The sequence below is a fragment of the Bacteroides sp. OM05-12 genome (assembly GCF_003438995.1).
In the GTDB taxonomy this organism is placed as follows: domain Bacteria; phylum Bacteroidota; class Bacteroidia; order Bacteroidales; family Bacteroidaceae; genus Bacteroides.
Genome location: NZ_QSUN01000009.1, coordinates 1 through 57,671 on the forward strand (window position 1 = coordinate 1; position 57,671 = coordinate 57,671).

The following is a 57,671-nucleotide window of genomic DNA, read 5'->3' on the forward strand; positions in this document are numbered from 1 at the left end:
CAGATTAACTAAGTTATATGCATAATAGGAAAAGCCCTCAGGTTTTTACGTTGGTCCGTTTTTACGTTGGTCCGAATGAATAACATACTGGCTGCATAACAAAAAAAAGAAAGCATCCTTTTGGGGATACCTTCTTCTTACTTGAGCCTCTTGTCGGATTCGAACCAACGACCCCGAGATTACAAATCACGTGCTCTGGCCAACTGAGCTAAAGAGGCGGGGTGGGTAAGCTTACTACATCGCGCCGCTACAACCAACTACCTTTGCTGCGATCAAGCCCTGGAGGATTCGAAGGGAGCTGGCCGTATAGGACTTACCCATTTGCGGATGCAAAGGTAGACATTTTTTAGAATCCTGCAATAGTCAAAAGGAACTTTTTTTATACATATCTATCAGAACACTGAAATACAACGACTTATAACAGACCTTTTACAAGAAAAAGATGAAAAAGAGTAACTATTCAATCGATTTTAGTTTTTTTCAATTGAAATGATAGCCTCATTAAGGTAAAAATACTACTTTTGTACACTTATTCATAATCGAAATGACAGAAAGCAGAAACAGTTTACATAAATATGCCATGCAGTTCGGTACTTATATGGGACTTTTTTGGATATTCAAATTCATCTTATTCCCTGCCGGTCTCAGAATACCTTTCCTTCAACTTTTATTTCTCGTACTAACTATAGCCGTTCCATTCCTTGGATACTACTATGCACGTATGTTTCGAAATAAAGTATGCGGAGGAAGCATTAGTTTCTTTCAAGCATGGGTTTTCACAGTTTTCATGTATATGTTTGCAGCATTGCTCACAGCCGTTGCACATTATGTATATTTTCAGTTTATCGACCATGGGTTTATCGTAAATTACTACCTTAACTTATTTGAAGAGCTGAAAAACATGAATAACATCGGTTCAATGGGAGATACATTCAAGCAAATGGAAGAAGCTTTTATGGCGTTAGGCAATTTAACCCCTATAGAGTTAACCATGCAACTTATTTCTCAAAATGTATTGTACGGAAGCTTTTTAGCGATCCCTACCGCATTGTTTGTAATGAAAAAGAAGAAAACGAATATGGATGAGCATACAATTCAGCCATAAACAATAGTATAATTAATAACTTATTATTCAATGGATATATCTGTAGTCGTTCCTTTGTACAACGAAGAAGAATCACTTCCAGAATTGTATACATGGATTGAAAGAGTAATGAAAGCCAATGGTTTTTCATTCGAGATTATTTTTGTAAACGACGGCAGCACTGACCATTCATGGGAAGTCATCGAAAACTTGAAGGCTCAATCGGACGCGGTAAAAGGTATCAAGTTTCGCAGGAACTACGGCAAATCCGCAGCATTGTATTGCGGATTCGAGCGTGCGGAAGGAGATGTAGTTATCACGATGGATGCAGACTTACAAGACAGTCCGGATGAGATTCCGGAACTCTATCGAATGATAACCCAAGAAAAATACGATCTCATATCAGGATGGAAACAAAAACGATATGATCCATTATCTAAAACCATCCCGACCAAACTGTTTAACGCTACGGCACGTGCAGTATCCGGTATCAATAACCTGCATGATTTTAACTGTGGACTAAAAGCCTATAAAAAAGATGTAATAAAAAACATCGAAGTTTACGGCGAGATGCACCGTTACATCCCCTATCTGGCAAAGAATGCCGGATTCAACCGAATAGGAGAAAAAATAGTTCAGCATCAAGCCCGTAAGTTCGGAAAGACTAAATTCGGCGGACTGAACCGTTTCTTTAATGGCTATCTGGATTTACTTTCTTTATGGTTCTTATCTAAATTTGGCATTAAGCCGATGCACATATTCGGTTTTCTAGGCTCTTTGATGTTCATTATCGGTTTTATTGCGGTTATTATCGTAGGAGCTTCCAAGTTGTATGCCGTATCACATGGATTACCATATAGACTGGTGACGGATTCCCCCTATTTTTATCTGTCATTGACAATGATGATATTAGGAACACAACTATTCCTTGCAGGGTTTATCGGGGAACTCATTGCTAGAAATGCTCCTGAACGTAATAACTATAAAATAGAAAAAGAGTTTTAACTCCGAAGAAACAATTAAAAATGAAGAATACGATATATAAAATAAAGAAAACAGTCTGCGGATGGGGAACAGTTCTTCTTCTATTATTCATTTTTAATTTTATTTCTTGTTCCGAAAATGACTGCTCATTGGGAGGGCGCCCTTCGGTCAGATTCAGTTTCATGAACAGCAAGACTCATGCTATTGTGAATCTGTTTGATTCATTAACCGTCACAGCCTTGGACACAGATTCAATCCTGCTAAACAGAGGTAAAGGCATAAACCACATCACATTACCATTAAGTTATGTAAACGAGGAAACAACATTTGTCTTACACTATAGCAGATTCCTACGAGATACCATATGGGTAAAACATGAGAATTATCCGCATTTTATCTCTATGGATTGTGGCATCAGTATGTTTTATACTTTAAAAGAGGTTCAATACACTACTTATCTTCTGGATTCTATCACTTTGGTAAACCCTGATATAAACGATAATGAGAAAGATAATTACCATATATATTATACTCCTGACAATTAGTCTGCTATCCCCTGCGCTACCCGTCATGGCCCAAAAGAGTCCACAAACGGACACGAAAGAGGAAGAGAAAATACCATTGTACAATGGCACTTCTATCGGTGTGGATGTATTCGGCATTGGTAATAAACTTTTCGGAGGAGACTTCCTTAGTTCGGAGGTTAGCATAGATGTAAACCTGAAAAATCGTTTCTTTCCCGTAGTAGAAATAGGTTACGGCACTACGGATGCCACAGAAGACACATATAATATTCACTATAAATCTTCTGCTCCATATGCACGTATCGGACTAAATTACAACACAATGGCAAAAAAGAAATCCGATAGTTTTCTATACGCAGGCATACGTTATGGATTCTCCAAGTTCAAATATGATGTACAAGCACCACCACTATACGACCCGATATGGAAAGGCGAAGTACCCTTCGGATATGATGGTGTAAAATCCAGCGCACACTGGATTGAATTATTGGTCGGAATCAAAGTAAAAATCATCAAGAACTTTCAGATGGGATGGACGCTACGATACAAAGCCAGACTTAGCGCCAAAGAGAGTCTGAATACCACACCTTGGTACATACCCGGATACGGGAGCAACAAATCCGGCAACTTCGGCGCAACATATAATCTTATTTATAAACTACCTTTTTAAATCATGAATAATCTGGAAATATGGATGATAGCAGTCAGTTTAGCAATGGATTGTCTGGCTGTATCCATAACAAGTGGCATTATTTTAAAGAAAACAAAATGGAAAACAATGTTGTGCATGGCTTTCTCATTTGGTTTCTTTCAGGCAGCAATGCCTTTTCTAGGTTGGCTGGGTGCCAGTCGTTTCAGCCATGAGATAGAAAATATAGACCATTGGATAGCTTTCATCTTATTACTGTTTATCGGAGGGAAAATGGTTTGGGAAAGTTTTAAAGAAGAAGACTGCAGACATGAATACAACCCATCAAGTCCCAAAGTGGTACTTGCATTATCCGTAGCAACCAGCATAGATGCATTGGCAATCGGCATTACTTTCGCCTTTTTAGGAATGAACACCATCCACTCAATACTCTCCCCTATCCTTATTATCGGATTCGTATCTTTTGCCATGTCACTCATCGGGCTATTATTCGGGATATTCTTCGGATGCCGTCATAATCTACGTATGGAACTGTGGGGAGGTATTGTCCTAATTATTATCGGAATCAAAATATTGATCGAACATTTATTCTTTAATTGATATATATAATAAGGTATGAGAAACAAAAAATTAAGATGGCAGCTACCGGTACTGCTTTTATTCATTATAGCCACTGTGTTCATTGTGAGAAAACAAACGCCTTATCAGGAGAACGAAGGAAAAATCTTCGGCACAATCTATCACGCTACCTATCAATATCCTGAAAATCTACAAAAAGAGATAGAAGCGGAACTAAAGAAAGTAGATAACTCCTTATCTCCTTTCAATCAGGCATCAATCATCTCCCGGATTAACCGGAACGAAGATGTGACACCGGACAGCCTTTTTACCGAAGTTATTGGCTGTTCTGAGAAAATATCCCAAGAAACGAACGGCGCTTTCGATATAACCATCGCACCACTCGCCAATGTTTGGGGATTCGGCTTTAAGAAAGGAGCGTTCCCCGACTCCGTGACGGTAGACAGTTTATTGGAAATAACCGGATACGAAAAGATAAAATTGGAGAACGGGAAGTTCATTAAATCCGACCCTCGCATCATGATTAGCTGCAGTGCCGTAGCCAAAGGTTATGGTAGTGATGTTGTAGCCCGTTATTTTGACCGCAAAGGAATCCAAAACTATATGATCGAGATTGGCGGAGAAGTTGTAGTAAAAGGAAATAATCCCAAGAAAACTCCTTGGCATATCGGGATAAGCAAGCCGGTAGACGATTCTCTGTCTGTGAACCAAGAGTTGCAGACCGTATTAAAAATTACCAATGTAGGCATGGCAACTTCCGGCAATTATCGCAACTTCTATTATAAAGACGGGAAAAAATATGCTCATACCATTGACCCGAAAACTGGTTATCCGGTACAACACAGTTTATTATCCGCAACTGTCATAGCACCGGACTGTATGTCTGCCGATGCTTACGCCACTTCTTTTATGGTGATGGGATTAGAGAAGTCAGAGGCTTTTGCGGAAGCAAATCCGGGTATAGATGCCTTCTTTATCTACGAAGATGAAAACGGAAAGACGCAGACATGGTTTACAAGCGGTATGAAGAAATACATTGAATAACTCTATCCAATCAAAGATATTTAAGAAGAGGAAGCCCACAGGTTATCCTCTTTTTTGTCTTTTACCGGAAACCTAACCAATTTAGGAGAAAGCCTCCCTCACTCTCTTAATTGACCGTATGCTTCATTAGTTTCACAATATATGGAACTGTTGTTTCATAATATATGGAACATTAGTTCCACAAAATATGAAACTACTCGTTCTCCCTTATGCGTATACAAGAGAGAAGGGAAAGGAAACCAAACAGATACTGACAAGACAAAAAAAAGAGAGTGTTTAAGCACTCTCTTTTCTATCTCTATTTTCTATTTCAATTACTTGGCAAAACTTACAGCACGAGTTTCACGGATAACTGTGATCTTTACCTGTCCCGGATAAGTCATTTCATCCTGAATCTTCTTGGCGATCTCTCCGGACAAACTTTCAGTCTGCAAATCATCAATCTTATCCGCGCCTACAATTACACGAAGTTCGCGACCTGCCTGAATAGCATAAGTTTTCGTCACTCCCGGATAAGACATTGCCAGTTGCTCCAAATCATTCAAGCGTTTAATGTAAGCCTCAACAATTTCGCGACGTGCTCCCGGACGTGCTCCTGATATTGCATCACAAACCTGTACGATAGGCGCCAACAAACTAGTCATTTCAACTTCATCGTGGTGAGCACCGATGGCATTACAAATATCCGGTTTTTCCTTAAACTTCTCTGCCAGTTTCATACCTAATAAAGCATGTGGCAATTCCGGTTCTTCATCAGGCACCTTACCTATATCATGAAGCAACCCGGCACGTTTGGCTTTCTTCGGATTTAAGCCCAGTTCAGAAGCCATCACTGCACAAAGATTAGCCGTTTCACGAGCATGTTGTAATAAGTTCTGTCCGTATGAAGAACGATATTTCATCTTACCGATAATACGAATCAGTTCCGGATGCAATCCATGAATACCCAAATCAATCGTCGTACGCTTACCGGTTTCGATAATTTCTTCTTCCACTTGCTTACGAACCTTAGCAACCACCTCTTCAATACGGGCTGGATGAATACGTCCGTCTGTTACTAACTGGTGCAAAGCAAGACGCGCAATCTCACGACGAACAGGGTCAAATGCAGAAAGAACAATTGCTTCCGGCGTATCATCTACTACAATTTCCACACCTGTTGCAGCTTCAAGCGCACGGATATTACGTCCTTCACGTCCGATAATACGGCCTTTAATTTCGTCAGACTCAATATGGAATACTGTTACCGAATTCTCGATAGCCGTTTCAGTTGCAACACGTTGGATAGACTGGATAACGATTCTCTTCGCTTCCTTGTTTGCCGTCAACTTAGCGTCATCCATAATGTCGTTAATAAAAGAAGCTGCCTGCGTTTTTGCTTCTTCTTTCAAAGATTCCACCAAACGTTCTTTTGCTTCTTCTGCCGACAAACTTGAAAGAGTTTCCAGCTTTTCACGTTCCTGCTGCTGGAGTTTATCCAATTCATCTTTCTTCTTATCCACTACCACCAACTGTGCCTCAAGATTCTCCTTGATAGCTTCAGCTTCCGAACGTTTACGTTGAATTTCTTCCTGTTTCTGTGTTAATACCAACTCACGTTGTTTCAATTTATTCTCAGCCTGCTGAATCTTCTGATTACGGATAGCGACTTCTTTCTCCAAGTCTGCTTTTTTATTCAAGAACTTCTCTTTTACTTCCAAGAGCTTATTCTTCTTAATAACTTCCGCTTCAGCCTGTGCCTCTTTCAATATACTTTCCGCTTTTGATTTCAGGACAAACCTTAACATCAAATAAGATAATAGTCCTCCCACAAGGAAACAGACTATTGATACTATTATCACTGTTAAACTACTCATTGTAACTAAATTTATTATAAATAAAAACGCACCACTTACCTCTCGGAATCAGTCCGTAAGTAAAGCAGTGCGTGAATTTCCTAAAACTATAACTATAATATGATATCCTCTATTCCTTTCTAAAATAGTCCTCCAATTCTTCCGTAAGAACCTTCACTCTTTCCATGAAAGGCACCGTATCCTTCATCTCTCCCAACTCCAGATTTCTATAACAAAAATCAAAAGCTGTCATTGCCAAATAACGTTCTTTCGGCAAATTCGGGAAAGCGCTCCGATACGTATTCAATTTGTCATTTATCTGTTTAACCGCCTCTCGGGTAAATTCTTCTTGTTTTCCTCCTAATTGAACTTGAAGGGGATAATCCAGATCGGCAATCGACAGCATTATTGTTCTTATATCGTCCATACATCTACCCCATTATCATTATTCATTCAATAAAGCGATGCATTTATCGACTTCACGCACTAATTTGGATAATCGTTGCTTCGTATCTTTAACCTCATTGTCATTAATACTGATTATCCTCGCTTGTTTTAAATTCGTATAGCTGGCTTCCAAGGCCTTATAGTTATCTTGCATCTCTACGATCTTATCGTCTTTCACTTTCAAAAGCCGCTTCATTTCTGCATTTTCACGCTTCAATTCATCATGCAAATACATTAAATGCCGAACTCTCGCCTCAAAGACGTCCAATAACTTTTTATCCTCTTCCGTCATCTCTATACCAAAATTGTACACAAATATACAGTTTAGTATGATATTACAAAAATATTTTTCAAGAAATTAAATGAATTGGCTTAAAAACTCTATGGACGTAATATTTTATCCGGTGAATAGATTAGATTATCCACTGCCTTTTCACCATCGGGAGTCACAAACACTGCTGCGAACATCCACTTAACCAGCCTTACTTCCGGAGTAGTAAACTTACCGACGGGCAACTTCAGCAAGAGTTTATTCCATCCTTTATTCAGATTTACCATAATCGGTGGGCGAACTGCCATATTCTCATTGCCAAGAGGTATCTCATTCATGGCTTTTCTATGTGAAGCCGTCCACACCGGAGGAAGCACTTCCGTATCATTCAGCCAGATACGACTTTCTTTATAATCCCACTTCCCGGCAGGGGGTGGAAGGTCTTTCTCCGAACGTCCATAATTCTGCGTTTCCAACCATAAACCTACTTGTTGCGTTTTTGGAGAATACACCCACGTATAAGCATACGCTGTATGATTTTCTTCAGGCTCTTTATAAAACGCCGGAATAAGTTTACCCCACACATGACGTAAATAAATACCTGCACCGATTGCCTCTTTGGTTGTATATTCTTTACCTTCATAGCTATATTCCGACTGCAAAGACACTTCCGGCGGAAAAGGCTTCGTCAAATCACCTCCATTGGGAAAAGGTTCTGTTATTCTCCATTTCACATTTGTCTGCTTCACATAAGCAAAAGGACAACCCTTAAAATTATGTTCTTTATGCCACAGCATACGTCGTTCAAAATCAACAAAAGCATCGAATTGCTCCGTATCAGCCACTAAGTTTGTACCGTTCTTATCAAAATATTCAAAACCTTCTCCCAGCCAAGAACGTTCAGCAAGAGCTAGTGCATTCGGGTAAAGAAAGTTTTGAAGAATAATATCACGTTCCGGCAATACCAAACGATCATTCCAAACGGCAACAATTGCTCCGGCAATGTCATCGTTTCCTTGCTTTACATTATAAATACGACTGTTATAAAGTGCCACAATATCAGCAAAAGTATCAAAATGATTCAAATAGTGAAAACGGGAATCAATAGCAGGGATACCGGGTTGCGCTTTTCCTCGATAACTCCATAAATGAGTCATATCAATCTCACCCGGTTCATAATGCCATCCCGGATTCCAAGAGATAATCTTCTTTCCTTTTGCATGAATATAAGCAGTCATTTCAGGAACGAACCGGGGATTGGTGAACTTCACTTCATCCGTACCGATATGGATATACGGCACATCAAAAGTTTCACAGACTTCATCCATCAGTAACTTTAAGATCGCCATCCCTTCTTTACTTTGCATATCGTGCCTAAATGTACGAACAAAAGCCGCACTATGTCCGGGCATATCAAATTCCGGAATCAGCATCATATTATGCTGTTTGCAGTATTCAACCAAATCTCTTGCTTCTTCCTGCGTATAATACTTTCCGGGCATACGTGTCGTATTCACACTATCGTTAAGCATTGGAAATACCTTACTCTCCAAACGCCATGACTGATTTTCAGTTAAATGCCAATGAAACACATTTATTTTATATCGGGATAGAATAGCAATCTCACGTTTAAGCTCCTCTATCGAAATATAACTACGGCCTACATCTTGCATAAATCCACGAATACGGAAAGCAGGCCAATCAGTTACCGTACAAGCAGGGAAATACGATCTCTTTTCCCCTATACGAAGCTGACGCAAAGTCTGAACAGCCCAATAAACACCTTGTTCCGTCAGCGCCTCAATCTGAATCTTTTTACGGGATACCGTTAGACGATAGGCCTCATGTTGATTTAACAGAACTCCATCAATTTTATCTACCAGATGCACTTCCAATTTAAGCGATGCATCTTTCCTAACTTTACCGCCGCATTCTTCAATAAAAGAACCTAATAGTTCCATCTGCACCGGAGATGAAACGGCTATTTCCCCTACATCAAACCGACCGCTCGTCATAGTGATCCGTTGCGGACGCGGTAAAAGGTTCAGCTCTTCGGCATAAACCATTACTGAAAGAAAAGCAAAAATGACATTTAAACAAAACACAGATACACTCTTCATCATTTCCCTTTTATTTGATTATATCATTTAGTCTAACAGCTTGAAAAGTCATGTGTGCCACACTGCTTTCATAAAGTATTCCAACTGTTTCACGGTCTATCATGCTCATACAAGAATATCCCCACCCTTCAGCTTCGTCCAATAGTAACTGATGTTCCTTGCTCCACGTCAATCCTCCGTCAAGACTGGCTTTTATCGTGATATGATTACGGCCTTTCACCGTATCGGGATTGGAAAACAAAAGTATATCCTTATTCAAGACATTATCTTCTGCATTTATTTTAATAAGACTCGCCATGCACACCGGCTCACGAAGGGCACTGCGGGAAGAGGGATGCTCTATCCATGTTTTACCAAGGTCTCTCGTTACAGCAACAGCGCGACTACCTTTACGGTTATCACGCATATTCAGCATCAGTACGCCCGGCTCTATTTCTACCACTTGGGCTTCTGTCGTATTTGTACGCGCATAATGATGCATCTGCCATGTCTTGCCATGATCTTTACTATACATAATCCCGGCATTCGGTACTCTTGTGGAATCAATATATTGCGTAGCAAACACAAGCGTACCATCTTGCATCGTTATCCCTTTTCCCGGACCTTGGAGTAAGAAATACCAGGAAGGATCTTTTAATTGTTCGGTAATATTAATAGGTGACGACCACGTTTTACCATCATCATTACTATATGCCAGAACCAGTTGAGCCGTACGGTTCATATCCATCCCCTGACGTGAGCTGACCCATGCACGTGCATTTCCCATACCATGTGTCCATGCCGCCACAATCCATACCGTACCGGTTTGCCGATCCACAAGTATAGCAGGATCGCCTACTCCATTCTGACCTTCCGGCAATCCGGCATATTTACCAAAAGCCATAGGTATACGCATTTTCTCCCAAGTTTGACCACCATCCGTACTGCGGCTTAAACCGACATCAATATGTTCCTGCAAATCTGTCGAACTATTATAACGAACATCATAAACGCCCAACAATGTGCCCTTATTAGTAGTAGCCAATCCCGGAATACGAAATGCAGTCACTCCGTCATCTCCGGCATGGCGAACCCCTGTACCCATCAAACGTTCTATACCGGAAGGTGATTCCTTTCTTAGTACAAGAATCTTACCATCAGCGGATGCCCGAACGATATCAGCTTCCACTTTTGCCAACAAAGGAGTTTTAGGTTTCATTTGAATACTTACCCAGAAATAATTAATTCCCGGAACTAAAGACTGGTTAACCGGAAAAACGACTTGCCGTAAAGGAGATTTTATTTCTTTCTTTAACACAGAATAAGAAGGATGAGCAGCAAGTGTTTTACCCGGAATATCCCGAGGAATATATTCTACCGGACAAAAGAATGTTTTACCCTCACGTTTGACTGTCTCCGTTCCGCCATAATAAAGTTTCACAGCTTTTATATCTTTCATATTCGTCGTTTCGGCAAATTCCAAGACCACCTCATCCAATGTCCGGCAACTCCGGGAATCTAACCGAAGATAAAACAAAACATTATCCTGACGTTCAATCAGAATAGGGACACGAGGTTCACGAACTTGCAACGTATCCGCTGCTTTGAGTGTCGAGAACTGACACAGAACAACTAATAATACCCCAAGAAGCAACTGTTTCATAGTACTATATTCAATTATTTAATTATACTGATACTACTCCATATTATCTGTTTCAAGACGCAAGAAATATAACCGCAATCCTAAGCCAACAACACAACAATACTGAGCATAGCAAAGCCAACCATACAAATATGCAAATATTTATTATAAAACCAACACTTAATTAATTATTTTATTATACAGCCTCAAGAGTAATAGAAAATTAAGATTATATCCATTTATACAGCTCCCATTCATAAGTTGCAAGTACAAGTTTCATCCTTCAGTTCGTTTTCCCTTTTTGATAATTATCTTAATGCTTTTAAAACAACCTAATGTTTTTTTGAAGTCATTAGGATGATTGCCAACAAACATACGGTCGATTGAAAACGAAAATACGGTCCATCATTTGCAAACTCCTATCGTTTGTTGACGATCGACCGTATCTAATTATTTAAGAACTTAATTCATACATAAATGCCAGTTTAGGAACATTTTACAATCTATTCTCTATAAAATCAGACTAATTCAAAATCAATTCACGAGCAGCACAGTGCTATATTAAAAGAAATGCATGACCAATAGATAATCCTATGCGATTTTAATTTAAGAGACTCATCATAGCAACAATCTTTATTATATAGAATCAATGAAGACAAAGAGACAATATGGCAACGCTCTTAATTATTATTATAATTTAACAATACAACCTTAGTTAAGAATAGATTTTGCAATAAACAGTTTTATTTGTTAACCTCCTATTATATAGTTAGTTGTATTTTTGCAGAAATTTAATTAATACATCAGAAATATAAAATGAATAAACGCTTTACTTTATTAGTTCTAGGCTTAATTATGTTGAATATATTCAATCTTAAAGCACAACAAATTACAAGCACTCAAGCTTTGGAATCTGCAAAAGCCTTTTGGGGAAACTATTCTTCACCACAACGTGCCAAAGCTGCAAAATCTACCTCAAGCACTAAAATGGAATTAGTTTATATCGGAGGTAATTTTACACAACCGGACTTCTATATATATAATGTAGGAGAGAATGAAGGATTTATGGTAGTTGGTGGCGATGAACGTATGCGCACCATATTGGCTTATTCCACTGAAGGACGTTTCGATTTAGCAACAGCTCCGGAAGGTTTTATGGATTTGTTGCAAAGTTATTCCGAACAAACGGAAGAAATACGTTCTGCCAAAAGCCAAAAAACAAAGCCGTCACTTATTCGCAAAAAAGCAGTCGCAGAAACACTTACCAACAGTGTAGGTATTGCTCTATTAGATACAGTCAGCATGAAAGTTACTAAAACGGATGGTACTGAGAAAATTCTTACAGGAATTAAATATGACCAGTCCGAACCTTATCATAATTTTTGCCCGATGATCAACGGAGGAAGAGCCTATACCGGATGTGGTGCTACGGCAATGGTTCAGCTGATGCGTTTTCACCGATATCCTTCCAGCGGTGAAGGTAGCCATAAAAATATCTCTTATGCCAACGATTCAACGATTGATTTCAGCAAGGCTGTCTATCGGTGGGACTTGATGCTTCCCAACTATTCGAATAATAAGAATAATGCAAATTACGGAAATGTGGAAAACCGCAATGCTGTAGCATTGGCCATGCATCATGCTGGAGTAGCTACGGACATGATATACTCTACGAATGGCAGTGGTACAGGTTCATTACCGGTTGCCAGGGCTTTGGCTTCTTATTTCAAGTATAATAAAGGAATGGAAATAGCAAGAAAGCTCGTATATACAGAAGCCGAATGGTTTGCTTTGATAAAAAACGAATTGGATCATGGACGTCCGGTTCTCTATTCCGGTACAAGCAAAACAGGAGGACACTTTTTTGTATGCGATGGTTATGATGACGCAGGGCGCTTGCATTACAATTATGGCTGGAGTGGCACATATAATGCATGGGCGTATCCGACAGTTGCTCCTGCCGAGGGCGGAACGGTGTGCAAATATACTTATTCAGTAGATGCCATCATCGGTGCAGATCCTGCAGCAATTAACGTGAAGCCACAGTTGGCGCAGCTTTCCGTATTGAATGTTTCCAATTTAGCTCCTAAAGTAGATAGTCTGTTCAATGTATCTTTCCGTATATCGAATTACGGTAGGAACACATACGAAAGTGGTAAAGTAAAACTTGCTTTATGCAAAAAGGGAACAGATGAAATAACTGCCTATTTAACTAACGGCGAAACAACACTGACTATCCCGACCAATAATTATGATGCCGGACCGGATAACATCAGATATCAGGAAGTAAAGTTCACCGGAGTTAAAATACCAAAAATTGCCAATGGTATATATGATTTAAAATGTTTTGCTTCACCTAGAGGTGATGATTCTATCTATCCGCTATTGGCAAGAAACGAATATGTGCAAAAAGTGATTACAGTTCAGAAGAGAAATGACGGTACAACTATTTTTTCTTATGGATTAGGTGATGAACAGGGAGAAATAGGTGTATCAAATAAAATAAATCTATCGGTCAATGGTGGAATAGGAAAAGCGACGATCCCATTAAAAAACTCGGATACCGATTATAACTATACCGGTAAAATTTTTGTAATTGGTTATAAAGATAATACAGCTACAATGGAATTGTTCGGCAGTGCGGAAGTAGATATATTACCAGCGAAAGAACAAGAGATTGTTATTTCGGGCATGCATATGAAATCGGGGAGCTATCATTATTTTGTGGCTTACAACCCTATCGACAATATTGATGGCTCGTGGTTAGGAGCAGTACCAATCAAGGAGAGCCAACTTGCCTATGAGGTACCAGCGGAAACAGAAGATTATAAAATGGATTTCACAGCTTTAACTCGTTTACCTGAAGGATATAAGCAATATAAAGAAGATCTGACTGGAAATAACATATATATTTCTAATACACCTGAAAATGATCAACTAGCACCGTGGGTATATAATAAATTTCCTCTTTTTAAAGCAACTAGCGTAGTAAGACCTGATCAGAATCGTTTATCCAACACTCTTATCACCGATGCTATTGAGGTGAAAGATATAAACGGCGTATTGGAATGGCAATTACAGCCAATGGGAGGAGATTATGAAAACCCGATACCATTTGATGTGTACATTTCTACCAAAGGAAACTCACTTGAAGATTTCGACGGAGAGAACTCATTATTCTATCGGGACTCCATAGACGTAGCATCCGGTGTACATACTATGCGAGAGAGTCTGTATAAATATGCCAATCAAAAGATATACATCGCTTTTAAACATAGTTTGAATAGTAATGGTGCCAATTCTATGTTGAATTTCCTGCAAATACGAATTTTGAATATTGCTTCTCCGCATGATATAGCCTTAAGCAAAGTGGAAGTTCCTGTAAGAGAAGCTATTGGTGAACCTTTGCCTATAACGATAACCGTAAACAACCAAGCACCTTTCCCGATTACCAAATTCACGGCGACTTATACCGTAACAGGCAATTCATTTACAGAAGAGTTTACCCATAAGGGATTGCCTTATGATACGCCTACCCAATTCACACTTACAAAAGCAACAGTTACCGGAAAACCGGGAGATAACTTGGATGTAAGAGTCACTCTTTCTATGGAAGATGAAGATAAGAATTTATTGGATAATAACACAGGAAGTGCCACCTGCAAGGCAATGAGTTTTCAACCGGATAAGACAATGGTTGTCTATAAAACATCCCGGGGAGCTTGCGGAGCATGTATGCTCACGTATGCACACATGGATTGGCTGGAAGAATATTATCCTGAATGCTTTGCAGCTGTCGAGCTTTGGGAACCATGGTCGGGACAGCCTACGCATTTGAAATACGGCTGCGATGATTTCAAAGATTTTTATAGTGGCAGCACACCGTCTATAACCTTGAACAATAAGAACGTTAATTTTCACACTACAGACGAGATTATACGCCACACGGGAGATCAATTATTAAAAGAAAGTCCAGTAGCTAATACGAAAGTGGATGCATCTTATATCAGTGCCGACAGCCGTACATTAAAGATAAAATTAACCAGCCGTTTCGCCATGCCAATGACAGGGACGTATAAAGTAGGCGTATTTATTATAGAGAGCAACGTATTGGCTAATGATTTCCAGATTCTGAATGCCAGCTTAGCTGCCGGAGGCCATACTAAAAACCACTTGCCAATAGCAGCCCCCCAAGGTGCAAAGGGACAATTAAGTCCTTATACGATTGAAAATCCGATTAATGATCAGGATTATGTATTTGAATTTACTTATGACGTACCTGAAACACATGGGGAAACAGGTGATATCAGGAATGTGAATAAAGATAATATTCAGGTGATTGGAGTCTTATTCACTCCGAGCGGAACGATTGATAGTTCATCCTTGAATTGTTATTATGTACGTATCCCGAAGACAAACGGCTTAACCTTTGTTGCCGAGCCGGAATGCGATCCGTTTAAAGAAATCTTGGAAGTGAAGGAAAAGTCACGGGAAGTAGGTCAGTTTGAATCTATCAGACGAATGCGCTCCACCGTTATGGCAAAAAACGATTTCCGCTTTCATATTGAGAAAGATCCGGCAACAATAGGCAATAAAAAAGTACGGTTGTCAGTAAGAAAGAGTGAAACGGAAGCTGCAACTATTTTAATCCCTGATGCAGATGGAATATATACTTTAAAAGATGTAAACCGATATTATTTCATTGATGTAGAAGTCTTGACTGATGAAGAAGAACCGACTGTCACCCGTAAAGGAACGGGCATTATCTTAAACGGTAGTTGGGATGGTATTGATTTCAACCGTATCCTTCCGATTGACAATTCGATAACAAGTGTGGATATGTCCGCCATTACTATACCTGTAGATGCACCGCAGTTGATACCTGCCAATCCAAACTGCCTGCTATATGTCGGCCAAAGTTCAACAGTTCCCGCCACATGGAAAAATGTAATAAGCGGGACAGAAGCAGAAACAATTAATTTAGTAGATGGATATGCTTTCTGCAATACCAAAGAATTTACAGCCGCCAATATCAGTTATACACGTACATATCCGCAGGCAGGTTGGTCTTCACTATATTTACCATTCGGAGTCACCAAATTGCCTGACGGCATCAACTTAGAAAGTTATACTGCATGTAACGGTTCTGAAGTACGTTTTAGTCCTTTACAAGCACTATCCACAACAGCCAATACTCCTTACATTGCAGAAATTACGTCTTGCGATGAAAAAACTTTCAGTGCACAAGAAGCTATTGTGAAAATAAGTAGTGACAAGGAAGATATAAAACATGAAGGTGACCTTGTATTTAAAGGAACACTGACCGAGTTTGCTCCGGGAGAAGCCGAAGGGCTTTATATCCTCAAGCCTACAGGAGAAGGATTTATAAAAGGAGGAGCTAAAACAACTATTCCCGCTTTCCGGGCTTATTTGGAAAATATGGGAATCGACCCGGTAATGAATATATTAGTGGACCATACTGCTGTTACAAATGTAGAAAGTGGAACTGTTCAAAACGACCTCAGAGTTTATACAAACAACGACAAGTTAATCATCATCACCGACAAAGAAATGCAGGCAGAAATATTCAGTATAGACGGAAAAACAATTAGAAATATCAGTTTAACTTCCGGTGAGAATATTATCGAGGGGTTGACTAAGGGGTTCTATTTAGTGAAAAATCATAAAGTGTGCATTCAATAATAATCAAAAGAAACTAAGAAGTATATGATAACAAAAGAAGTATATAAAAAACCGGAAATAGAAATTATCGAAATAGAAATAAATTGCGTCATAGCCGATTCGTTTGTTAAAGACATGAATACTACCGAAACTGACGAAGATGGAGTTGCAGCCTACTCACGCAGAAGAAATTTCTGGAAAGAGTAAGATACAAAAAAGAGGAAAGACACAATCTTAAATTATAAAATAAATTAATCAAAAGATAAGAGATGAAGAAAAAAAATATTCTAAGCCTATTGTTTTTATGGATGGGCGTGGGCATTGGCATCTGTTATGCTGATAATAATTTTACAGTATACTATCAAGGCGAAGAACTAATAGCAGGTGCGGATAATCAAATAGAAATAACGGAATATGAAGATAATGGTCTATCTGTCTCTATGAAATTCCCATTTACATTGGATATTCATACACAAAAAAGTACAACAATAACACTAAGCAAAGATCAAACCGGAACTCTGTCCGGAACACAGAATGATATGTGCTGGGGAGTTTGCGTAAGCCCTGATCAAGAGATAATCAGTCAAACATTCGATGGTAAGGTAAGCCGTACTGATGAGACCTATACAACATATCATCCTCAAGGGATCCCCGGTACATCAACCATTATTTATACATTCAAATCCTCTATAAGAGGGCAGGAACCGATAGTTATCACTGTAAAATTCACATATAACCCTCCAAGTACAGCCACAATTACAAATGTAGGAAGCAGTCTTGTTTTGGAAGGTGACTGGAATGCTACAGATTTCGATCAAGTTAATTCGAAAGCTGATGAGTCAATAACAAGCATAGATATGTCTGCCATTGAGATACCGGAAGATGCACCAGAAATAACTCCCGCAAACCCCAACTGTCTGATATATGTTAGTGAAATAGCCACAGTACCTACTACGTGGAAAAATGTAGTGAAAGGAAATGAAGCGGAAGAAGTGACATTAACAGACGGCTATGCATTCTGTAATACCAAAACATTCACAGCAAAGCAAATCAGCTACACCCGTAATTATCCACAAGAAGGATGGTCATCGCTGTATTTGCCATTCGGAGCAACTGAACTTCCCAAAGGCATCCGTATAGAATCTTATTCGGACTACAAAAATAACACCGCGCATTTCACACCTATAGTCTCATCGGTTATCGAAGCCAACATCCCTTATCTTGCAGAGATAACCTCTTGCGATACAAAAACATTTAGTGCTATAGACGTACAAGTAGAAGAAAGCAACGTTACAGGTAATGTGGAACAAGGGAGCTTTATTTTTAAGGGTACTTATTCCTTGCTTACCGGAAATGACGCTACCGATCTCTATATACTGGATTCCAGCGATGGTTCTGGATTTATCAAGGCTAATGACACAAACAGTATACCTGCTTTCCGTGCCTACTTACAAGCAAAAGATGGCAACGAGACTTTGAGAGTTACGGTCAAACATGATAATCCTTCTCATCTTGAGAACACACTATCAGACAATAGTTTCAATGCATACGGCTACCAAGGTAAACTGTTTATTATCGCCGACAAAGAAACTGACGCTAAGATATTCAGCGTAGACGGACGCAGAGTAAAGACGGTAAATCTGCATGAAGGTGAAAACATCATAGAAGACTTAAACAATGGGCTATATATAATCAACAACCAAAAAGTTTCTATTCAAGAATGATCTATTAATTCAAAAACATGGAAACTACTCAACCAGGCAAATACGAAAAGCCTGAAATAGAAATTATCGAGTTGGAAACAGAAATAATAGCAACTTCCCTCAAGACAAAGAAAGAAGGGCACAATGGTGTGGCAGCTTATTCAAGACGAAAAGAATTTTGGGAAGAATAAAATCCAAGGCTAGTCAAAGGGGGACATCTAAAAATAGATGTCCTCTTTATCATAATAAAGAATATAGTAATATAAATATGGAAATTTATTTCCGATCTTATAGAACATTGATTATCTTTGCAGACAGAAATATACCAGTATGGGCTTGACTGGATTTGACAGCGGGACGAAATGGTATGTAAGCATGCAGTGCGTCGGTGATTTGCACTATAATCTCAGTTATCAAAATTTTATCTGGCGAAAACAATTACGCTCTTGCTGCTTAATCGAAGTATAGTAGATTAGCTTTATTTCTTCACTAGGTGTAGAAACGAGACATCACTCGAAAGCTGTTGTTCCGAAGCATTTCGACATAGTGGTGCAGTAAAATCGGAAATAGTTTATAGTTGCCTCGCACTATGAATGAAAATTTAGAGGATAAGGTTTGAGTTGGTGGCTTCGGTCTTGCTCATACTCGAAAATTTAAGCGAAGATAAGCATGTAGAAAGCGTATGGTTTCCTCGTTTGGACGAGGGTTCGATTCCCTCCAGGTCCACAGAATCAACAGAAAATCCCTTGAAGTAAGATACTTTTCAAGGGATTTTCTTTTTCACTACTTCCCCTCTTATAATGTTTGAAAATCAACATACGGTCGATTGAAAACAAACGTACGGTCCTTTGTTTACAAACTCCTATCGTTTGCAGACGATCGACCGTATGTTGAATAGCAAGGGTTATCTGCCTATAAGGAGATGAGCTCAATAGATAAATACATGATCTTATGAAAAGCCTATTTATGCGTATTCCCAATCATTATCAAATGACATCCATTTATAAAGTTGTATAATTTTAGAACATATAAATCAAAGGATGTTATCTATAATGAAAAGAAACGCAGATATTCACCATTTACTTTTTTAAATTCTATATTTGGATAAATATAATATTAAGACAATATAATATGAAAGATTTAGAAAAGACAACCGGTAATATGAAATTGGTATATTCTGTTTTATGCGCTCTTAAGAAATGTACAATTTTTGATCTGCAAAAAATAACGAAGTTCAAAGATGTAGATTTATGCTTAGCTTTAGGTTATCTGATTCAGGGTGATAAAATTTATCAGAAACGTATAGATGATATGGTTTATTATGGTATTGTTACAAATTAAGGTTTAGTTTTTTATCATCCGATATATTGAGAGCTAAATCATTACGTTCTCCAGCCTTTACACAAATAAAGCCTTGCAAAACAAGGCTTTATTTATTACAGAGTTATTTTTTACGTCTTCATTCCGGCAGTAATTGCTTTCCAATTATAGTTTCGTGTCAATCCCATAATAGTACTATAAAGCATAAGTAGGCATGATACTGCACACACCACCACAACCGCCGCAGCTAAAAGGAGTAGTTTTAAACCTAATCTTAGAGGCCCCGTACCATCATCTTCACGAGTGGTCGATCCGTCACTCCATTTGGTTACAATCTCCACAAACCCGATACTTCCGGCTAAGCCTACAAGACCACCGGCAAAAGCCAAGCCTCCTTTTTTAATTCCACCCAATATTTTAGCTTCCGTACGATACCGACTAATTGCATATCCATAGGGACGTTCTGCAAATATATAGACAGGTATTAATATCAAGAAGAATATATTCCAAAACCAGATCCAACGAGCTGAACCTTTGGCTTCTTTTGCATCGGCTTTTACATCCTTCAAGGCCATCTCTTTTACATCCTTGAAAGATAATTTATTGGCTTGTTCAAATTCCACTAGACTTTTCCCTGCCGATTCATCTCTTTCTTCAGCCCATTTCAAGAACTCATCTTTCCGTTGGGCGGTAGATGCCGTATCGGCTTTCGCACGCAACTCTTTGGCGGCTCTCACATAGCCATAGTAATTTGCCGCAATTCTTTTAAGCATAGATTCCTTATAATAATTAGGATCTCTGAAACGATCTATATTTTGATAAGTATCACTATTCTTAAAAGCTTCAATGGATATTGTCGTATCTTTTTCTGCCCAATTCTCAACTATAGAAACATTCTTTTCAACTTCTTTCACCTTAGATTCTCTATGATCAGAACATTCCGACAAGATAAATACGGAAACAATAACGCCGACAACAATCACCCAAGAGAAGTTCCAATGTCTTTTCTTAGACCAATTCACGATGCCACGTAGTTCACGGAGCCTGTCTTGGAAAAAAGTATCACGAGGATTACCTGCCACAGATTCCGCTTGATCGAGCAAATGCTCCATTTCATTCGCTTCCTCAAGTGTTATAGGATAAATATCGTCAATTTCAACTTCGCCACGCTCTTTATCTCTGACAGACACATGAGATGAAGTAAACATTGCCTTATCTAACAACTCATAGGCCTCACTATTGACGGTATCATCTTTCGCCCGATTTTCTAAATCTTCCGGGGAGAAAGAGACATATCCCTGCTCATAAGCTTTATTTCCTTTAGGTATTTTCTTGGATTTAGCCATAATTATTTCTTCATCGACATTTTCCAGTTCCCATTATCAAGCACCATATCCACCTTATCCGTATCGGTTTCTCCATTACCATAAGTCATACTCAACTCTACAACAGCAGTTTTTCCATCCTCTGCAATAGTTTCAGAAGCTACTTCAATAGACTTGATTCCACCCTTTTCCTGCAACTTTTTGTCTCCTTTTTCTTTAAACATAGCAACATACATGTCCTTTGCCTGTTTTAAATCTTCTGCAGATGCTTCATCACTAAAAGCGATTCCATCTACAAATTTCTCATAATTACCTGACTGCATATAACCTGCATACTTTTTTGCAGCAGCACCCGGAGTATTACCAGAAGAACATCCAACGATTAAAGTTACGCACAACATGACGAAACTCAAATAAATACATTTTCTCATAATAAATTCTTTTTAATTAATAGTTTAAAAATTATATATCAATACTAAGCGTTTGTATTCCATTATATCAGAAGGAAATATATAAGAACCTATGAAACCCGGAATATTCACTTTCGTTGTCCTACCCTCCACTAAATCCACCCCGGCATACTTGTAGACAAAATAAACAAGTTCGGTACAATACATCGCTGTACTATCTTCCAAATTATAAGTATGATCAAACAACGTACGTCTGTCACAGACCTCTATTGCCTTACGCGCAGCTTTTATTGCAACTAATGAGTCCTCAGTAAAACGCATTAATGCTCCGGCAACTGCTTTTTCCTTTCCAAAGAACTCTTGTACATTTTCTATTTTTACACGGTCCGGTTCTCCTTCATAATCCGGTTCTCCGGGAACTGCGTGAACAACTTTCCATTCATTCCCATCACGCACCACAATACCTATATGGGAATATGTCCCTTTTCCGTCAGCACTCAATACTGCACGACTTACCAAACCTGTACCTTTCCTGAAAACGAGGTCTCCCTCATGGAGAAGTGTTTCCGGAAAAAGATTTATTTCTTTATTATCCACACAACAGACGAATAAGAAAACAATCCAAATGACACTAACAGTCCTTAGTTTATAATCCTGAAACATTTTACGTTTCTAACATTTGTTCACAAATATAAACTTGAATATATCTATCAAACCTACCATTGCATCAAAAAATAAGTATCAATCTAACAAAATTATGCTTTTGAAGCACTTTCGGAGCTTTTCTTTCGATATTCGGAAAAAGTCATTCCATGTTCTTTCACAAAAGTTCGCCGGAATGTAGATAAGGAATTAAAACCACACATTTCGGCAACCTCGTTCATGGTAATCGCACAGGTAGTATCCGACAATATTCTCCGCATTTTTTCCATGCGATAAGAATTTATATAATCATAGAAAGAAACATTCAGACAGGTATTAAGATAGCTGGAAAGATAAGTGCGATTGGTTCCGATAGCCGTTGCCAAATCAGTCAGTGTTAATTTAGGATTCAAAAAAAGTTCATCTTCCTCAAGAGCTTTCTGCAAAGCCAACGCCAAATTTCCATTTAAAATAAATTCTTCTTTCTTTTCTGCTAATCCGTCGGAGAAAAGGTTTCTCACAACTATATTACCGGTAATAGGTACAGTCTCCTGAGACTCACTGTAATATAAGATACATGCCCAAAGTAACAGAGATGAAAAATAATAAATAGAATCTGCATTCCATGAACTATACAAACAAGAATACATCCATACAGAAAGACAAATAAACATCAAAAAGGTTACCTGCCGAAGCCACCGAACGTTTAAATGCTCCATATAAGAATAATTCTCATGTACATATTTATTATAACGCTTTACGGCAAAATAAAGAATTACGATTACAACAAATGAATATAAGACAGCATATCCTTCAATCAACCAAGACCATACAACCGAAGCTGTTATGGCATATCCCAACGTACAAACGATGAAAAAAGCTTCCAGCATAAAAACCTTTTTCCAATTTATCCAACCCGGAGACAATAATTCAAACAAATAAAAGGAGCAAGCAGGAACAGCCCACATATCAACCATTATCAGCAAAGTAGAAAAATAAGAATCTCTATCAATAGAAGAAGAATAAAGCAACAGATCCTTCGCTTCCAATATAAACCAAAAGAGGACTACTCCTCCCAGTACATTACGCAATCGGGAAGTGTTTCTATCTCTCAACAGATAAACACCGGCTAAAAGAAAAAACATACAACACAGCCCATGTGCAAAATAGTATAATTTTTCAGATAACAACATGACTTTCTATTTGGAGTTTCTAAATGTTTTTCAAGATTTTAAGCATCGAGCATCTTCAAATTTCCGCTAATATAGCAATTATATTCATTTTATCAATAATTTTAGCCAAATTCAATCCAGTAGTAACTATAAATACATATTATCTTCATTTCGTCATTACAAAGCCATCTTCCACCTATCAAGCAGTCATGACATCTATTAAATCATTCTCTTGCAAATTTGAATTAATATCACGGCATAAATAGAAAAAAGTAGCTTTTCTCGCCCTATTATTGCTCAATTTTCCAATACTTGTGCATTTTTAATGCTCGATTATTTTGCAAAACAAATCGTTTATTTAACTTTGCGGACTGATATAGAAGCATTCAAACGTGAAAGCTCCTTATTAATCTAAGTAATGAATTACTAATACCAAAATTAACAAACATGAGTTTGAAAATTGTTGTATTGGCGAAACAAGTACCTGACACACGCAATGTAGGGAAAGACGCCATGAAAGCTGACGGAACAATAAACCGTGCGGCGTTGCCGGCCATCTTCAACCCGGAAGACCTGAATGCCTTAGAACAGGCTCTTCGTCTGAAAGATAAACATCCCGGCTCAACAGTAACTATCCTGACTATGGGTCCGGGACGAGCTGCTGATATTATTCGTGAAGGACTTTTCCGTGGTGCAGATAACGGATACCTGTTAACAGACAGAGCTTTTGCCGGTGCAGATACATTAGCCACTTCTTATGCTCTTGCAACTGCTATCCGTAAAATCAAAGACTTCGATATCATTATCGGAGGTCGTCAGGCTATCGACGGTGACACAGCTCAAGTTGGTCCACAGGTTGCAGAAAAATTGGGACTTACCCAAATTACTTATGCAGAAGAAATTCTCGACATAAAAGATGGACGTATTACTGTTAAACGCCACATTGACGGTGGAGTAGAAACTGTAGAAGGTCCACTCCCGATTGTAATCACAGTAAACGGTTCTGCAGCTCCATGCCGTCCGCGTAATGCAAAACTGGTGCAGAAATATAAACATGCCAAGACCATAACAGAAAAACAACAAGGTAATCTTGATTATACAGACCTGTATGACAAGCGTGATTACCTGAACCTTGCAGAATGGAGCGTAACCGACGTAAACGGCGATCTGGCACAATGCGGTCTTTCCGGCTCTCCGACCAAAGTAAAAGCAATTCAGAATATCGTGTTTCAAGCTAAAGAAAGTAAAACTTTATCAGCTTCAGACCGTGACATTGAAGAGCTTATCGTTGAACTTTTAGCTAACCATACAATCGGATAACATTATGAATAATTTATTTGTATATTGCGAAATAGAAGAAGGCAACGTAGCAGATGTCAGCCTGGAACTTCTAACCAAAGGCCGTTCGTTAGCTAATCAGTTAAACTGTAAATTGGAAGCTATCGTAGCCGGATCAAATTTAAAAGATATTGAAAAACAGGTATTGCCTTACGGAGTTGATAAACTTCATGTATTCGACGCTCCGGGCTTATATCCTTACACTTCCTTACCTCACACATCAATCCTCGTCAACTTATTCAAAGAAGAAAAGCCTCAGATATGCCTGATGGGTGCTACCGTTATCGGTCGTGACCTCGGTCCTCGCGTGTCCTCTGCATTGACAAGCGGTTTAACAGCAGACTGTACAGCTCTTGAAATAGGTAATCACGAAGACAAGAAAGAAGGTAAGACTTACGAAAACCTACTTTACCAGATACGTCCGGCATTTGGAGGTAATATCGTAGCTACTATTGTCAATCCGGAACATCGCCCGCAGATGGCAACAGTACGGGAAGGCGTAATGAAAAAGCAAATTCTTTCCGCCGACTATAAAGGTGAAGTTGTACGCCACGACGTGAAAAAGTTTGTTGCCGACACTGATTATGTAGTAAAAGTAATCGAGCGTCACGTAGAAAAAGCCAAAAACAACTTGAAAGGCTCTCCTATTATCATTTCAGGAGGCTACGGAGTCGGTTCTAAAGAAAACTTCCAACTCTTATTTGATTTGGCAAAAGTTCTGAATGCAGAAGTAGGTGCAAGCCGTGCCGCCGTAGATGCCGGTTTTGCTGATCATGACCGCCAAATTGGTCAGACCGGAGTAACGGTTCGTCCGAAATTGTATATCGCCTGCGGTATCTCCGGACAAATCCAACATATTGCCGGTATGCAGGAAAGTTCCATGATTATCTCAATCAATAACGATCCTAATGCTCCGATTAATACAATCGCCGATTATGTAATCAATGGTACCGTCGAAGAAATTGTACCTAAAATGATTAAGTATTATAAGCAAAACAGCAAATAGCAACATGAAGCTTATTCAATTCATAACTATTGCCGCCTTATTCGGGTTTTCGCTTGCTCTTCAAGCTCAAGACACCATTTACGTCAGCAAAGACAACAAATGGGTCAAGAAGGCTAAAAAGGCAGAAAGATACCTTGTACTTACTCACGAAAAGAATCTGATAAAAGTAAGTGACTATTTATTAGATGGGACAATCAGGAGTACAGGAACTTATTCCGCTTTTGGTGAAAAGAGTAATGACTGCAAGAAAGAAGGAGTACTTACCCAGTTTTATCCAAATGGAAATACTAAATCCGTTCGTCACTATAAAAACAATCAAAGGAGTGGAGAATATCGGAAATTTTACGAAGATGGAAAAAACAAGTTCCTTTGTAGTTATGTAAACGGGAAACGTGAAGGTAAACTAATGATGTACTATCCTGACGGCACTGTTTGGAGAGACGAGGTTTATAAAAACGGAGAATTGCAACAAGGACATTTATATGATGAACAAGGGCAAGAAACGGTTTATAAACCGATAGAATCTATGCCCCAATTTCCCGGTGGACAGGAACTCATGATGGGATACCTTAGAGCAAATCTTAAATATCCGCCTAAAGCTGCCAAACAAAAACAGGAAGGCAGGGTTATAGTACAGTTCGTAGTAAACAAGGAGGGACGTATCATACAACCCGAAGTATTACGAGGCGTCAATGAAGAATTGGATAATGCAGCATTGGCTGTAGTTAGAAAAATGGCACATGACATTACCTGGATCCCCGGAATACAAGACGGAGAAGCTATAAAGGTAAAATACACTATGCCGGTAACATTCAAACTTAATTAATTAAAACAAAATGGCTAATTTTTATTTAGATACTCCGGAACTCAGACATCATCTGAATCATCCGTTAATGAAAAGAATAGTTGAACTCAAGGAGCGCAACTATAGAGATAAAGATGAGTACGACTATGCACCTGTCGATTTCGAAGATGCACAGGACAGCTATGACAAAGTACTCGAGATTGTCGGTGAAATCTGCGGCGATATCATTGCTCCGAATGCAGAAGACGTTGACCATGAAGGTCCAACCGTAGCCAACGGACGCGTCACCTACGCCAATGGTACCAAGCAAAACCTCGATGCTGTCACTAAAGCCGGACTGATGGGGGTTGCCATGCCACGTCGTTATGGTGGTTTAAACTTCCCGATTGTACCTTATATTATGGCTGCCGATATGGTTTCACGCAGTGACGCAGGCTTCGAAAACTTATGGGGATTGCAGGATTGCGCCGAAACCCTTTATGAATTCGGTAATGAAGACCAACGTAAACGTTATATTACCCGTATATGCCAGGGAGAGACCATGTCTATGGACTTGACCGAACCGGATGCCGGCTCCGACCTGCAAGCCGTTATGCTGAAAGCAACTTACAGCGAAAAGGATGAATGTTGGTATTTAAATGGTGTAAAACGTTTCATCACAAACGGTGATGCCGACATACATCTTGTACTGGCTCGTTCCGAAGAAGGTACACATGACGGTCGTGGCTTGTCTATGTTCATCTATGACAAGCGCAATGGCGGTGTAAACGTTCGCCGTATCGAGAATAAAATGGGTATCAAAGGCTCTCCTACTTGTGAACTTGTATTCAAGAATGCCAAAGCCGAACTTTGTGGCGACCGCAAATTAGGTCTTATCAAGTACGTTATGGCATTGATGAACGGTGCACGCTTGGGTATTGCCGCTCAATCCGTAGGTATCTCACAAGCTGCCTATAACGAAGCGCTCGCTTATGCAAAAGACCGTAAGCAGTTCGGTAAGGCTATTATCGAGTTCCCTGCCGTAGCAGAAATCTTATCTATTATCAAAGCAAAATTAGATGCATCACGCACTTTACTTTATGAGACAGCGCGCTATGTAGACATTTACAAAGCATTGGATGATATAGCCAAAGAACGTAAACTGACTCCGGAAGAGCGTCAGGAACAGAAGACCTACGCTAAATTAGCGGATGCTTTCACTCCGTTGGCTAAAGGTTTGGGAAGTGAGTTTGCCAATCAGAATGCATACGACTGTATCCAAATCCACGGCGGTTCCGGATTTATGAAAGACTATGCCTGTGAACGTATCTACCGCGACGCCCGTATCACCAGTATCTATGAAGGTACAACACAACTTCAAGTAGTTGCAGCGATACGCTACGTTACTACCGGTGCATATCTTGCCCGCATCAAGGAATATGAAGCAATACCTGCCGCTCCGGAATATGAAGGTTTGAAGAACCGTTTGAAAGATATGGCAGACAAATATGCGGCTACCGTTGCCAAAATTACAGAAGCTAAAGATCAGGAACTTCTTGATTTCACAGCTCGTCGCTTGGTAGAGATGGCCGGATATATCATTATGGGACATCTTCTTGTACAGGATGCCGGTAAATCCGATTTGTTCGCAGAATCCGCACAAGTATTCGTGCGCTATGCAGAAGCCGAAGTAGACAAACACTCCATGTTTATCTTCCGTTTGGACAAAGACGATTTGGCTTACTACAGGAAATAAACCGATTTCTAAAAAGGGAGCAGAAAAGTCTCCCTTTATAAAATTTACCCCTGTCACAGTTAGTTGTAACAGGGGTAAATTCTTTATTGAGACTTTTAGTAGTCTCTTTATATTCTATTAAACAACAGATTTTAGTCTTCCAATAACTGTTTCAGAAAATCATCCAATTCCTCGTCCAATCCTTCCAGTAACTCATGATTGACCAAAAGAGTATCATCATCAATCAGAAGCAATTCGGCAATCGTTTCACGGTCTTCATCCACCAATACAAAAGAATAAGGCTTTAAAAGAGGAAGATTACGGATACAACCGCATTCCTGAAGCTGATTGACAGCGGCACGAAGCATACGCTCTACATTTTCATAAAAGTCATCATTATCATAATCCACCCACTCTTCGATGATAACCCTTGCCAATTCTTCATCGTCATCATCGAATATGATTAACTCACCGGAACCCTGTTTCGGTAAAAGATGAATATCCGTAACAACTGTTTGTTCGCATCCCATGGCGAATCTACTCACAGCTTCTTTCAGGGCTGACTCAATAAGTGAATGTGACTGCGTACTCAACTTCATATTAATCCGATTTTATCTACTTCTTTACTTAATTCAATCCAAAAGTACAAAAAAAATCAATCAAGCAACTATTATTGACTAAAAATCACCGCTAAATCTCATCATTTGGAGCTTTAGTTTCTGAATATTACTCAATCGGGTAGTCAAATCCGCCAGATAATACGCTATCAGCTTATAGTCACCGGTAGAAGTCTCTACCTCTCCCTTCTCATTTTTAGTCACTTTCTTTTCCGCTATCTCCGCCGCTTTATCCAGCCATTCCTTTGCTTCCTGTAAGTTATCTTTCATTTCACAGCAAAGGGCTATATTATAAGCCGCACGCATTTTCATTTTCTCGTTCTTCCGTCCATACACCTGCTCCCATAATTTCCTCGCTTCATCCCAATTATTCTCACGTACATATACGGCGGCATCTCTCATTTCCACAGCACCGCTGGCGTAATAATAACGGGTAACACTCTTCCAAGTCGGTAAAATATGCTTTACCGGAAGTGTCGCCGCAAACGAAGAACCTTCCTCAATGATACTCTTATCCACATTCCATGTACCTGTCACCCAATAAATACTGTCCGTATCCGACAAGGTTACAATCGGTTCGCTCTTGGTTGGGACATACACACGAGTCATTGTGCGTACGGTGGCATCTATCACTCCTTGCGGAAAAGGAGCATCCTCATAATAAATCACACTTTTCTTTAAATACAAATTCACTTTCTCCAAAGATAAAATCATATCGACTCCCAAACTCTCCGTCAGTTCCTTCACTTCACTCTGACTTAATTTAGTATCACGGGTAAAGTAATCTTTTGACCGCAAAGCCGAATCGCAAATAATCACTTCATCAAAATAATTACCTTCATACACGCTATTCGCCAGTTCCTCAGTGGCAGTCTTTCCATTTCCCTCAATGGCACCTATCAAGTTAGAAGCAGGAGAACCATTACTATTCAACTCCTCCAACTTACTGACATAATCACCTTGGGGAGTATTATTAACTACTCCAACCACTTTCACACCGGGAGGAAAACTAACGTCAGCGGGTTGCAGGTAGTCAATTGAAACCGTATTGACAACCGTACACGAGGTAAGGAACGCCAAAAACAAAGAGATATATAAAATCTTTTTCATAATTGCCTGATTCTTATTCAACAAAAATACAATTTTTGATCATACCACAAAGTTAAAAGCTATGAATAATTACAGAAAAGCCCCGAAGATTAAATATCTCCGGGGCTTTTATATCAATTCATCAAAAGATTACTTACATATTCTTCCCGTGACAGTTTTTAAATTTCTTTCCGCTACCGCACGGACAAGGGTCATTACGCCCTACAGTCTTTTCCGCACGCATCGGCTCACGTTTTACTTCACGTGTATCACGTTGAGCAGCCGCCTGCTGATTCGGATCACTCAAATCACGTTTTTCTTCATGATATTGAGGACGTTGCTGACGAGGTTCCGGCGCAGCTTCACGCACCTGTTCGGGTTCTTGTACAGGAATCTGACCTCTCATCAATACGGAAACTGTCTGGTTGTTAATCTTATGAACCATACTATCAAACAAGTTGACAGACTCCAGTTTGTAAATCAAAAGCGGATCTTTCTGTTCATAGCTGGCATTCTGTACGGAATGTTTCAGTTCGTCCAGCTCACGCAAGTTTTCTTTCCATGATTCGTCGATAGTATGCAGCAGGATTGCTTTTTCAAATGCTTTCACTACTTCCTTACATTCACTTTCATAAGCGGCTTTCAGGTTACATGAAATATTATACATACGTTTTCCGTCGGTAATAGGAATCATAATATTCTCATACATGTGTCCTTGCGCCTCATATACTTGTTTGATAACCGGATAGGCAACCTGTGCCATACGATCCGTCTTTCTCTTGAAGTTCTCCATGGCAAGGTCAAATGTCTTATCTACCAACTTTTCGCGCTTTTCATTACGGAACTCCTCCTCTGTAAACGGAATCTCCATCGCAAAGTTCTGGAGCAAATCCATCTTGGCTCCTTCATAATCATTGTTCTCGATGGCATTGGCACATCTGTCCCAAATCATATTAACAATATCCATACCGATACGTTCACCCATCAAGGCATGACGACGTTTGGTGTAAACAACCACACGCTGCTTGTTCATCACATCATCATATTCCAGCAAACGTTTACGGATACCGAAGTTATTCTCTTCCACTTTCTTCTGGGCACGCTCGATGGAGTTGGAAATCATCTTGTGTTCGATCATCTCACCCTCCTGGAAGCCCAGTTTATCCATTACGCTTGCGATACGGTCTGAAGAGAACAAACGCATCAAGTCATCTTCCAAAGAAACAAAGAATACGGAAGATCCCGGGTCACCCTGACGACCGGCACGACCACGCAACTGACGGTCTACACGACGAGATTCATGACGTTCCGTACCAATGATAGCCAAACCGCCGGCAGCTTTTACTTCCGGACTCAGCTTAATATCGGTACCACGACCTGCCATATTGGTAGCAATCGTCACAATACTCTTTTGTCCTGCCTGTGCCACGATGTCTGCTTCCTTCTGGTGCAACTTGGCATTCAATACATTATGTTCTATCTTACGCATGGTAAGCATCTTGCTCAACATTTCGGAAATCTCGACAGAAGTCGTACCGACCAAAACCGGACGTCCTTCCTGAACCATCTTTTCTATTTCCTCGATCACCGCTTTATATTTCTCACGCTTCGTCTTATAAACGCGGTCATTCATATCATGGCGTGCTATCGGACGGTTGGTAGGAATTACCACCACATCCAACTTATAGATATCCCAGAACTCTCCCGCTTCCGTCTCTGCCGTACCGGTCATACCGGACAACTTGTGATACATACGGAAATAATTCTGTAAAGTAATGGTAGCAAATGTCTGCGTAGCAGCTTCCACCTTCACATTCTCTTTTGCTTCAATTGCCTGATGAAGTCCGTCGGAATAACGGCGGCCTTCCATGATACGGCCGGTTTGTTCATCCACAATCTTCACCTGTCCGTCAATGACAACATATTCATCGTCCTTTTCAAACATGGTATATGCTTTCAACAACTGATTGATGGTATGTACACGTTCCGATTTAATAGCGTAATTGGTAAGCAATTCATCTTTCTTCGCCAACTGCTCTTCCGGTGTCAGGTTCGTTTCATTTTCCAGTTCCGATAGCTGAGAAGTAATATCGGGAAGTACGAACAAAGTAGGATCTTCCGCATTTCCGGTAATCAAATCGACACCTTTATCCGTCAAGTCCACACTGTTCATCTTTTCATCAATAACAAAGTACAGAGGTTCCACCGCCTCAGGCATACGTTTGTTATTCTGTTCCATATAGATCTCTTCCGTCTTCAACATTCCGGCCTTAATACCCGGTTCACTCAAATATTTAATCAACGCCTTATTCTTCGGAAGTGCTTTATGGCTACGGTATAATGCAAGGAATCCTTCTTCCTGTTCTTTTTTATCAGAGGATGCAATCAATCTCTTGGCATCCGTAAGGAACTTGGTTGCCAATGTTTTCTGAACCCCGACCAAACGTTCTACCAACGGACGTAACTGCTCAAACAACTGGTCTTCACCTTTCGGCACCGGACCGGAAATGATAAGCGGTGTACGGGCATCGTCAATCAACACGGAGTCCACCTCATCGACAATCGCATAATTGTGCTGGCGCTGTACCAAATCTTTCGGACTGATTGCCATGTTATCACGAAGATAGTCGAAACCGAATTCATTGTTAGTACCGAAGGTGATATCCGCCAAATAAGCCTGACGGCGTGCTTCCGAGTTCGGCTGATGCTTGTCGATACAATCAACGCTCAGTCCGTGGAACTCATAAAGAGGTCCCATCCATTCGGAGTCACGTTTTGACAAATAATCATTCACCGTAACCACATGCACACCATTGCCGGTCAACGCATTCAAGAATACCGGAAGGGTTGCCACCAAAGTCTTACCTTCACCGGTTGCCATTTCCGAAATCTTACCTTGGTGCAGTACCACACCACCAAAGAGCTGTACGTCGTAGTGAATCATGTTCCAAGTCACTTCAGTACCTCCGGCAAGCCAGTGATTCTGATAAATCGCCTTGTCATCTTCAATACGCACAAAATCTTTTGTTGCAGCCAGGTGACGGTCAAAGTCCGTAGCGGTAACTACGATTTCGGCATTTTCCGTAAAACGTCTGGCTGTTTCCTTTACGATAGAGAAAGCCACGGGAAGTACATCCTCCAATGCTTTTTCATACTTTTCAAGTATGTCCTTCTCTAATTTATCTATCTGAGTAAATAAATCTTCTCTGTCCTCCAATTCGGTAGCTTCCACTTTCGCTTTCAATTCCTCAATCTTGGCACGTTCTTCGGAAGCCGAATCATAAATATATTTTTTAAGTTCCTGAGTTTTGGCACGAAGTTCATCGTGGCTTAGTTTTTCAACATCCGGATAAGCAGCCTTTATCTTTTCTACCCAAGGCTGGATTTCTTTCATATCACGAGTCGACTTATTGCCGAATATTGAACTTAAAAATTCATTAAATCCCATTGTATATAAATTTATTGTTTTTACTGTTATTATTAATTGCCGCAAAGTTACATTAAAATGCTGATTTATCAGTATTTTAACCCATCTATTTTTACTTGCAGATATTTGTCAGGGGTGCAGTTTGGCAAGCATTCGGAGCCCTTATTCTCATAAAATGAGCCAATGTAGGGGCTATACAATCAACATTAACAGGTGTCTGGATAATTTCCGGTTTGACGTTGCCGCCCAAAAAGATGAGAGGAGCAGGTATATATGATTTCCTTACAAGCTTGTTGTTCGCCGGATTCTCTTGCACAATCGTCCATCCGGGTAAAACGTCTATCAGCAAATCTCCGGAGCGTTTACGGTTGTAGGAATTACGAATACGGTACACTTCCGGTGTCCATGCACCGAGCAACAGACGGTAAGAAGTATAAACTTCGTTTACTCCGCTGAATTGAATCAGGAAGTCCGCCGATTTACTGATCACTTCCGGCAGGCTCAACTGCTTGTCTTCTATCAGTTTCTGATTCAGATAGATCTGCAAACCGTGATGTGCCTCCACATACTGTCCCTGACCGTATATCGCCATCAGATACATATTGAGCAAAGCCGCACAACGGTTCGTATGAAACTCTCCGGTCGGTATTCTGTACTTATTCAAGTCCGGCGCATCGCCATCCGTATATCCGGTAGAGGTAATAAAGAAAACGGTATTATGCAGACCTACTTTCTTGTCGATAACATCCAGCAAATCGGCTATGCTTTTATCCAGACGAACATAAGTATCCTGCATCTCCAATGCCGCCTCCATCGCTGTCTTATGATCGTAATTACCCGCATAATAGGTCAGCGACAGCATATCGGGCGTTTCATCCTCTCCCATCGGACAACTGTACAAACACTCGGTAGCCAGCAGATTTACTTCATCGTTGATATAAGGACTCGTCTTCAGTTTTCGGTATTTGCTCTTCTTTTGGTCATCAAAATGATATTTGAATCCCTCTTGCGGCCATTCCGATTTCAGAAAACGATACATTTCCACCGGGTGATGTGGCGTCCACGTCATATCTCCGATACGGAAATCCAATCCTTTCTGGTCATTATACCGCGTCACCCAATAAGGGAAATCCGCATAATACGTAGTCCCGCACCATTTTCCGGTTTCATCATTCATCCAGAAAGCGCCGTTACCGGCATGTCCTGCCGCAAGAATCGCAGCTTCCCGGTAGGGCGCAATGGCATAGACCAGCGCATTCCCCTGCGTAGCTACTTTCAATTCATCGGCAATGGTGGAAGTAAGCAGCGCAGAAGCGGAAGTCGTCTCATCCGTATAAATACCCATGAAACTTTTATCTTCCACACAGTTCACCGGACGGGTGCTCACCCTGTCAATCCAATCTTGCGCTATGATTCCGTTAATACCGGGAGGCGTCCCCGTATAAATAGCCGCAACAGAGGATGCTTTATCTATATTGGTAAAATTGAATTCCGCATTTTGATATACCCTCCCCTCTTTCCATAACCGTTTGAAACCTTTTTCTCCATACAGGGAAGAAAAAGCCTCGATATAATCCGTGCGCAACTGGTCGATGGTCAGTCCCACTACCAATTTGGGAACGGACGGCACCGTTTGCGCCTGTAATCCGGTAAACGTTAAAACTGTTATAAGGGATGTAAGTAATCCTTTCATTATCTTTTTTTATACATCAATATCAAGTGACTCGCAGAGCGTATCCACAAACTTGCGGCCAAAGGTAATACAGCCGGATTGAATTTTTGCGGCATAAGCCAAAAAAGCGAGATAAAAAGTGTTAAAACCGCCAAATTCACCCAATGATACCAGTCTTTTTTCCTTTTTATGGAAAAATAAACCATAAAAGGCAGGTAGAAAAGGTGTATCGGATTCAGACATAAAAGCAGATAATTAGGACTTACCGCAGGATGCACGGAAAAGAACACGAGAAATGCGATCACACAACCCGCAAGCCCCGCCGCTCCGAATAAGACGATATCCACTCCCCACAACATCTTCCTCCTCCAGACTCCGTATATACTTATCAATAAAGTAAATACGAACAACAACCATCCCGCCTGCATCGGAGTCAGCAGAAAGCGTTCCGAGTCCTGCGCTCCGGGTGGGATAATTTCAGTGACAGATCCGGCCAACAAACGTTCACTTCCGTCATTTCCCAATATACGCGCCCCATCCACCGCATTCAACAAATAGAACGGGGCAAACATCTTTTTCCGATAGTCGATAGGTTCGTCTATTCCACTGCCCAGGCACAAATCTATGCCGAACTCCGACCACTCATATCCTTTTGTGTACTGATGAATGATATCCCGAAAAGTAAGCGGACGGTTGTCCTCATTATAAACAATTTTCCCCTCGATACAATCCTCCACCCTGTCGCGGGCGCGGGTGGTACAATTATCAAACAGGTAGTTATAACGGTACGTACGATTCTCTTTCCGGTAATTATTCTCCAGAATCTGCCATAATTTCTCCTTTTCCGCAGGAAGTAAGTTTAAGGCCTGCTGATAAACAGCAGAACCGCGCATGGCGTACTCCCCCTCGAAATAACGGTATTCCGTCACTCCCAACTGATAGTCCGTTTCCCCCTTCACAAACCGCCATATAAAATTAGGCGTATTGAAGCTGAACATACCATAGTTAAACACAATATCCAGTCCTTTCCGAGGATCTTCATAGCGCAAAGCCGTATGACCGAACAGCGAATAAATCTCCGTACCGGGCGAACAAGTCAAAAGACTTATGCGCACGGAATCAGACGTTTCCGCTTTCAATTTCACTCCTGATGCCAGCAGGAATAAGGCACATACGGACAGCACCCAAACTTTCCATTTACACATAATATACAACGGATTTTGTTACAGCCGCAAAGATAGAATAAATATGTGAAAACCCGTCACCTTTTATATACCAAGTCGGGCACGTTCGGTTATCCTGATTGCTCCTGCAATGAGGGCCTCCTCCACGAGGGCGGAACGGCAGTTTCCCATCTTTCTATTCGTTTGACCATGCTCATCCTTCCGTTTAGCCCGGCTCAAACGACAGGTTTCCCATGGTGAAACGCAAGATCGCCCGAAGCCGAACGGAATAAACTTCCGATTGCTTGTTACAAAGATACGACATAAAAAAGCGCTTGTCAAGTCCCCCTAAGTCATTCAAGCCCTCTTCAATAGATAAGTACCTGTCAGACATTCCCATAGCTTGTTAATAACTTTGTTTTCCTGATGAAAACCGATTAAAATATTAATTCTGTTTTCACTACAAATAGCGATGTGTTTTATACCCATATATCTATATAGATATATATATGGGTGTAAGTTGGGAGATTTTATTTTACAAGTGTTGGGGTGAAGAGAAAGTATTTTCATTTTCCTCCTAATTCTTAAATCAAAGTTCAACACGTCACCAGCAAGTTACACTATATTATATAAATAAGTAACCAATAGGGTGATAAAAGAACAGAAAAGAAAAGAAGTATTAAAAGCATTACATAGGATGAAATTATTTTTTTGAAAGGAGGAAATCAACAAATGAAAATTCCAACATGATTTAGGTTAATTAATTCCGACTTAATCTGACAATTTAAGAGCAAACACTTATTATAAAAAAAAGAGGCTTTCTGCAAAAAAGTACATATCACCTTTTTTTTATCTTTGTCATACATTGCTGTTATTATTTTATCCTTTCAATTTTAATTGTCATCTTCTAAGAGAAGTCTATTTAGAAATAATTCCATATCAGACAAATTTTGATTGACATCTTCTATTGTTACATTATTTCCTTTAGTAGCACTCCAAATTTCTAAAGGTGTCCAATAACTATACCACTGTTCAACCATTTTTTCATTTTTGAATTCTCCTGCATCTAAAGTACCTTCCAGACTATACACAAGGTCATAGTATGGTAATTCCCCTTTACGGTAGGCCTCTATAGAGTCTAACATACTCTGCAAAAGCTTTGATTGATATTTATTAAATAGCATTTAGTGTCCTAATTTGATTACAGATATAACTCGTGTCCCTCCTGGATTGGTGACTACTTGAATATTTCCAAAAGTTCGAACAACTTCAGATGCTGTATTTCCTCTTGTCACTTTTCCGTATTTAATGGCATTTTCAACAGCAGAAGGTGGAACACCCCGACTGAATGATGTTTTGCCTTTCATTATAGTACCTACAGGTTGCATCCTTTCCAATGCATGAGTTGTGTATTCAATGCCATTAATGGATGTTCTGCCTCCACTGGCAGCCGGCCAAAGACTCATTCCTCCCTTTGTTACATTTTTTATTAGCAAATTCCTTCCTAAAGTCCCTAATGCACCAGCTCCACTTGAAATCATCTCGGCTGTTAATAATGCTTGTCCGACACTTTTCCCGATCTTTGATGTTTCCCGATTGACCAATCCGTTAAATAATTCCGACTTTGAATTTTCCGACAAAGGACTATCCTTACCCAAATACTGATTCTGTAAAGCTGCATTCGAAGATATCAAATCAAATGCATTCACCGCTTTGTTCGCCATTATTCCGGCATTCTGATAGGCGTTAAAATACATTTCGCCCATCTGTATTGAAACTGAAGATCCAATATTTGTATAATTTTCCAATTCATCGTGTCCTTCTTGCCAGTAATAATTCCCCGTTTCATTATGCTGATACCAATCCATTCCGGATGGATCAATATAGTTCACAGGATTATTATTGCAGTAGGCATACGGACTGATAGAATAATATCTTTCCGCATGGGGGTCAATTGATATGAATCTGCTGACCGTTTGAACATCCATTGCAGAATTCAAAGTATCCGGTTCAACTAGCCCTACAATTTTATCTGTTTTTGTATCGAACTTTACCGTACCGATTTCAACAATGCGGTCTTTATCATGATATTCGTCAAAACGACCATTGCTCAATGTTGCCATTTTAGGATGATAACCATAAACAGCAAAAGGATTTTGCGCATATCCCGCCATCCATGCGAGCAGGAATAGCAATGACAGAATATTTTTTTCCATACGCTTTTATTTCTTGAGTTGAATAATCGGTGATAATTGATTCTCTGGTAATGTTTTCTCTTTATTTAAACGCTGCAACCAATCGTGATACATTTCCGCCGGCATTTTCTCATATCCCAAACTGTCTATTCTTTCATAAGATTGGATCATTTGCTGATATAATCTGTATGCTTGCGGATATTCCGGCAACTGTTCTTTAGAAGGTCTGCCACAAATATCGATCAAATATAAAGCCTGTGCCGTTTTATTGTTGGCATACAATTGATAAGCCGTTAAATCGGATGGCGTATATTTCAGTACTAAATTAGAATTTTCTTCTACAAAACGGTCATAACCATTACAAGCGATATAATAAAAAGACAAATCATTCAACATATGGGCAATTGCCTGTTTTGTAGATTGAGGGTTTAGATAAATACCTGTTTGAATCGCTTTCGATTTGATAAAGCCACTGTTCATATAAAAATCATCTGTTACGATTGCTCCTTGGGTAAGTTCCAAATTATACCAACGGTTCTTTTTATCTTTAAATTTCACGAATGAATGGCTAGGAGAAAAACTCCAGAAAGCTTCTGCACCCAATTCCTCGGCAAGAATAAGAAATAGCAGAGGCATGGAATGGCATTGACCGGTATTTTCGCTTAGAAGTTTAGATACCATATAATTACTTTTATTGTTTAGGGCCATATAATCGTCGAAATCATACTTCATAGGATGGTGAACAATTGTTTTCTCAGTTCCCGGTTCTTTTACCTCGATAACCTCTGTCATGACACGGAATGCCATCATCAACTTTGCCAAACCATCATTTGTGTCTAGTTTCTCTTCATGCATCTTTAGCAGACATATACGTTTCAGGTTTTGGATTGCCGCATCGTATTCTTCATATTTCATTTTATTTTGGAAGAATGCATTTTCTGTAATAAATATGGTCCGTTTCAAGCTTAACTTTCTTTTACCCTCCAACATTTCTACTATTTCTTTTCGGGCATTATGAAAATATTCGGTTCCGGGATTTGTTGAGAAATCGGGAAGAGGAATATCATTGGACTTTAAAAATTCCCGCAAAGCGAGTTGGCGGCTGATTTCATTCCGTTTACGCTCATTCTCCATGACATCCCGAATAATAGCTTCATTTCGTCTCTGGGCGGAATTATTTATGGAAATTGATGAAATTATATCTGGAAAATTCGGTTCAGAACCTCTTAACATATTATCGTATCGACCCATAGTACCCTGTTGTGGAGTTGGTATTTCCGGTACTTGTCCCCAAATTATAGTTGACTGCAACAACATGACTACTATGATACACCAGAAAATCTCTTTATGAAAAACTTCTTCAATCATAATAAACTTATTGAATGTTTTTCAAAGGTAAATATATTTATTTAATTTCCATTACGGTTTAACCCTTTTTTATTTGAATTTTTTCTATTCCGGCTTAGAGATTGCAACCACTCCAGATACATCTTTTCGGGCATTTTACGATAACCTATTTTATGGATATATGAATAAAGTTTTTCTACTTCCTGATAATATTCCTTTCTTCCCGTTTTCTTAAAAATATCAAGTAATGTTTCCGCTTTAAGTAATAAGGCGTTCACATAATCAGGAAAAGCAACCAAAGTTCGATTGCAACACATCAACACAAATTCAGGGTCATAATCCGATATATGCTTATGTTTATATCCTTCTGCCAAATCGGTCATGCAAAGGGCAACCGTATTTTTCCGTGACAAGGTATCCATATAAATACCTTGTCGAATCGCATCGGTATGAATATATCCTGATGCTTTTATCCAAATATCCGTAGGAAATTGACCGGATGTTAGTTCGACATTATACCACCCGTCAGCTTGATTATGCAATTTAATATAAGAGTGATTAGGGGCAAGTGCCAACCATGACTTTTCACCTAATTCCTCAGTCAGCAATTTATAAAATAAGGGCAAGGAATGACAATTGCCTGTCCTAGTATCCATTAAAGTGGAAACAAACATGTTGCTCCATTCTTTTTTACTGGCATAATCGTCGAAATTGTATTGAAAAGGTAGATGATACAATAATGTATTATCCGGAGCAAGTACAGGGATTGTATCAGTCATCATTTGGAAAATAGCTGCATGTACATTTACAGAATGAAAATCGGCATGGTTGTAACTGATTAATTTGTCTGAAGAAAGTGTCTTGACAAAAGCAACAAATTCATTAAGCCTTGAATCAAAATGTTCAAAAGATAAACCTTCATCAAAATATGCATTTTCAACTGTAAAAATAGCCTCTTTTAAGTCCATTGCCTTTTTCTCGGTCAGCATGGAATCCAATATATTATAACCTCTATAATAAGCAGAATCGATTTGCGCCCATAAATTATTTGAGATGACTATAAAAATAACAAGGCAAATCAGACGATACTTCAGAATCATAAAAAGAATGAATACTATATTTTTATTTATGCTTTTCATTTGGGCTAATTTATTTTGGTTCAAAGATAAACATATATTTATTTAATTGTATAATCTGAGGATAATTAAATCTATATGGTTTTGGGGTTCCGGAAGAACATATATTAGTTTGATAGTTTTCACCTTATACAAAATAAATTATCACGATATATCTAAAGCTATATATGGTTTTATATTAGTTCTTTTGTTTATTATAATAGTTTGTCTAAGAACAATTGTAACTTTTCATTATGTAGAATTAGACAACCATAATCTTATTATCCGCTTTGCATTTTGGAATAAGAAAGTTATACCGTATTCAGAGATACAGAAAGTCGGATTCTTTAAGATTCGTAGAGGTTATCATTTCATATTCATATTATTAAAGAACGGGAAAGAGATAAGAAGTAATGTAACTTATTTACTAAAAAAAAAGATTTTGAACAAATTGCAATAAGTCTGAGAGAAAAAGGAATTGATGCAGATTCTACGGTAAATTATCGAAAAGGTACATCAATAACACCTCGCTAATAATTCCATTCATCGGTTATTCATATCTTATCAGTTTTTTTCTTACCTTTGCAGCCCAATATTAAGAGAAAAAGTGAATTTAATAATCGATATCGGTAACACAGTCGCAAAGATCGCAGTATTTGAGGGGAAAGAACTGAAAGAAGTATTTTATGACTCCAAAAGTTCTTTGGATAGCTTACCCAAGATATGCCGTCAATATAAACCCGACAAAGGTATACTGGCAACAGTCATAGAACTGTCTGAGACTGTAAAAGAGCAGCTCGGGCAACTTGACTTTGAAATTCTAATTTTAAACAGTAAAACTCCTATACCTATCACCAACTTGTATGCCACCCCGGAGACATTGGGTAGCGACCGTCTGGCAGCGATAGTGGCAGCAAATGAGATATTTCCGGAACGGGATATTCTTGTAATCGACGCCGGGACATGCATTACCTATGAGTTAATTGATGCCAAAGGACAATATCACGGAGGGAATATATCTCCGGGAATGGCTATGCGCTTTAAAGCACTTAACCTATGCACAGACAAATTGCCGCTCATCAATGAAAAAGGAGCGATTCCCGAATTCGGAAACAGTACGGATACCGCTATACGTGCCGGAGTAATAAAAGGTATGGAATTCGAAATAAACGGGTATATTTCGCAACTTAAAAACAAATATCCCGGACTTTTGGTTTTTTTAACGGGCGGGAATGAATTTTCTTTTGATACAAACTTAAAAAGTATCATCTTTGCAGATAGATTTTTAGTACTAAAAGGTTTAAACAGAATATTAAGCTACAATGAGCATATATAAAAAGATACTTTGTGCATTCATTTTCATCTTACTAACAGGTAATGTTTTGGCACAAAGTAGTAGTGAAAACGGGAACTCTCCCAGCACTAACTCACCCTATACCCGCTATGGTTTCGGGCAATTGTCCGATCAATCATTCGGGAATAGTAAAGCTATGGGAGGAGTAGCATACGGTCTGCGCGACGGTTCGCAGATAAATCCGGCGAATCCTGCTTCTTACACTGCCATCGACTCACTTACATTTCTGTTTGACGGAGGTTTTTCCATACAAAACACAAATTTCAGTGAGGGAAAGGTAAAACAAAATGCCAAGAACTCAAGTTTCGACTATATTGCCATGCAATTTCGTTTGCATCGCAGACTTGCCCTGACACTCGGATTTATGCCATTTTCAAGCGTAGGATACAGTATCAGTACGGAAGAAAAAATAAACGGAACCCCTAATCCAAATCTGACAGCTTACAGTACATATAATGGTAGCGGCGGTCTAAACCAATTATTCTTAGGAGCCGGATTCAAGGTGTTTAACGGATTATCAGTCGGTGTCAATGCATCCTATTTATTCGGAACTATCACACATTCATCTCAAGTCAGTTTCTCCGACAACTCGTTTAATATGTCTAATAAGACGAACTCGATTAGAGTACAAGACTATAAACTTGACTTTGGATTACAGTACACGCAGAAAATAGGTCAAAAACAAAATGTCACTTTAGGAGCTGTTTATTCATTAAAGCACAAGCTGAATAATGACTCCTATAAAGCCACACAACGAGGAAGCATCAGCAGTTCCGGCAATTATATAGCACAAGGAGCCAACGTAGAAACAGTTGATGGTTTTGAGTTTCCACATTGTTTCGGGGCAGGCCTGACTTACGTTTATGACAAACGGCTGACTGTAGGTTTCGACTATACTTTACAGAAATGGGGAGATGTAAAATACTTCGATAAAGTGGGAGAAGAACTTAAAGATCGCTCCAAGTATGCATTGGGCATTGAATTCCTGCCCAGCTATACGACAAGAAACTATTTTGCCAAGATCAGATACCGGGTGGGGGCATATTACTCCGATCCATACGTAAAAGTGAGGAATGGCAAAGGAGCCGATGAATTTGGCGTATCTGCCGGATTCGGACTTCCAATATTCATGAATAAATCCATTCTCAACATTTCCGCTCAATATATAAAGGTGAAACCGCAAGTTAGCGGATTACTCGAAGAAAACTATATGAAAATTAGTATCGGGCTGACATTCAACGAACGTTGGTTTGCAAAATGGAAGGTACAATAATTAATAAACAACTAAAATTATATACGATGAAAATTAAGATGTTCGCCGCCCTGTTCATCCTCTCAGTAGGAGCAACAAGCACTTTCGCCCAAAAAGGAGTGGAAGACGGATCTAAGTATGGTCACGGAACAGACAGTATCAACTGTTTGAAAAATTTGAGTATTTACAGCGAATACGTAAAGACCGGTAATTTCAAGGATGCTTACTTACCTTGGAAAGCAGCTTTCGACGAATGCCCTCTGGCACAATTAAAAACATACACAAACGGTGTGAAGATTGTAAAATGGTTCTTGGAAAACGAAAAAGACCCAGCTAAATACAATACTTATTTTGATGAGTTGATGAAAGTGTACGACCAACGTATACAGTATTTCCCAACCTATCAAAACACTCCGGCTGCTTCCGTATTGGGAATGAAAGCCGTAGATTATATGCAGTATTCTAAAAATCCGGATATAAATCAAGCCTATTCTTGGTTAAGCGAATCTGTAAACAAGATGAAAGAGAATTCTGAATTCTATATCCTGCAGACATTTATGGATGTATCCGCTCAGAAATTCAAAAATGATGAAGCACACCGTGAACAATTTATTCAAGATTATCTGGATGCAAGTAAATACACGGAAGAGGCTATAAAAATAGCAACCAAAGAAAAAGACAAGAACAATTATAAAGTCGTAAAAGAAAACTTGGATGCTTTCTTTATTAATAGTGGTGCTGCGAACTGTGATATGCTTCAATCGATCTATGGAGATAAGGTAGAACAGAACAAGACTAATCTGGAGTACCTAAAGAACGTGGTTTCTGTTATGAAGATGTTGAAATGCACAGAACAAGAAGCTTATTTCAATGCGTCTTTATATGCACACCAGATTTCCCCGACTGCTGAAACGGCTGTTGGTTGCGCTTATATGTCATACAAAAAAGGAGATATGGATGCAGCAGTTAAATTCTTCGATCAGGCAATTCAACTGGCAGAAGACAATGTAAAGAAGGCTGAAAACGCCTATAATGCAGCAGTTGTACTTTTTTCTATAAAGAGTTACTCCAAAGCTAGACAATATGCACAAAAAGCAATTGAATACAATGGCAATTATGGCGCTCCTTATATATTGATTGCTCAAATGTATGCTTCAAGTCCTAACTGGAGCGATGAATCTGCACTCAACAGATGTACTTATTTCCTTGCAATCGATAAGTTACAACGTGCAAAAAATGTAGATCCGAGTTCTGCTGAAGAAGCTCAAAAGTTAATCAACACATATTCCGCCCACACTCCGAAAGCGGAAGATCTATTCTTCTTGAATCTGAAGAAAGGTGATTCTGTAACGATCGGTGGATGGATTGGCGAATCGACAGTTATCAGATAAGATGCTTCTAAAGCGAAAAAATAACATATACATTATTAATATAAGCATAACAATTACCTGCTGGGTAATTGTTATGCTGCTTTTATTACCGGCTTGTTCTTCACAAAAAAAAGAATTGGGTGATGCTATTTTGGAACGCGACTCTCTACCGGGTATGCGAACACTGGGAGTAAGTACGCTTATCTCCGATTCCGGTGTTATCCGCTACAAACTCATAGCAGAAGAATGGGATGTTTTCGACAAAAAGAAGCCCCCTTATTGGGCTTTTGAGAAAGGTGTCTATCTAGAACAGTTTGATTCCTTATATAATGTAGATGCCAGTATAAAGGCAGATACTGCTTACTACTACGAAAGACAAAAGTTATGGGAACTCAGAGGAAATGTTTTTATTAAAAACCAAAAGGGAGAGAAATTCAACACAGAACTACTTTTCTGGAATCAGAGTACCCAAAAAGTCTATTCCGATAAATATATCCAAATAGAGCAAGAAGATAAAATAATTACCGGATATGGTTTCGAATCAAACCAGCAATTAACCAAATATGTCATCCACAACAGTGGAGGAATATTCCCTGTCGAAGATAATCCTAGAGATTCTTTGAGAACAGATTCTATCAAGAAGTAAATCTAAAATGACAATTACGATTATTCAAATATTAATAACAATGGCCTTTTCCGGTTTCTTTTCCGGGATGGAAATAGCTTTTGTTTCTTGCAACAAGCTCAGATTTGAAATGGATAAAAATAAAGGAAGTATGACTTCCCGCATTCTTTCCATCTTCTTCAAAAGCCCGAATACGTTTATCTCCACCATGCTGGTAGGAAATAACATTGCACTGGTCATTTATGGTATATTGATGGCGAAATTGATAGAACAGAATCTATTAAGCGGCATCATTGATAACCATTTCCTGTTGGTATTAATCCAGACAATAATATCGACATTAATCATTTTGGTTACAGGGGAATTCATGCCGAAAACGATATTCAAAATCAACCCGAATCTGTCACTGAATATTTTTGCATTACCACTCTTCATTTGTTACATCATACTCTACCCGATCTCCAAATTCGCATCAGGCATATCTAACATCATATTACGGATATTTGGCGTAAAAATCAATAAAGAGGCATCTGCAAAGGCTTTCAAGAAAGTGGATTTAGACTACCTCATTCAATCAAGTATTGATAATTCCGACAGTCAGGAAGAAGTAGAGACTGAGGTCAAAATATTCCAGAATGCCTTGGACTTTTCTAATATTAAGGTCAGAGACTGCATGGTTCCCAGAACGGAAATAGTAGCCGTTGAACAAGAAACCAACATTGACGAATTAAAATCAAGATTCATTGAATCCGGGATTTCCAAAATCATTGTCTATAAGGACAATATCGATGACATTGTAGGATATATTCATTCATCCGAAATGTTTCGAAACAAAAAGGACTGGATTAAAAGTATCCAACAAGTGCCTATTGTACCCGAGACTATGTCAGCCCATAAACTCATGCAATTATTTATGCAAAAGAAAAAATCATTGGCCGTTGTAGTCGACGAATTCGGAGGTACTTCCGGTATCGTTTCTTTAGAGGATTTGGTTGAAGAAATATTCGGTGATATTGAGGACGAGCACGATACGACTTCCTACATTGCCAAACAAATAGATGAAGATGAATATATTTTGTCTGCACGTTTGGAAATTGAGAAGGTAAATGAAATGTTTAATTTAGATTTACCCGAATCGGATGATTACCAAACCATCGGAGGATTAATTCTGAATCAATATCAAAGTTTTCCTAAATTGCACGAAATCATAAAAATAAAGCAATATCAGTTTAAAATAATCAAGGTTACGGCAACAAAAATAGAACTTGTTAGACTTAAAGTTACAGGATAACGCATTTTTTTGGATAATAAATAGATGCATATTAGCATTTTTTGTATCTTCGTGCGCTAAAACATATTACGAAAAGAATAATAAACAATTAAAAATAGTATAGTTACATGGCAACGTTACAGAAAATTAGAAGCAAAGGACCACTTTTGGTCGTTGTTATCGGTCTTGCATTGTTTGCTTTCATAGCAGGAGATGCATGGAAAGTACTTCAACCACATCAGGGGAAACAGGATGTAGGGGAAATTAACGGAGAAAGTCTTTCCGCGCAAGAATATCAGAAAATGTTAGATGAATACACTGATATTGTAAAATTCTCCAGTGGTACGTCTGCACTCAGTGATGATCAACTGACTCAACTTAAAGATGAAGTTTGGAGATCATATGTAAACAATAAATTGATTGAGAACGAAGCAAACAAACTTGGATTAACTGTTTCCGATGAAGAAATCGCTGCAATCATTGATGAGGGAACAAATCCTATGTTGCAACAAACTCCGTTCAGGAATCAGCAAACCGGAGCATTCGATAAAGATATGCTAAAGAAGTTCTTAGTAGACTACGCCAAAATGGATAAGACTCAAATGCCTGCCCAATACGTACAATACTACCAATCAATGAGTAACTTCTGGAAATTTATCGAAAAGAACTTGAGACAAAATCGTTTGATGGAAAAATACCAAAGCTTGATTACCAAAGCTTTAATTTCCAATCCGATTGAAGCACAAGCTTCTTTTGACGGAAGAGTAAATCAATACGATATGTTACTTGCCGCAGTTCCATATACTTCTATCGCAGATTCTACAATTACAGTTTCTGACTCAGAGTTGAAAAACCTTTATAACAAGAAGAAAGAACAATTCAAACAATATGTTGAAACTCGTAACTTTAAGTATATCGATGTACAAATCACTCCAAGTGATGCAGACAGAACAGCTGTAAAAGAAGATGTTACCGAATTTACCAATCAATTGGGAGATGCTTCAGATTATGTAACGTTCATTCGTTCTACTGATTCTTCATTCCCCTATGTAGATGTGTTGTACTCTAAGACCGCTTATCCTTCTGATATTGTAAGTCGTTTAGACTCTGTTGCAATCGGTGGAGTATACGGACCTTATTACAATCAAAGTGACGATTCTTACAATGCTTTCAAAGTTATAGCAAAACAAGTTGCACCGGATTCTATCCAATATCGTCAGATTCAAGTTTATACGGAAGATGCAGACAAGACTAAAACTTTAGCCGATAGTATTTATAATGCTATTAAAGGCGGAGCAGATTTTGTAGAACTGGCGAAAAAATATAATTCTGATGGCGCATCAAACTGGTTGACTTCACAAAGTTATGAAAAAACTCAGTTGGATGCTGACAATACAAAATACATCAACGCTATCAATAATTTAGGAGTAAATGAATTGGCTAACTTAAATATCGGACAAGGCAATATCATCCTACAAGTTCTAGCTAAGAAAGGTATGAAAGATAAATATAAAGTAGCCGTTATCAAAAGACCTATCGAATTCAGCAAAGAGACTTACAACAAAGCATACAATGATTTCAGTCAGTTCATCGCTTCCAACGGAACATTGGATAAGTTAACTACTAACGCTGAAGAAAACGGTTACAGAATACTTGAAAGAAATGATTTCTATAGTTCCGAACATGCTATTGGTGGTATTAAAGGTACAAGAGAGGCTCTAAAATGGATATTCTCTGCTAAAGAGGGTGAAGTTTCTCCTTTATATGAATGTGGAGAAAGCGACAGATTATTGGTTATCGGTCTTACCGGTATCAATAAAGAAGGCTATCGTCCGGTAGAAGCTGTAAAAGACCAGTTAAGAGCTGAAATCATAAAAGACAAGAAAGCCGAAAAGATTATGACGGACATCAAAGCTAAAAACATTAGCAGTTTTGATCAATGCAAATCTATTGCTAACGTAACGACTGATTCTGTTAAACATGTAACGTTTAATGCACCTACTTATGTGGCAATGACTCGTGGTAGTGAACCGGTTCTTGGAGCTTACGCTTCAGTCACAGAAATAAATAAAGTGTCTTCTCCGATAAAAGGAAATTCCGGCGTTTATGTTCTTCAAGTTTATAACAAGGAAAAGTTGAATGAAACATTTGATGCTAAGAAAGAAGAAGAAAATATTGAGAACATGTCAATGCGTACTGTTAGCAGATTCGTTAATGATCTTTATATGAAAGCTAATGTTAAAGACTCTCGCTATTTATTCTTCTAATATATAGAATTATATCTTTCGAATAGGGTGTCCCCAAAAGACACCCTATTTTTTTGTACTTATCATTTGCAAATTCCACGACTAAATTCTTCAGATTTAATAAAGGGTGATTCTAAATCGGGTTCATAACCCGATAAATTAAATGTATATCGTTCTCCTAATTAAATACAATCACCTTCTTCTCAAAAGTATTCAGTATAATATATTGATAATCAAACGCTATATAAACTATATATAGAACTGTATATAGGTTGTTTTAAATTATATCCTTCAATATAGCCACTTTTGCTAACTCCTAAAGAGAGAACATTACTTTCTATTTTTTGTTATAACGTAAGAAAAAGACAAGGTACTTTCTTTAGCCATTTAACTTAACGCATCTTTACGGCTTCAAAATACAGAATTAATAATAAAACAAACAATATATTACAATGAAGAAAGGTTTGCTATTCATCGCAGTATTAGCAGTTTTGGTTTCATGTGAACAGAAAAACGAGCAATCAAGTAAAAGCATACGTCCCGTTAAAACAGGTATAGTAGAATCCAATTCTAAAATTATAAAAGATTTTTCAGGAATCGTAGAAGCCGTTGAGTTTGTAAAACTGGCTTTCAGAGTAAGTGGACAAATCATAGACTTGCCTGTCATTGAAGGACAAAAAGTAAAGAAAGGACAATTAATAGCGGAGATTGATACAAGAGATCTAGCTTTACAATATGCAGCAGATAAATCCGCATACGAAACAGCAACAGCCCAACTGGAACGAAACAAACGATTATTATCCAAACAAGCTATTTCCCTACAGGATTATGAGATAAGCGAATCCACATATCAGAAAGCGAAATCCGCTTACGAATTATCAGCCAATAATATGCGAGATGCTCGCTTGTATGCACCATTTGACGGCTCTATTGAGAAGAAAATAGCCGAGAACTTCCAGCGTGTAAGTTCCGGTGTGCCAGTTGTACAACTTGTAAACACAAACAACTTGAGAATCAAGTTTGTAATTCCGGATAATTACTTCTATTTACTACGAGCAGACAGCCTTAACTTCAAAGTAGAATTTGATACTTACAAAGGCAATATATTCAATGCCAAACTGGAAGAGTTTCTTGAAATATCAACAGATGGAGCCGGACTTCCTGTCACCATTACGATTGACGATCCGGCATTCAACAAAGCGGTCTACGATGTCAAACCGGGATTTACCTGTAGTATAAACTTAGAAGCAAATATCAACAGTTTATTACCGGAAGGATTGACCATTATTCCTTTAAGTGCCATATTCGAGGATACAACAATCAATAAGACCTGTGTATGGATACTTAAACAGGATAACACAGTAGAACGCCGCATCGTGAAAGTATTCTCACCAAGCCGCGAAAGTCAGGCTCTAATCTCCGAAGGTCTACAACCGGGAGAAGAAGTAATTACTGCCGGTGTATATCAAATTACAAACGGTGAAACGGTAAAACCTATTAACTAATCTAACAGACATTACAAATGAACTTAGCAAAATACTCATTAGATAACACCAAAATAGTCTACTTCTTTCTGGCTATATTACTAATCGGAGGAGTTCTGTCTTTCGGTAATCTGGGAAAGAAAGAAGATGCTCCGTTCGTCATAAAATCAGCAGTGATTATGACACGCTATCCGGGAGCTGCTCCGGCAGAAGTAGAACGCCTCATCACAGAACCTATCTCCAGAGAGATACAGTCTATGAGTGGAGTATATAAAATCAAGTCTGAATCCATGTATGGGATCTCAAAGATAACTTTTGAACTTCAGCCGAGTCTTTCCGCCGCTTCTATTCCGCAAAAATGGGATGAACTAAGACGCAAGGTTTTGAACATACAACCCAGTTTACCAGCCGGTGCATCTATTCCAAGTATATCGGATGACTTCGGCGACGTGTTTGGCATATACTACGGTCTAACAGCCGATGATGGATTTTCTTACGAAGAGATGAGAGATTGGGCTGAACGTATAAAGACTCACGTAATTACCAGTGATGGGGTAATGAAGGTGGCACTTTTCGGCACTCAAACAGAAGTTGTCAACATTTATATGTCAGTCAATAAGTTGGCAGGTATGGGTATTGATCCTAAACAACTGGCACAACTGCTGCAATCACAAAACCAGATTATCAATACAGGTGAAATCAACGCTGACGCTTTACAATTACGTGTTGTAGCCAATGGTACTTATAGCAATCTGAACGATATACGCAACCAACTTATTACGACTTCCTCCGGACAACAGATTCGTTTGGGCGATATTGCTACGGTAGAAAAAGGATATTTAGACCCTCCCGGCACAATCATGCACGTAAACGGTAAGCGTGCCATTGGTATCGGTGTATCTACCGACCCTCAAAAAGATGTAGTAAAAACAGGAGATCTAGTCGACCAAAAACTTGCGGAGATTCAACCACTGATGCCTATTGGTCTGAACCTTGTCTCACTCTATCCGGAGAATGTGATTGCAAAAGAAGCAAACAACGGTTTTATCGTCAACCTGATAGAATCCATCCTCATTGTGATCTTTATCATTATGATTGTTATGGGATTCCGAGCAGGGATGTTAATTGGTTCGTCGCTTGTTTTCTCCATCGGAGGAACATTACTTATCATGTCTTTCCTTGGAGTCGGTCTGAACCGTACTTCGCTGGCTGGATTCATTATTGCCATGGGTATGTTGGTAGACAACGCTATCGTTGTAACCGATAATGCACAAATAGCCATTGCCAGAGGAGTAAACAGAAGAAAAGCACTGATTGACGGAGCTACCGGTCCGCAATGGGGATTATTGGGAGCTACATTTATAGCAATCTGCTCATTCCTGCCGCTATATCTCGCCCCATCCGCAGTAGCCGAAATTGTAAAACCGCTATTTATCGTACTTGCCATATCATTGGGATTGAGTTGGATTCTCGCTCTTACACAAACAACTACTTTCGGTAATTTCATCTTGAAAGCCCAAACCGGTAATCCCGGTAAAGATCCGTACGACAAGCCTTTCTACCATAAATTTGCAAAGATATTAGTAGCATTAATCAATAACCGCTGGAAAACTCTAACTGCAGTCATTGTCCTATTTATCGCCTCACTGGTAACTATGGGATTGATGCCACAAAATTTCTTTCCTAATCTGGATAAGCCTTATTATCGTGCAGATTGTTTCTTTCCCGATGGTTATAGCATATTGGAAGTACAAAAAGAGATGCAGAAGGTGGAACGGCATCTGCTACAAGACCCCAAGGTAAAGAACGTTTCCATAACAATGGGCAGCACTCCGTTACGCTACTACCTAGCCAGCACATCCGTAGGGCCAAAGCCTAACTTTGCCAATATTCTGATAGAACTGCATGACAGTAAGGAAACAAAAGAGGCAGAAGCCGATTTCGACAAATATATGAAAGAGAACTACCCGAATATACTGGCTCGTACAAGCCTGTTCAAACTATCTCCGGCAGTAGATGCTGCTATCGAAATAGGATTCATCGGCAATAATCCTGATACACTTCTTGTGCTGACCAACAAGGCGATTGATATTATGCACCGTAACCCTAATCTGATCAATATCCGTAACAGTTGGGGCAACAAGATACCCATCTGGCATCCGGTCTTTTCGCAAGAACGTGCTCTTACCTTAGGTGTAACCCGCCAGTCAATGGCTCAATCCATACAAATCGGCACAAATGGAATGACACTTGGAGAATATCGCGAAGGCGACGTATTAATGCCTATTCTGCTGAAAGGTAATAATATCGATTCGTTCAACATCAATGACCTTAGAACCCTTCCGGTGTTCGGCTCAAAAGATGTCACAACAACATTAGAACAAGTAACCAGTGATTTCGATTTCTCTTATAAGTTCAGTAATGTGAAAGACTATAACCGTCAAATGGTTATGATGGCTCAGTGTGATCCTCGACGAGGTTATAACGCCATAGCTGCATTTAATGAAGTATGGAGCGCAGTAAAACAAGAGATGCAAGTACCGGAAGGGTATACAATGAAGTTTTTTGGAGAGCAAGAAAGCCAAGACGAGTCGAATGCAGCCTTGGCTGCCAATCTGCCACTGACATTCTTCTTGATGTTCGTCACCTTGTTATTCTTATTCCGCACTTATAAACGTCCTATCGTCATACTATTAATGATACCGCTAATCTTTATCGGAGTAGTACTCGGGCTGTTAGTAACCGGAAAGACATTTGACTTCTTCTCCATTTTAGGCTTGTTGGGACTAATCGGTATGAATATCAAAAACGCCATCGTTCTCGTAGACCAAATCGGCATAGAGAAGAGAGCCGGGAAATCTCCGATGGATGCAGTGGTCTCCGCTACCGTCAGCCGTATCGTTCCGGTGGCGATGGCCTCCGGAACCACCATACTCGGAATGTTACCGTTACTGTTTGATGCCATGTTCGGCGGAATGGCAGCAACCATCATGGGTGGGTTGCTCATTGCTTCCGTATTGACATTATTTGTTCTTCCCGTAGCATTCTGTACCATACTGAAAATACGTAATTGACAATAGATATATAAAGGTATAAAACAATGAAATCAAGAAATATAATTTATGTATTCGTATTCCTTACTTCTATCTCCACTTATTCCCAAGAATCGCTCACATTGGAGGAGTACAAAGAAAAAGTATTGAATTACAGTCAGATTTATAAGCAATCACAAGAACAGATACAGGCTGCAAAGGCAGGAGCAAGTATCGCTTTCAAAGGATACCTTCCCAAACTGGATTTGGGGGCGGACGCGAGCCTCAACCTGAAAGATATAGATAAATGGAGCAACCATTACAACCATACTTACGGTGCCGACCTCACTTTGTCTCAACCATTATATACAGGTGGTGCATTGAAAGCGCAGGAAAAAATAGCCCAACGAGAGGTTGAACTCAATGAGTTAAATCAGGAACTGACAATAGACCAGATCTACTATCAGGCAAATTCCACCTATTGGAATGCTTCGGCAAACCTTGCGCTTTACAAATCAGCCAAAGAGTTTTACGAAATCGTAAAGAGACAGCATGATGTTATCTCAGACCGTTTTGAGGATGGCATGATTTCCCGAACTGATTTACTGATGATTTCTACTCGTCTGAAAGAAGCCGAACTACAACAACTCATTGCAAATAAGAATTATACGCTGGCAATGCAAAATCTTCATATCCTGATGGGAGTGGAACCGAATGCCCCGATGGAAGATTTAATGGAGATAAACGCCCCATGCCCTAAACCCATAAATTTGACATTGGATGAAGTGCTCAACAGACGCCCCGACTATGTCAGCACTCAAATTGATATAGAAAGGCAACATTTCGTTCGCCAAGCCGCCATCTCCAAATACAATCCGAATCTGAGTATGTATGTGAATGGCGGTTGGGGTATTCCTAACTTGAAGATTCCCGGAATCATCCCCGGAGATCCGGACTTCACTTCAATGGCAGGCATCAACCTCAGCATCCCCATTCTGCGTTGGGGCGAACGTAAACAAACCAACAAACAAAACCGTGCGCTCATCAATATAAAGAAATTACAGCAAAGCACCGTAGCCGATCAAATCAATCAAGAATATTGTGCCGCATGGACTAAAATCACGCAGACAAACGAACAGGTAGCAATAGCGACAGATAATGCAAATTTGGCGCAGGAGAATCTGGACTTGGTAACATTCTCCTATAATGAAGGAAAAGCATCCATCGTAGACGTGCTTAGTGCACAACTCTCATGGACACAAGCTCAAAGCAATATTATTAATGCCCTTTATGCTCATAAAATGGCGCTTGCGGAATATCAGAAAGTAATTGCATTCACCCGATAATTATCAGGGGAAGCATAGCTTCTATTTCTTTGTGCACTCTCAGAGTAATGATTGCCTATAAGTTTCATCCTTCAGTTTGCCAATTTTATATTGATACTGAATGAGTTATCCTGAATGATGGAATCATTCAGCAGGTTACTTAACGTTCATCTCCGGCTGAATCTTTTTCCCAAGAAAGGTTCAGGATAAAAAGCTGATAATCAATCATAAATTAGTAAACTGAAAGATTGAAGGTTATTTGAGAGTAATTTGTTTTTTTATACTATTTTTCGCCTATAAACACCTTGATGTTTTTAAAAAACATCGGGTTGATTGAAAAAAACATCGGGACGTTTGAAAACAAACATACGGTCGATTGAAAACAAACATACGGTCCTTTGTTCACAAACTCCTATCGTTTGCAAACAATCGACCGTATGTTGAATAACAGCTATTATCTTCCAATAAAGAGATGAACTCAAATAGATAAATACAGAATCTTATAAAAAGTAGATATAGGCTTATCTCCAATAATTATCGGGTGAACTACAAAGAAATATAATAATCAGTATCAGTTACTTCTCTTATTTTCCAGACTTCGCCCAAAGTGTTATAAATAAAACACTTATATCATAATTTGCAAAATAATCCATGAAAGACAGTAAGAACTTTTGTTTTTTTCGTAATTTTACGGATTGAAATATAAGAATGCCCGAATGGCATTTGAGGGAGGTATCCCCTCCCACCCCGAGGAACAACGAACACTCTCAAGGAGATGTTACACCGTTTATTTCCTCTCCGATAGAAGAAAAAGAAAAAACAATATATAAAATGAATCACAAATGGAATTATCAACCTCCTACACCTGAAGAATTAGAAGCATACAAGGCTTTATCAAAAGAGTTGGGTATCCACCCTATTCTTTGTAAGCTATTGATAGAAAGAGGGATTGATTCTCCGGAAAAGGCGAACAAGTTCTTTCGCCCTCAATTGACAGACCTGCATGATCCATTCCTTATGGAGGATATGGATATTGCAGTGGACCGTCTGAATCAGGCGATGGGAAAGAAAGAACGGATTCTTGTCTACGGAGATTATGATGTGGATGGAACGACTGCCGTTGCGTTGGTCTACAAGTTTTTGCAACAGTTCTACTCCAACATCGATTATTATATTCCCGACCGCTATAATGAGGGTTACGGAATATCCAAACAAGGTGTGGATTATGCCTACGAGACAGGCGTGAAGCTTATCATCGTACTTGATTGCGGCATCAAAGCCGTCGAAGAAATTGCCTATGCAAAAGAGAAGGGTATCGACTTCATCATTTGCGACCATCACGTGCCCGACGAGGTACTGCCTCCGGCAGTGGCCATCCTAAATGCCAAACGTCTGGACTCTACTTATCCTTACCCTCATCTTTCGGGTTGCGGTGTGGGATTCAAATTCATGCAGGCATTCGCTATGAACAATGGTATAGAATTCCATCAGCTTACCCCCCTGCTCGATCTTGTCGCCGTAAGTGTAGCATCGGATATCGTACCGATTATGGGCGAGAACCGCATCCTTACTTATCACGGTTTGAGGCAGTTGAATGCCAATCCGAGTGTAGGGCTCAAAGCCATCATCGATGTGTGCGGACTGAGCGATAAAGAAATTACCGTCAATGATATTGTATTCAAGATCGGGCCACGTATCAACGCATCCGGGCGTATACAGAATGGTAAAGAAGCTGTAGATTTGCTGACAGAAAAAGACTTTGCCGCCGCACTCGAAAAAAGCAATCAGATCAATCAATATAACGAAACGCGTAAAGACCTCGACAAGAGCATGACGGAAGAAGCCAACCGGATTGTGGATAATCTGGAAGGACTTGCCGACCGCCGCTCCATTGTCATTTACAATGAAGACTGGCATAAAGGGGTCATCGGAATTGTAGCTTCACGCCTCACGGAGATTTATTACCGTCCGGCAGTCGTACTGACACGAACAGACGATATGGCTACGGGATCGGCACGCTCCGTATCCGGTTTCGATGTATACAAGGCTATCGAGAATTGCCGTGATTTACTGGAAAACTTCGGAGGACACACATACGCAGCCGGACTGTCTATGAAAGTAGAGAATGTAGAAGAATTCACACGCCGCTTCGAAAAGTTCGTAGCCGAACATATTCTGCCGGAACAAACCAGTGCCGTGATAGACATCGACGCTGAAATTGACTTCAAAGAAATCACTCCACGCTTTTATGCCGACCTGAAAAAGTTTAACCCGTTCGGACCGGACAATCATAAGCCTGTGTTTTGTACGCACAATGTATATGACTATGGTACAAGTAAAGTGGTAGGACGCGATCAGGAACATATTAAGCTGGAACTGGTAGACAACAAATCCAATAATGTAATGAACGGCATTGCATTCGGACAAAGTTCTCAGGTACGGTACATCAAGACCAAACGGTCGTTCGATATTTGTTATACCATCGAAGAAAATACGCATAAGCGTAGTGATATACAGTTACAGATTGAAGACATCAAACCTTCCGCCACTGAATAAATTGATAATAAAAGAACAAGCAACTTCCGTTGCCATCCAACGGAAGTGTCGCTTTGTTCAAGAATGCCATTCCGATAAAAATGAGTTATCTTGAGATATTAAAACAATATTGGGGATACGATTCTTTCCGTAATCTCCAACAAGATATCATCGAAAGCATCGGTGCCGGACGGGATACACTCGGACTAATGCCTACCGGCGGAGGTAAATCCATCACCTTTCAAGTACCTGCACTGGCTAAACCCGGCTTATGTATT

General features: G+C 39.4%; 44 protein-coding genes, 1 tRNA gene and 1 other RNA gene (1 of these 46 running past the window's edge). 27 read left to right on the top strand and 19 right to left on the bottom strand.

Annotation, left to right across the window (positions count from 1 at the left end; translation table 11 throughout):
* Positions 1-144: 144 nt before the first annotated feature.
* A tRNA-Thr gene (locus DXB63_RS09235) sits at positions 145-218 on the bottom strand.
* Positions 219-544: 326 nt separating this feature from the next.
* On the opposite strand from DXB63_RS09235, the gene DXB63_RS09245 reads away from it, so the two are divergent.
* The 6 genes from DXB63_RS09245 to DXB63_RS09270 are packed head-to-tail and all read left to right on the top strand — an operon-like array spanning position 545 to position 4,864.
* Positions 545-1,105: a DUF4199 domain-containing protein gene (locus tag DXB63_RS09245; RefSeq protein WP_122126130.1), complete on the top strand. Its 561-nt coding sequence runs from the start codon at positions 545-547 to the stop codon at positions 1,103-1,105.
* 30 nt (positions 1,106-1,135) lie between these two features.
* Positions 1,136-2,089: a glycosyltransferase family 2 protein gene (locus DXB63_RS09250; RefSeq protein WP_122126131.1), complete on the top strand. Its 954-nt coding sequence runs from the start codon at positions 1,136-1,138 to the stop codon at positions 2,087-2,089.
* Positions 2,090-2,109: 20 nt separating this feature from the next.
* Positions 2,110-2,613, top strand: a complete 504-nt coding sequence (locus DXB63_RS09255) for a DUF6452 family protein (protein ID WP_122126132.1) — start codon at positions 2,110-2,112, stop codon at positions 2,611-2,613.
* A complete protein-coding gene (locus tag DXB63_RS09260) occupies positions 2,567-3,262 on the top strand; it encodes a DUF6048 family protein (RefSeq protein ID WP_233522840.1) in 696 nt (231 codons plus the stop codon). The genes DXB63_RS09255 and DXB63_RS09260 overlap by 47 nt, the downstream gene beginning before the upstream one ends.
* A gap of 3 nt (positions 3,263-3,265) precedes the next feature.
* Positions 3,266-3,841, top strand: a complete 576-nt coding sequence (locus DXB63_RS09265; protein WP_122126134.1) for a manganese efflux pump MntP family protein — start codon at positions 3,266-3,268, stop codon at positions 3,839-3,841.
* Between the two features lie 15 nt (positions 3,842-3,856).
* The gene (locus DXB63_RS09270) at positions 3,857-4,864 is read left to right on the top strand and encodes an FAD:protein FMN transferase (protein ID WP_122126135.1); all 1,008 of its coding nucleotides are present in this window, start codon (positions 3,857-3,859) and stop codon (positions 4,862-4,864) included.
* A gap of 314 nt (positions 4,865-5,178) precedes the next feature.
* Here the strand turns inward: DXB63_RS09270 and rny are convergent, their stop codons facing one another.
* From rny to DXB63_RS09295, 5 genes are all read right to left on the bottom strand, one after another.
* The gene (gene rny / locus DXB63_RS09275) at positions 5,179-6,720 is read right to left on the bottom strand and encodes a ribonuclease Y (protein ID WP_122126136.1); all 1,542 of its coding nucleotides are present in this window, start codon (positions 6,718-6,720) and stop codon (positions 5,179-5,181) included.
* Between the two features lie 109 nt (positions 6,721-6,829).
* Positions 6,830-7,126 (bottom strand): cell division protein ZapA, encoded by a 297-nt coding sequence (locus tag DXB63_RS09280; protein ID WP_122126137.1) that lies wholly within the window; start codon positions 7,124-7,126, stop codon positions 6,830-6,832.
* Between the two features lie 18 nt (positions 7,127-7,144).
* Positions 7,145-7,459 (bottom strand): hypothetical protein, encoded by a 315-nt coding sequence (locus DXB63_RS09285; protein WP_122126138.1) that lies wholly within the window; start codon positions 7,457-7,459, stop codon positions 7,145-7,147.
* A 68-nt stretch (positions 7,460-7,527) separates the two neighbouring features.
* Entirely contained in the window at positions 7,528-9,537 is a 2,010-nt protein-coding gene (locus DXB63_RS09290; RefSeq protein WP_122126208.1) for a family 20 glycosylhydrolase, read from the bottom strand.
* A gap of 10 nt (positions 9,538-9,547) precedes the next feature.
* Positions 9,548-11,179: a sialidase family protein gene (locus tag DXB63_RS09295; RefSeq protein WP_122126139.1), complete on the bottom strand. Its 1,632-nt coding sequence runs from the start codon at positions 11,177-11,179 to the stop codon at positions 9,548-9,550.
* A 795-nt stretch (positions 11,180-11,974) separates the two neighbouring features.
* Between DXB63_RS09295 and DXB63_RS09300 the strand changes: the two genes are divergently transcribed.
* The 6 genes from DXB63_RS09300 to DXB63_RS09315 all read left to right on the top strand — a co-directional run bounded on the left by DXB63_RS09300 (position 11,975) and on the right by DXB63_RS09315 (position 19,884).
* Positions 11,975-16,861, top strand: coding sequence for a C10 family peptidase (locus tag DXB63_RS09300; protein WP_122126140.1), 4,887 nt, complete (start codon positions 11,975-11,977; stop codon positions 16,859-16,861).
* A 24-nt stretch (positions 16,862-16,885) separates the two neighbouring features.
* Positions 16,886-17,047 (top strand): hypothetical protein, encoded by a 162-nt coding sequence (locus tag DXB63_RS17945; RefSeq protein WP_158563663.1) that lies wholly within the window; start codon positions 16,886-16,888, stop codon positions 17,045-17,047.
* A gap of 62 nt (positions 17,048-17,109) precedes the next feature.
* Positions 17,110-18,564, top strand: a complete 1,455-nt coding sequence (locus tag DXB63_RS09305) for a hypothetical protein (protein WP_147332282.1) — start codon at positions 17,110-17,112, stop codon at positions 18,562-18,564.
* A 17-nt stretch (positions 18,565-18,581) separates the two neighbouring features.
* Positions 18,582-18,734, top strand: coding sequence for a hypothetical protein (locus tag DXB63_RS17950; protein ID WP_158563664.1), 153 nt, complete (start codon positions 18,582-18,584; stop codon positions 18,732-18,734).
* Between the two features lie 141 nt (positions 18,735-18,875).
* Positions 18,876-19,272, top strand: a transfer-messenger RNA (tmRNA) gene (ssrA, locus tag DXB63_RS09310).
* A 402-nt stretch (positions 19,273-19,674) separates the two neighbouring features.
* Positions 19,675-19,884 carry a winged helix-turn-helix domain-containing protein gene (locus DXB63_RS09315; protein ID WP_122126142.1) on the top strand — a complete coding sequence of 70 codons (210 nt, stop codon included), beginning with the start codon at positions 19,675-19,677 and terminating at the stop codon, positions 19,882-19,884.
* 110 nt (positions 19,885-19,994) lie between these two features.
* Here DXB63_RS09315 and DXB63_RS09320 read toward each other — a convergent pair whose 3' ends face one another.
* The 4 genes from DXB63_RS09320 to DXB63_RS09335 all read right to left on the bottom strand — a co-directional run bounded on the left by DXB63_RS09320 (position 19,995) and on the right by DXB63_RS09335 (position 23,385).
* Positions 19,995-21,209 carry a hypothetical protein gene (locus tag DXB63_RS09320; RefSeq protein ID WP_122126143.1) on the bottom strand — a complete coding sequence of 405 codons (1,215 nt, stop codon included), beginning with the start codon at positions 21,207-21,209 and terminating at the stop codon, positions 19,995-19,997.
* 2 nt (positions 21,210-21,211) lie between these two features.
* Positions 21,212-21,619, bottom strand: a complete 408-nt coding sequence (locus DXB63_RS09325; RefSeq protein ID WP_122126144.1) for a DUF4878 domain-containing protein — start codon at positions 21,617-21,619, stop codon at positions 21,212-21,214.
* A 24-nt stretch (positions 21,620-21,643) separates the two neighbouring features.
* Positions 21,644-22,195, bottom strand: coding sequence for a YiiX/YebB-like N1pC/P60 family cysteine hydrolase (locus DXB63_RS09330; protein WP_233522837.1), 552 nt, complete (start codon positions 22,193-22,195; stop codon positions 21,644-21,646).
* Positions 22,196-22,353: 158 nt separating this feature from the next.
* Entirely contained in the window at positions 22,354-23,385 is a 1,032-nt protein-coding gene (locus DXB63_RS09335; RefSeq protein ID WP_158563665.1) for an AraC family transcriptional regulator, read from the bottom strand.
* Positions 23,386-23,859: 474 nt separating this feature from the next.
* Between DXB63_RS09335 and DXB63_RS09340 the strand changes: the two genes are divergently transcribed.
* From DXB63_RS09340 to DXB63_RS09355, 4 genes are read left to right on the top strand one after another with little or no spacing between them, the layout of a single operon-like run.
* Positions 23,860-24,732: an electron transfer flavoprotein subunit beta/FixA family protein gene (locus tag DXB63_RS09340; RefSeq protein WP_122126147.1), complete on the top strand. Its 873-nt coding sequence runs from the start codon at positions 23,860-23,862 to the stop codon at positions 24,730-24,732.
* 4 nt (positions 24,733-24,736) lie between these two features.
* Complete coding sequence (locus DXB63_RS09345) at positions 24,737-25,756, top strand: electron transfer flavoprotein subunit alpha/FixB family protein (protein WP_122126148.1); 1,020 nt, start codon at positions 24,737-24,739, stop codon at positions 25,754-25,756.
* 4 nt (positions 25,757-25,760) lie between these two features.
* Positions 25,761-26,582, top strand: a complete 822-nt coding sequence (locus DXB63_RS09350; RefSeq protein ID WP_122126149.1) for an energy transducer TonB — start codon at positions 25,761-25,763, stop codon at positions 26,580-26,582.
* Between the two features lie 10 nt (positions 26,583-26,592).
* On the top strand, positions 26,593-28,296 hold the full coding sequence (locus DXB63_RS09355; RefSeq protein ID WP_122126150.1) for an acyl-CoA dehydrogenase family protein: 1,704 nt from the start codon (positions 26,593-26,595) through the stop codon (positions 28,294-28,296).
* Between the two features lie 131 nt (positions 28,297-28,427).
* Here DXB63_RS09355 and DXB63_RS09360 read toward each other — a convergent pair whose 3' ends face one another.
* From DXB63_RS09360 to DXB63_RS09400, 9 genes are all read right to left on the bottom strand, one after another.
* On the bottom strand, positions 28,428-28,874 hold the full coding sequence (locus DXB63_RS09360; RefSeq protein WP_122126151.1) for a hypothetical protein: 447 nt from the start codon (positions 28,872-28,874) through the stop codon (positions 28,428-28,430).
* A gap of 78 nt (positions 28,875-28,952) precedes the next feature.
* Positions 28,953-30,002, bottom strand: a complete 1,050-nt coding sequence (locus tag DXB63_RS09365) for a DUF6340 family protein (protein ID WP_122126152.1) — start codon at positions 30,000-30,002, stop codon at positions 28,953-28,955.
* A 133-nt stretch (positions 30,003-30,135) separates the two neighbouring features.
* Positions 30,136-33,429, bottom strand: coding sequence for a preprotein translocase subunit SecA (secA, locus tag DXB63_RS09370; protein ID WP_122126153.1), 3,294 nt, complete (start codon positions 33,427-33,429; stop codon positions 30,136-30,138).
* Between the two features lie 91 nt (positions 33,430-33,520).
* Entirely contained in the window at positions 33,521-35,101 is a 1,581-nt protein-coding gene (locus DXB63_RS09375; protein WP_122126154.1) for an alkaline phosphatase family protein, read from the bottom strand.
* Positions 35,101-36,285 (bottom strand): DUF4105 domain-containing protein, encoded by a 1,185-nt coding sequence (locus DXB63_RS09380; RefSeq protein ID WP_122126155.1) that lies wholly within the window; start codon positions 36,283-36,285, stop codon positions 35,101-35,103. Before DXB63_RS09380 ends, DXB63_RS09375 begins: the two co-directional genes overlap by 1 nt.
* 851 nt (positions 36,286-37,136) lie before the next feature.
* On the bottom strand, positions 37,137-37,427 hold the full coding sequence (locus DXB63_RS09385) for a hypothetical protein (protein WP_122348217.1): 291 nt from the start codon (positions 37,425-37,427) through the stop codon (positions 37,137-37,139).
* Positions 37,428-38,459: an RHS repeat-associated core domain-containing protein gene (locus tag DXB63_RS18230; RefSeq protein WP_233522838.1), complete on the bottom strand. Its 1,032-nt coding sequence runs from the start codon at positions 38,457-38,459 to the stop codon at positions 37,428-37,430. It lies immediately after the preceding gene.
* Positions 38,460-38,465: 6 nt separating this feature from the next.
* Complete coding sequence (locus DXB63_RS09395; RefSeq protein ID WP_122126157.1) at positions 38,466-39,806, bottom strand: hypothetical protein; 1,341 nt, start codon at positions 39,804-39,806, stop codon at positions 38,466-38,468.
* A 41-nt stretch (positions 39,807-39,847) separates the two neighbouring features.
* The gene (locus DXB63_RS09400; protein ID WP_233522839.1) at positions 39,848-40,924 is read right to left on the bottom strand and encodes a hypothetical protein; all 1,077 of its coding nucleotides are present in this window, start codon (positions 40,922-40,924) and stop codon (positions 39,848-39,850) included.
* A gap of 583 nt (positions 40,925-41,507) precedes the next feature.
* Here DXB63_RS09400 and DXB63_RS09410 point away from each other — a divergent pair.
* The 11 genes from DXB63_RS09410 to DXB63_RS09460 form a co-directional block, all read left to right on the top strand.
* The gene (locus DXB63_RS09410) at positions 41,508-42,236 is read left to right on the top strand and encodes a type III pantothenate kinase (RefSeq protein ID WP_122126159.1); all 729 of its coding nucleotides are present in this window, start codon (positions 41,508-41,510) and stop codon (positions 42,234-42,236) included.
* Positions 42,223-43,527 (top strand): hypothetical protein, encoded by a 1,305-nt coding sequence (locus tag DXB63_RS09415; RefSeq protein ID WP_122126160.1) that lies wholly within the window; start codon positions 42,223-42,225, stop codon positions 43,525-43,527. The genes DXB63_RS09410 and DXB63_RS09415 overlap by 14 nt, the downstream gene beginning before the upstream one ends.
* 26 nt (positions 43,528-43,553) lie before the next feature.
* Complete coding sequence (locus DXB63_RS09420) at positions 43,554-44,897, top strand: lipopolysaccharide assembly protein LapB (RefSeq protein ID WP_122126210.1); 1,344 nt, start codon at positions 43,554-43,556, stop codon at positions 44,895-44,897.
* Position 44,898: 1 nt separating this feature from the next.
* A complete protein-coding gene (lptC, locus tag DXB63_RS09425) occupies positions 44,899-45,522 on the top strand; it encodes an LPS export ABC transporter periplasmic protein LptC (RefSeq protein WP_178300724.1) in 624 nt (207 codons plus the stop codon).
* A 7-nt stretch (positions 45,523-45,529) separates the two neighbouring features.
* The gene (locus DXB63_RS09430) at positions 45,530-46,792 is read left to right on the top strand and encodes a hemolysin family protein (RefSeq protein ID WP_122126161.1); all 1,263 of its coding nucleotides are present in this window, start codon (positions 45,530-45,532) and stop codon (positions 46,790-46,792) included.
* 107 nt (positions 46,793-46,899) lie between these two features.
* Positions 46,900-49,038, top strand: coding sequence for a peptidylprolyl isomerase (locus DXB63_RS09435; protein WP_122126162.1), 2,139 nt, complete (start codon positions 46,900-46,902; stop codon positions 49,036-49,038).
* 431 nt (positions 49,039-49,469) lie between these two features.
* Positions 49,470-50,522 carry an efflux RND transporter periplasmic adaptor subunit gene (locus DXB63_RS09440; RefSeq protein ID WP_122126163.1) on the top strand — a complete coding sequence of 351 codons (1,053 nt, stop codon included), beginning with the start codon at positions 49,470-49,472 and terminating at the stop codon, positions 50,520-50,522.
* A 17-nt stretch (positions 50,523-50,539) separates the two neighbouring features.
* Positions 50,540-53,575 carry an efflux RND transporter permease subunit gene (locus DXB63_RS09445; RefSeq protein WP_122126164.1) on the top strand — a complete coding sequence of 1,012 codons (3,036 nt, stop codon included), beginning with the start codon at positions 50,540-50,542 and terminating at the stop codon, positions 53,573-53,575.
* A 26-nt stretch (positions 53,576-53,601) separates the two neighbouring features.
* The gene (locus tag DXB63_RS09450; protein WP_122126165.1) at positions 53,602-54,879 is read left to right on the top strand and encodes a TolC family protein; all 1,278 of its coding nucleotides are present in this window, start codon (positions 53,602-53,604) and stop codon (positions 54,877-54,879) included.
* An 810-nt stretch (positions 54,880-55,689) separates the two neighbouring features.
* On the top strand, positions 55,690-57,414 hold the full coding sequence (gene recJ, locus DXB63_RS09455) for a single-stranded-DNA-specific exonuclease RecJ (RefSeq protein WP_122126212.1): 1,725 nt from the start codon (positions 55,690-55,692) through the stop codon (positions 57,412-57,414).
* Between the two features lie 80 nt (positions 57,415-57,494).
* Positions 57,495-57,671, top strand: the 5' portion of a protein-coding gene (locus DXB63_RS09460; RefSeq protein WP_122126166.1) for an ATP-dependent DNA helicase RecQ. Its footprint extends 1,719 nt past the window's final position; 177 of the gene's 1,896 nt are visible here — the first part of the coding sequence; it begins with the start codon at positions 57,495-57,497; its stop codon lies beyond the right edge, outside the window.

What these genes read in the sequence shown, in the direction of transcription:
- DXB63_RS09245 (WP_122126130.1), top strand. Translation starts at nt 545, where the DNA reads ATGACAGAAAGCAGAAACAGTTTACATAAATATGCCATGCAGTTCGGT.
- DXB63_RS09250 (WP_122126131.1), top strand. Translation starts at nt 1,136, where the DNA reads ATGGATATATCTGTAGTCGTTCCTTTGTACAACGAAGAAGAATCACTT.
- DXB63_RS09255 (WP_122126132.1), top strand. Translation starts at nt 2,110, where the DNA reads ATGAAGAATACGATATATAAAATAAAGAAAACAGTCTGCGGATGGGGA.
- DXB63_RS09265 (WP_122126134.1), top strand. Translation starts at nt 3,266, where the DNA reads ATGAATAATCTGGAAATATGGATGATAGCAGTCAGTTTAGCAATGGAT.
- DXB63_RS09270 (WP_122126135.1), top strand. Translation starts at nt 3,857, where the DNA reads ATGAGAAACAAAAAATTAAGATGGCAGCTACCGGTACTGCTTTTATTC.
- rny (WP_122126136.1), bottom strand. Translation starts at nt 6,720, where the DNA reads ATGAGTAGTTTAACAGTGATAATAGTATCAATAGTCTGTTTCCTTGTG.
- DXB63_RS09280 (WP_122126137.1), bottom strand. Translation starts at nt 7,126, where the DNA reads ATGGACGATATAAGAACAATAATGCTGTCGATTGCCGATCTGGATTAT.
- DXB63_RS09290 (WP_122126208.1), bottom strand. Translation starts at nt 9,537, where the DNA reads ATGAAGAGTGTATCTGTGTTTTGTTTAAATGTCATTTTTGCTTTTCTT.
- DXB63_RS09295 (WP_122126139.1), bottom strand. Translation starts at nt 11,179, where the DNA reads ATGAAACAGTTGCTTCTTGGGGTATTATTAGTTGTTCTGTGTCAGTTC.
- DXB63_RS09300 (WP_122126140.1), top strand. Translation starts at nt 11,975, where the DNA reads ATGAATAAACGCTTTACTTTATTAGTTCTAGGCTTAATTATGTTGAAT.
- DXB63_RS17945 (WP_158563663.1), top strand. Translation starts at nt 16,886, where the DNA reads ATGATAACAAAAGAAGTATATAAAAAACCGGAAATAGAAATTATCGAA.
- DXB63_RS09305 (WP_147332282.1), top strand. Translation starts at nt 17,110, where the DNA reads ATGAAGAAAAAAAATATTCTAAGCCTATTGTTTTTATGGATGGGCGTG.
- DXB63_RS17950 (WP_158563664.1), top strand. Translation starts at nt 18,582, where the DNA reads ATGGAAACTACTCAACCAGGCAAATACGAAAAGCCTGAAATAGAAATT.
- DXB63_RS09315 (WP_122126142.1), top strand. Translation starts at nt 19,675, where the DNA reads ATGAAAGATTTAGAAAAGACAACCGGTAATATGAAATTGGTATATTCT.
- DXB63_RS09320 (WP_122126143.1), bottom strand. Translation starts at nt 21,209, where the DNA reads ATGGCTAAATCCAAGAAAATACCTAAAGGAAATAAAGCTTATGAGCAG.
- DXB63_RS09325 (WP_122126144.1), bottom strand. Translation starts at nt 21,619, where the DNA reads ATGAGAAAATGTATTTATTTGAGTTTCGTCATGTTGTGCGTAACTTTA.
- DXB63_RS09335 (WP_158563665.1), bottom strand. Translation starts at nt 23,385, where the DNA reads ATGTTTTTTCTTTTAGCCGGTGTTTATCTGTTGAGAGATAGAAACACT.
- DXB63_RS09340 (WP_122126147.1), top strand. Translation starts at nt 23,860, where the DNA reads ATGAGTTTGAAAATTGTTGTATTGGCGAAACAAGTACCTGACACACGC.
- DXB63_RS09345 (WP_122126148.1), top strand. Translation starts at nt 24,737, where the DNA reads ATGAATAATTTATTTGTATATTGCGAAATAGAAGAAGGCAACGTAGCA.
- DXB63_RS09350 (WP_122126149.1), top strand. Translation starts at nt 25,761, where the DNA reads ATGAAGCTTATTCAATTCATAACTATTGCCGCCTTATTCGGGTTTTCG.
- DXB63_RS09355 (WP_122126150.1), top strand. Translation starts at nt 26,593, where the DNA reads ATGGCTAATTTTTATTTAGATACTCCGGAACTCAGACATCATCTGAAT.
- DXB63_RS09360 (WP_122126151.1), bottom strand. Translation starts at nt 28,874, where the DNA reads ATGAAGTTGAGTACGCAGTCACATTCACTTATTGAGTCAGCCCTGAAA.
- DXB63_RS09365 (WP_122126152.1), bottom strand. Translation starts at nt 30,002, where the DNA reads ATGAAAAAGATTTTATATATCTCTTTGTTTTTGGCGTTCCTTACCTCG.
- secA (WP_122126153.1), bottom strand. Translation starts at nt 33,429, where the DNA reads ATGGGATTTAATGAATTTTTAAGTTCAATATTCGGCAATAAGTCGACT.
- DXB63_RS09375 (WP_122126154.1), bottom strand. Translation starts at nt 35,101, where the DNA reads ATGAAAGGATTACTTACATCCCTTATAACAGTTTTAACGTTTACCGGA.
- DXB63_RS09380 (WP_122126155.1), bottom strand. Translation starts at nt 36,285, where the DNA reads ATGTGTAAATGGAAAGTTTGGGTGCTGTCCGTATGTGCCTTATTCCTG.
- DXB63_RS09385 (WP_122348217.1), bottom strand. Translation starts at nt 37,427, where the DNA reads ATGCTATTTAATAAATATCAATCAAAGCTTTTGCAGAGTATGTTAGAC.
- DXB63_RS18230 (WP_233522838.1), bottom strand. Translation starts at nt 38,459, where the DNA reads ATGGAAAAAAATATTCTGTCATTGCTATTCCTGCTCGCATGGATGGCG.
- DXB63_RS09395 (WP_122126157.1), bottom strand. Translation starts at nt 39,806, where the DNA reads ATGATTGAAGAAGTTTTTCATAAAGAGATTTTCTGGTGTATCATAGTA.
- DXB63_RS09400 (WP_233522839.1), bottom strand. Translation starts at nt 40,924, where the DNA reads ATGAAAAGCATAAATAAAAATATAGTATTCATTCTTTTTATGATTCTG.
- DXB63_RS09415 (WP_122126160.1), top strand. Translation starts at nt 42,223, where the DNA reads ATGAGCATATATAAAAAGATACTTTGTGCATTCATTTTCATCTTACTA.
- DXB63_RS09420 (WP_122126210.1), top strand. Translation starts at nt 43,554, where the DNA reads ATGAAAATTAAGATGTTCGCCGCCCTGTTCATCCTCTCAGTAGGAGCA.
- lptC (WP_178300724.1), top strand. Translation starts at nt 44,899, where the DNA reads ATGCTTCTAAAGCGAAAAAATAACATATACATTATTAATATAAGCATA.
- DXB63_RS09430 (WP_122126161.1), top strand. Translation starts at nt 45,530, where the DNA reads ATGACAATTACGATTATTCAAATATTAATAACAATGGCCTTTTCCGGT.
- DXB63_RS09435 (WP_122126162.1), top strand. Translation starts at nt 46,900, where the DNA reads ATGGCAACGTTACAGAAAATTAGAAGCAAAGGACCACTTTTGGTCGTT.
- DXB63_RS09440 (WP_122126163.1), top strand. Translation starts at nt 49,470, where the DNA reads ATGAAGAAAGGTTTGCTATTCATCGCAGTATTAGCAGTTTTGGTTTCA.
- DXB63_RS09445 (WP_122126164.1), top strand. Translation starts at nt 50,540, where the DNA reads ATGAACTTAGCAAAATACTCATTAGATAACACCAAAATAGTCTACTTC.
- DXB63_RS09450 (WP_122126165.1), top strand. Translation starts at nt 53,602, where the DNA reads ATGAAATCAAGAAATATAATTTATGTATTCGTATTCCTTACTTCTATC.
- recJ (WP_122126212.1), top strand. Translation starts at nt 55,690, where the DNA reads ATGAATCACAAATGGAATTATCAACCTCCTACACCTGAAGAATTAGAA.